Below are 57,671 nucleotides of genomic sequence, written 5' to 3' on the forward strand. Positions count from 1 at the left end.
AAGGTGACTCTCATGTAGAGTGGTTTGAAGGAAACTTCTCAGATTACGAAGCCGATTTGAAACGTCGTAAAGGTGCCGATGCCGCACAGCCGCATCGTATTAAATATAAGCCTATCTCAAAGGATTAAAACGCTATGACAGAAATGCTCACCAACCATTTGGACGCGATTGCCAATGCCATGCCTGACCCAATTTTTGTCATGGGACAGGATGGTACCTATTTGGATATTGTCGGTGGTCAGGAGCGAACGCTCTATGCCGACGGCTCGACATTGATTGGTAAAAAATACCATGATGTACTTCCAGAGCAAATGGCCGAGCGTTTCTTGAATGTGGTGCAGACGGCCATCAAAGACAACCGCCTGCAAGAAATCGAGTATCAGCTTGCCGATGAGGAAATCAACGGTATCGAAGGTTCCACCAAAGGCGGCCAATGGTATGAAGCGCGTGTGTATCCTGTTAAGGAAGGCACTTACGAGCAACCTGCCGTGATTTGGCTGGCAATCAACATCACAAGCCGTAAGCATATGGAAGAACAGCTCGAGCATCTGTCATCGAACGATCCGCTGACTAATCTCTATAACCGCGATTATTTCTTGGACATTGTTGATGAAGAGATCAATAAAGCGAAAATGAATAATCAACCGCTATCTCTGTTTAAGGTCAATCTGGATTGCTTTAAACGCGTCACTGACCGCTACGGTCATGAAATGGGCGATAAAGCGATTCTGACTGCGGCACATGCGCTGAAAAAAGTGGTCAAAGAGTTGGGCATGGTGGGTCGTCTAAGCTGTGATCAGTTCATGGTGGTGTTGCCAGGCGTTAAGGCGGTTGATGCGTTTCGTATCGCCAAGCTTTCCCAAGAGACCATTACCGCACAGAAGATCAAACTGGATGACAACACGACGACTTGTTTGACCAGTCATGCCGGTGTGACCGAATTGCGCAACGATCACGAAGACAGCCAAACGCTGTTTTTACGCGTAAATAATGCAATCAGCGCAATCGAAGGCAAAAAAGACATCACCAATATCATGTGATGAATATATTTAATGAAGATTTGTAAGCAAAGGAGCTTTTTATGAAAACCCTATTACGCTTAATCAGCAGTGCCTTTATCGTGTTGGCAATGCTTGTTTCTCCGGTTCAAGCCGCAGATGACGGTGCCAAGGTGGTTTACCATGTCGACTTTAAGGACCCTACCCGCTACTCGGCAACTCTGACCTCGATCAACAACATTATGAACTTCTATGAATCTGAACTGATGGAACCGGAAGTACATCTGGTATTTGTCGGCTACGGGCTGCGCTTTACCACCAATGATGCGCTTAAAGGCACACCTTATGAACACGACAAAGAGTTACTTGAACGTCGTGATGAGCTTAAAGGTCGCTTACAGTCATTAATTGATGTGCGCGGCGTTAAGGTTCACCTGTGCGATAAAACCCGTGATGAGGTCGGACTACCTACCGATAAGGTTTATTCCGGTATTGAAATGACGAAATCTGGTGTGGCCAAAATCGCAATTCTTCAATCTGAAGGTTTTGCTTATTTGAAAATTCAATAAACAATCAATCACTACTCAACCAATAAAAAGCCGTCAATTGACGGCTTTTTATTTATCCGAGCCACGCAAACGCTTAATTTTTTTACTCAAAAAACCATGAACCGATATCGATACCCTATCGTCTTTGCCAGTATTGTCTTTTTAATTGCCGCTAAGGTTCTGCCGCTTTGGCATATCAACCAGCCAGCGCTTTACTGGGATATGGATAGAATCATTGCATTAGCCTGCCTGTTGATTGTTGCTCACATCTATATCGAAAAACTTCAAATACGCTCATTCGTTTGGCTGTTGATAATTTTTGTCGGCAGTTTGCTGCTTAACCACCTTTGGCTAGACCTAGATATTCAGCGAGTGCTGCAACTACTGTTGTTAACAGCTCTTGTCGAAGAGGTTTTACTTCGCGGCGTACTGTTCGAACTGTTGTTAAAAAAGTGGTCTGCGCCAACCGTGTTAATAGCCACCAGCGTACTATTTATTATGGTTCACCCGCCTGTTTATGAACATTACCAATACGGCATGCTGGTTTTTTTGTCAGGACTGTTGCTTGGTTCCATCTATCTCCACTTCAGACAATACAATCTGCAAACGGCTTTAGTGGTGGTGACGGCAATACATATGCTGATTATTCTAATCGGGTTGAATTTCAACTTAATACCGGTTCGATAAATAACCGTCTCAACACCTATTGCGGATTTATGGGGCAATCTCTGCTTGAATCTGAGCCAAATCAACCTCGACACGCAACTCCGACTGCATGGTTGTAATCCATAGTCTATTCTCATCCATTTGATGTACATAAGGATATGCCAGCCAAGCGCCTTTGCATTGTGCAATCACCTTAGGGTCAGACCAAGTTTCACCATCATCATCGGAAAAAATAATCGCCAACTCTTCGCGAAACCAAGAGGCCTTGACCTCGGAAAACAGACCTGAGATTCTGGCAAACTCCTTTTTACCTTGGGGATAAAGCGTATTAAAAACCATTAATAGTTGACCACTTGCCAATCTTTTCAACATGGCCGGGGAACTGCTCGCTTCTATACCTGGCCTGATATGCGTCCAGGTAACACCATCATCATAAGAATAAGCGTGCCAGAAATAATCCAAATTGGTTCGGATACAGAACCAGACACAATCCTTTAACTCGACCAAAGTTCCCTCGTAACATCCGCCGTGATGGCCGCGACCGCCAATATCAAGATGATTGCTCGCCTGCCAGCTCAAACCCTTATCTTCAGAACGAAAACTCAGGCTGTAATGACGTGCTTGGGCATAATCCATATTTTGTGCCGAAGCGATTAAGGCGCCTGAGCTCAGCTCTATCAAAGTGGTCGCCGCCGCTGCATAGCCTTTTTGCAAAACTATAGGTTGTTGCCAAGTCTTGCCTCCGTCCTCACTACGCACAATATAGTGGTACAGAAAACTGTTCTTGGTTGGCGAGTTACTGTTCTTTTTCCAATTAAAATGACACTTGGCCATATCGATAAAAGACAACACGATGGTACCGTCAGCACAACACAACAGACTGTGCGAATTGGAAGCGCTAAAATCCTGATCTTTGGCAAACAGAACAAACTCCTGCCAGGTCTGCCCCTGATTATCGGAAAGATAAGCCGATTTATGGTCGACGCACAACAACTGCCCGGCTTGATTATATATAAAAGGACCATTACGCTCGATGTGCAATGGCTTAACGCCTTCTGTCAGATAAACCGAATGTTCTGTTTTAGGGGCTTTGGAAAACTCCAAGCTTATTTGCGGATATTCATGCATAATGCCTTACCTTCTTCAACTTGATTTCAAACTCAACGTACAACAAACCTGCTTCAATATGCCAGCTTTACAAAACGATGGCTACGCATATTTTTCCATAACGGCTTATCAATTCGCTTATCAGCAACGAGAATAGCGACTCGATTCACACATCATCTCAGCTGACAACCACTCTAAAATTATTACCGACCTAATTAGTATTTATTTAGTATTTATTATTAAAAACAGTAAAAAAAGCCGGTAAAAACCGCCACAACTGAGCATGCCAACGGAAAACTGATTGACCAGACATTGAACTCTAATTAGTATGGGAGTCAGGCATAAATGTTTGTATATTTTTCAATCGGGAAATCAATGGACACGAAAACAATCAGTCATGCATCCGATTCGCATTTGGATATTGCGACTCTCGATTTTTTAAGACGAATCCTCTTCAGTCAAGATTCGATAGAAAAACAATACATAGCCATTTGCCAGTTTGTCGGCGATCAACTACAACTTAGCCAAGTAAGCCTAATATCACTAGAAGGCAGTATGCTACGGCTGATCAACGGCAGCGATAAAACACCTCGGCCGATTGAGGCATCCGCTGACTATATTGATCACTGGCACAAACACCAGACTTTATTTAGCACCGACATTCAAAGTGAGACCTTATTCTCCAACCAATATCAGCACCATTTAAAGGCTGGCAACATTGCCTGCTTAAACCAATACCTCATTGATAATAAGACCAGAAAACTCATCCTCAGCCTTGAAAATCAAAGCAAACCCATTCAATTTAGCAGCCGTCAACAGCAATTTATCGAGGATATCCGCCAACTCTTGGCGGACATACTGAAACGCGAACAGCAATCACTTGATACGGAAAAATATCGCAACCTCTATAGCGAATTCGAATCGGCCTTCGATGGCTCCAACTACAGCATTATTTCGACCGATTCACAAGGCATTATTCGCAGCTTCAACCATGGCGCCAGCCTTATGCTTGGTTACAGCGCTGAAGAGGCTATTGGCAAAACCCCTGAACTCTTTCACGATACTCAAGAGGTAATCAAACGCGCAGCCGAGCTGACTGTCGAACTCAATGAGCTTATCGAACCGGGTTTTGAAACCTTTGTTGCCAAGACACGACGTGGAGAAATCGAAGAACGCGAGTGGACCTATATTCATAAAGATGGACACCGGCTCCCAGTACTGCTTTCTGTCAGCGCCATTCGCGATCAAAATAATGAGATCAGCGGCTTTCTTGGTATCGCAATCGACATTAGTGACCGCGTTTTAACCAGCCGTGCGATCCGTGAGCAAGAAGCCACCTACCGCCTGCTTTATGAAGCCTCTTCCGATGGAATATTTCTCGTCCATGACGGCATTATCATCGATATTAACCCTGCGGCCCAACACCTCTTTGCCTGTAAAAGAGAACAAATCATCGGTCAGCCTCCGACGCGATTCTTCCCGCAAATCCAACCTAATGGAGATAATTCGGCAGAAGTCGCTCAACAGAAAATTTATGCCGCTTTGAACGGCAAAAACCAGTTTTTCGAATGGCAACATATCACATATAACGGTACGCCTTTTGATTCCGAGGTCACCCTCAATACCTTTATGGTTGACGATAAGGTTCTACTGCTCGGCATTATACGAGACATTAGCGAACGCAAACGGACGCAACAGGAACTGGATAACTCACGTCTTAGCCTAATTGAAAAAAACCGTAACCTGATGCTCATCAATCGCTTATCGAGCCAGCTGCAGCACCTGACCAATAAACAGCACGTTTATCTGGAGGTAATGAACACCATTATCGAACATATTCCGATAGCCAAGGTCGGCATCTACGAAGTGGAAGAACAAAATCTAGTACTTAAAGCCTCATGCGGTTTGCCGCAAAAAATTGAAGAGCACCTGAAAACACTCGATATTAACAACAGTTTGACCGGCCAGGCTCTACATAATAAAGACATTCTGATCACCGAGAATATCAGCCAAGATTCACCGATTATTGGCCAATTCAATAAAGAGGTGATTGATGCCAACTTCCAATCCGCAGTAGTCATCCCGCTTTATTTCAACGAGCAGCTATTGGGAAGCTTGAACATCTTTTTTGAAAAACAAAAAAATAGCTTTTACCATGAACGTGAACTCTATGAAACCATAGGAAAAACACTTTCCATATCTATGTTCAACACCCATAACATGCAAGCGATGCAATACTTGGCAAGGCATGACTCGCTGACCAATCTGGGAAATCGCAGCCTATTCCATCATTATTTTGATAAACATATCATGCAACCTGGGCGCCGCCATGCTACGGTCATCCTTTTTGACTTGGACCGTTTTAAGGAAATTAATGATACCCTGGGTCATCATATTGGTGATCTGCTGTTACAACAGATAGGCCCTCGCATTGAATCCGCATTGGAAGGTTATCAATATCTACTATGTCGCTTAGGTGGTGATGAGTTTACCCTGCTAATTGAAAACCTACTGGATGACAGCCAACGTATCGCACTCGCGGAAAAACTGCATAGCTCTCTTCGTCAGGCATTTTTCATCGATAAAATGCACCTTGAAATCGACAGCAGCTTCGGTGTATCGATTTACCCGAATGATGGTACCGATAGCCATGCGTTACTACGTTCGGCTGATGTTGCCATGTATCACGCCAAAACCAACCATCTGGGCGTCTCCTTTTATGAAAGAGAGTTTGATACCAACTCACCAGAGCGCTTAATGCTGCTGGCGGATCTCAACAACGCGATTAAAGAGAACCAACTGGTATTATTCTATCAACCGAAACTTAACCTGCAGACACAAACAGTCGAAGGGTTTGAAGCCCTGATACGCTGGCAACACCCGGAACGCGGCTTGCTTTTCCCCGATAGTTTTATGCCGCTAGCCGAAGTCAGCGATGTTATCTACCCTTTCACCGACCATGTCATCGAGCTGGCGATGCAACAGCAAAAACAGTGGTTATCTGAAGGTAAGCGTTACAGTGTTTCAGTCAATATTTCCGCGCGTAATCTCATGGATGAAAGACTCTACCCGCACCTCAAGGCATGCCTGAAAAAATATAAAACACCCGCAGAACTGTTTGAGTTGGAATTGACTGAAACCGCCTTGATGCAAGACCCGGAAAGAGCGATTACCATTTTGAAGCGAATCGCCACCTTAAATGTCAAGCTATCGGTAGATGACTTTGGTACAGGTTATTCATCCTTAGCCTATTTGAGACGCTTACCGCTGAATGCGTTAAAAATCGACCGTGTCTTTGTCAAGGATATGCTCGAAAACGACCAGGATGAGATCATCGTGCACTCAACCATCGCTTTAGCTCACAACCTTAAACTGCAAGTCATTGCCGAAGGAGTGGAAAATCTCGAAATCATTGAGCGCTTGCAAGGCATTAATTGCGATATGGTGCAAGGTTACTTTTTAAGCCAGCCTAAACCTTGGAAAGAGATGCGACAGTGGCTCAAAGACAATAACTATTAATAACTATTGGGCTTCTGCATAAACGCTTATCTGAACACTATTTTGAAGGTTTTCATCCTGCGAAAATAACAGAATTTATTGCCAAAATTTAGCCAGACAAGCACTCACTTCTGCATCACTAACTTGATTGAATTGTTGATAATACTGACCGACTGCCTGAAAATCATCGGCTTCAATCAAACAAATCAATTGATCTACCTCTGTCTGCAATTCGGCTAGAGTATCCAACGGCGCCACAGGTACCGCCAAAACAATTTTCACGGGTTGCTGCATTCTTACCGCCTTAATTGCGGCTTTTACCGTCGCTCCCGTGGCAATACCATCATCGACAATAATGACTGTCTTACCCTTCAATTGCGGATAGGGTCTTGAGCCTCGATAGAGTTGTTCACGATGCAACAGCAGCTCCCGTTGTTTGGCTTCAACTTTGGCGATATCCGCTTCAGAAACACGATAGGCGTTAACCACCACTTGATTAAGTACCTTGATGCCATTACTGGCAATCGCCCCCATCGCTAATTCGGAAAATTGCGGCAAGCCGAGTTTGCGTACCAATACAATATCGAGCTGACAATTCAAGCTATCGGCAATAACCTCTCCTAAGGGAACCCCTCCTCTTGGTAAAGCCAATACGATGGTTTGCTCCGCGCCGGATTCAATATCCTCACGCCGTAACAAACGCTCGGCCAATAACTTAGCCGCCTGAGTTCGGTTTTGAAAACGCATAAACCCCTCCTTTAACAATATACTTGTTAATGGAGTCATCTTAATATGTTGTTGGCGATTTGAATACTTGCCGACACAAATATCTTCAATGGGACATGCACGAAAAGAATTCATTCAGGCAATAAAAAAGCCGGCATAAAGCCGGCTTTTTTAGTATTGGATAATCGCTAAGATTATGCCAATTCCCCTGGGTATGATTCGATACCTGGGTTGTTCTTAACACCTTTAAGCTTAGGATGGTTAACCTTCTTAAGCTTAGTGCTAGACTTGTGGTTACGTAGGTAATCAGCGGCAACATCCCACATAAGACGACCTTCACCAACTGTATCAACCTGCGCCCAACCAGCAACAGTATAAGTCTTGTTCGCTTCAAGCGGAGTACCGTCATCAAGACGCATATCAGAGATACGGTTACCGAACTTACCGTTAGGTTCACAAGTATAGTCCATACCACCAAGACGAACCATATCACCACCAGATTGTAGGTATGGGTCTTTCTGGAATAGGTTCTCACAGATACCTTCTAGGATATCCTTCATCTGAGCACCAGTTACTTCTGACTTGTATGTTTCACCGTAAGTCATCGAGGTTTCATCCATAACACGTTCCATAGTGATCATCTCACCAGCTAGAACCGAAGTACCCCAACGAACACCGGCAGACATAGCGATCTGAGTATCGTGCTCTTCACGTAGAGAGTTAACGATGATCTGGTCCCAAGTACCCATGAAGTTACCACGACGGTATAGGGTATCTTCAGCGATCGCTAGTTCTTCACCTAGGATTTCACCGTAAGTCTTGCCTAGACGGTCTTTGTTGTTTGCCATTTCAGGGTTACGTGATTCAACAACGTTTTCGTCGTACTTACGTAGGTAAAGATCAGTGATGAACTTATCAACACCCGCGTCAGCAGCAAGAACGTTAGAGAACACAGGAAGCAATTTGTAATCAACGCCTTGTAGCTTACCGTTCTGGATATCCAAATCCATACAACCAACGAACTTACCGTTAGAACCTGCGTTAGTTACGTAACACACACCACCGTTTGGTGTCTTAACATTGATTGTCTTAGGAATACCATCGTGTGTGTGACCACCGAAGATCGCATCGATACCCGATACGCGAGAAGCCATCTTGATATCAACGTCCATACCGTTGTGTGAGATCATTACAACCGCAGCAACTTTTTCTTCGGCACGGATCTTATCAACCGTTTCCTGAAGCGCGTCTTCACGAAGACCGAAAGACCAATCCGGGAAGTTAGACTGTGGGTTAGCGTTAGCTGTACGAGGGAACGCCTGACCAACGATCGCAACACGCTCACCATTTACAACTTTAACAGTGTAAGGCTTGAAAGCACGTGCTTCGTCTTCGTCAAATAGACCAACGCCATTGTTAGCGTCAACCATTTCACGGTAAGCATCACCGAACAATGAATCTTCTTTAACACGGATGTTCTGTGCTACGAATTCACCTTTGAATGCGTTCAAGTTCTTAAGAACTTCTTCAGCCTTGTATGTGAATTCCCAGTGACCTGTCATGATATCTACACCTAGAAGGTTAGACGCTTCAACCATGTCCATACCACGTGTAAACAATGCTGTACCAGAACCGTGCCACAAGTCACCACCATCCATAGTGATAGTGTTTTCACGACCACCAGCTTGCTCACGTAGCTTGTCTAGCAATGTTTTAACGTGTGCGAAACCACCCACTTTACCGTAACGCTCTGACGCTTCAGTGAAGTCTAGGTATGAGAACGCGTGCGCTAGAGGAGTGTTAGCTTCGATACCTAATTCTTTAAGCAACTTGTGACCAACAACGTGAGGAAGCTGACCGAAAGCCGGACCAGTACCTAGGTTAACGTTTGGCTCACGGAAGTAGATTGGCTTTAACTGAGCGTGTGTATCAGTAATGTGCAATAGACGAACCTTACCTTTCATTGGCTGGTTGTAGATTGCATCAGATGCTTTAGCTAGAGCAGCTTTATCAGCACCACCAGACATAGCTTTCGCTGTACCAGGTAACATCCCCGCAGCAGCGGCCATAGACATTACATGTAGAAATTCGCGGCGATTTAAAGACATTAGGTCTCTCCGTTTTATTTAAAATTATTGTCCTGCATGAAACCGGTTCACGCAGGGCCAAGAAAAAATTATCGGACAAATTTAAAGGCTGAAAGCCTTAAAGTCAAATAAACTAAAGTTTTCATCGAATAAATTTTATTTATATCCAATTAAATCTTTTTAAAACTCAGTTTTCCCTATAAATTACAAGGTTTTATAAGGTCCACTGCATTTGATAAGTCAATCACCCTACCCACTTACGAGCATTACGGAACAGACGCATCCAAGGCGCATCCTCCTGCCAGTCATCAGGATGCCAAGAGTTCTGCACGGTTCTGAATACGCGTTCCGGGTGTGGCATCATAATGGTGACACGCCCATCAGGGGTCGTCAGGCCAGTCATACCGTTTGCGGTTCCGTTCGGGTTAAATGGGTAAGCTTCGGTTGGATTACCCTGAGCATCGACATAACGCACACCAACCAAACCTTCGACATTTGCCGCATCACCGGCACCAAAATCCATGCGCCCTTCACCGTGAGCAACCGCAACCGGGATACGTGTCCCTGCCATTCCTTTTAATAGAATAGATGGGGATTCTTCGATTTGAACCTGTGAGAAGCGCGCTTCGAACTGTTCCGATTCATTGCGTACGAACGCCGGCCAGCTTTGTGCACCAGGGATAATTTCTTTTAGATTTGACAACATTTGACAACCGTTACAGACACCTAAAGTAAAAGTATCTTCACGATTGAAGAAGCTCTCAAAAGTGGTACGCGCCGTATCATTAAACAGAATTGAGTTTGCCCAACCTCGACCGGCACCTAAAACGTCACCGTAAGAGAAACCACCGCAGGCGACCAGCCCCTTATAATCATCAAATTTGACTTCGCCGGATAACACATCGGTCATATGCACATCGATCGCATCAAAGCCCGCCTTAGTGAAAGCGGCCGCCATTTCCTGCTGACCGTTAACCCCTTGCTCACGCAAGATAGCGACTTTCGGACGTGGCTTACCGGCAAATTCCGCAGTAATATCGTCATTCATATCAAAAGTGACCAGCGGGGCGATTTCGGTATTGGCATCATTCTCGATCGCATCGAACTCTTGCTTGGCACAGTTTTCATTATCACGCAGTGCCTGCATGCGGTAAGAGGTTTCCGTCCACCAAGCTTGCAACTGCTTGCGTGACATGGATAGTAGCTCAGCGCCATTTGCACTGAAGGTCACCTGATCATTTGTATTGATTGACCCCACCCAGTGAGCCATAGTCGATAGATTATGATCGACAAGAATGGCTTCAACGGCTGCTTTATTGCTGGCCGCAACCTGAATGACAACGCCGACTTCCTCGGCACATAAGGCCGCCACCGGCTCATTCCCTAAAGCAGAAACATCAATATCGATACCGCAGTGACCGGCAAATGCCATTTCCATTAAGGTGACCAACAAACCACCATCAGCACGGTCATGATAAGCCAGCATCAATTCATCGGCCAACATCTGCTGAGTGGCATTGAATAGATTCAATAAGTCTTCAGCCGAGTCTAAATCGGCAGACACATCACCGATCTGGTTATAAACTTGAGCTAGACAGCTGGCACCGATACGGTTCTGACCTTTACCTAAATCGATTACCAGCAGTTCGCTATCACCTTTGTCGGTTCGCAACTGCGGAGTTACCGTTTTACGCACATCTTCAACCGGCGCGAAAGTGGTGATATTCAACGACATTGGCGAGATAACCGCTTTATCATCGCTACCATCATTCCAAACGGTTTTCATCGACATCGAATCTTTACCGACCGGGACGGCGATACCCAAAGCCGGACAGAGTTCCAAACCTACGGTTTCCACCGCATCATAAAGTGCCGAATCTTCACCCGGATGACCGGCTGCCGCCATCCAGTTGGCAGAGATTTTGATATCGCTCATTTTGCCGATTTTGGCACAAGCGATATTGGTGATCGCCTCGGCAATAGATAGACGCGCAGAAGCTTTCGGATTAATCAACGCCACCGGTGGACGTTCACCGGAAGCCATCGCTTCACCGGTATAACCGTTATAATCCGAGCAAGTGATACCGGCGTTGGCGACCGGAACCTGCCAAGGCCCTACCATCTGGTCACGCGTTACCATACCGGTAATCGAACGATCCCCGATAGTGATCAAAAAGTTTTTCGATGCAATGGTCGGCAACTTCAATAGACGCTCGGTGGCATCGGCCAAATCGATCACTGCCGTTTCAAAACCGGCTTGCGGAAGCTTGCGGCTTTCTACGGTACGGTGCATCTTAGGCGGCTTACCTAATAATACGTTTAGCGGCATATCGACAGGATTGTTATCAAACAGACTGTCATTAACAATCAATTCTTGCTCTTTAGTCGCTTCACCAACAATTGCATACAAACAACGTTCACGCTTACAGATTGCTTCAAACTGTTCGATCTTGTCCGCATAGATGGCAATAACATAACGTTCTTGAGATTCGTTTGACCAGATTTCCATTGGCGACATGCCCGGCTCATCGATCAACACCTTACGTAAATCGATACGCCCCCCCTTACCGGCATCATTGACCAATTCAGGGAAAGCATTAGAGATACCACCGGCACCGACATCGTGAATCGATGCGATTGGCGAATCGGTACCGAGATAAGTGCAGCGGTCGATGACTTCCTGCGCACGGCGCTCCATCTCTGGGTTTTCACGCTGAACGGACGCGAAATCCAAAGCTTCAGAACCGGAACCTGTATCCACTGAAGACGCGGCACCACCACCCAGACCAATCAACATTGCCGGACCACCTAAAACCACCAGCTTGGCGCCAACCGGAATATCGCCTTTTTGAATATGTTCTTCACGGATACTACCTAGACCACCCGCCAACATAATCGGCTTATGGTAACCGCGTACTTCCTCACCGTCATGAGTCACCATGGTGTTTTCATAGGTACGGAAATAACCGTTGATCGCCGGACGACCGAATTCGTTGTTGAAACCTGCCGCACCCAAAGGCCCTTCAATCATGATTTCCATTGGCGTGACAATGCGCCCTGGTTTACCGTAGTCACGTTCCCAAGGCTGTTTAAAGCCCGGGATATTCAAGTTAGACACGGTAAAGCCTGTCAAACCGGCTTTTGGCTTGGAGCCACGACCGGTAGCACCTTCGTCACGGATTTCACCACCTGAACCGGTAGCAGCACCCGGCCACGGAGAAATCGCGGTCGGGTGGTTATGGGTTTCCACTTTGATCTGGAAATGCACCGGCTCTTCATTGAACTGATACTGGAGCGTTTCAGGATTCGGGAAAAAACGTGTCGCTTGCGCACCGGCAATGACCGCCGCGTTATCGCTATAGGCCGATAACACACCTTCCGGGCTTTTTTGATAGGTATTGCGAATCATACCAAACAAAGAATTCGGTTTATCTTCACCATCGATCGTCCAATCAGCATTGAAGATCTTATGACGACAGTGCTCCGAGTTTGCCTGAGCAAACATCATCAATTCGGCATCCACCGGATTACGTCCCAGCCCTTCAAACGCGGTGACCAAGTAATCGATTTCATCTTCACTTAACGCCAAGCCCATTTCAGTATTGGCTGCAACCAAAGCTTCACGACCACCAGTTAAAATATCAACCGTACTATAAGGCTTTGGTTGCTGATGGGAGAACAGCGCTTCTAGCGCCGCGAAATCATAAGACACCTGCTCCATCATACGATCGAAAAGCGCGGCTTCCATGGCTGCACGATCTTGACTGTTAACACCCTTTAGACTGTAGACAATACCTCGCTCGATACGCTCAAGCGATTCAATACCACAAGTATGAGTGATATCGGTTGCCTTGGATGACCACGGCGAAATCGTACCGATACGCGGTGTCACTATGCAGCTATCCGAGTTCAAATCACCGCTTTTTTCCTGCTCGGAATTATTCAATAAAATATTCAGATGCTGACGCTGAGACGGCGTCAATTCGGTTTTTAAATCGACAAAATAAACAAATTGCGATTCGACAGCATCGATTGAGCCGATGGCTTTAAGCTTATCTAGCAATTGATTTAGACGGTAAGCGGAGTGCGCTGGATTACCCCAGATAACTTGCATAGTTTGAACCCTTTACAAAAACAAAAGCCCTCTTATCGAGGGCGCTGAGAATGCCTGCGATTTATTTCAATAAACCGAGACTTTCAAAAATATAACGTCGTTGATCTTCATTTAAAGGTGCCGCACCTTCCGGTGAAGAGACCTTTAAGATCACTTTGTCTTTACTGTCTTCAGCTTGAGCAAGCTTTAACTTAACCACTTCTGGCAAGTCCTTCTTACCGGCATCAGACCAGAACGCCAGTGAAGACAGGAATGAATCTTCTTCGCGAAGGTTATTAGGTACCTTCACCCAAATTTCGTTTTGCGATGCTTTGACATTGTCGATCGACCAGGCGGCACGATAGATCATCGCCTGCAGATAACTCCAACCTTGCTCCATTGAAGTTCTAAAGGCTAAACCTTCCAGCTCGGTACCTTCAACCACTTCAACCTGCTGCTCCGTGACCTTTAACTGAGCCAAAGCCTTTTCACTACTTGAACCGAAAAAGACCATTGCCTGATACAAGGCTTCCGCTTCCATGATTGGATTATATGGGCGCATGCGCCACTGACGGTCGATATCTCGTGCTTCGTTGGCATCCGGTGAATAGACCTGTGAGTGGTTGATATAGACTTTAACGACAGAACGCGCCACGTCGGTTTCGACACGAGCCGTATATTTGTCATAGATACCGTCGGCTAATTCCGGACGCCAGCTATTCAATAATTTGGTAATCGGGCCAACATCATCTAAAGGCACCAATTCGGTACGCGCAATAAAATCGGTTTTCATGACACCGATATCTTTACGCTCCTCTTTCAGGTCAAAACCTTTAGAGATAAAGAATCGTTTTAAACTAGACCAGACCTGTTCGCTATTTTCAGACTCCACTTCAATCCAGCGCTCGGAAAGATTGCCATTCATAGCAATGCCCTGCGCCTTGAAGTTAGGGATATGGTCATAGGTATCTTGTTGCGCCAAAGCATCCTGCTCGGCTTTTTCCAAAGCCAATGACATCTCTGTTTTAGGCTTAGCCGGGTTAAACAGATTTGGCGGCATTTCCAAAGATTTAACTAATTTGGCTTCATTGTCTCTATAGCTACCGTCCGATCCGAACATATTAGAAAGTGAAGAACACCCGGTTAAACCAAGCGAGGCGACCACAGTCGAAACTACCACGGTTTTTGCATAAAGACGCATAAAAAAATTACCCTTAATTAGTCATCAATTATCAGTCAGAAAATTTACTTTTTTAAAGTTATACCAGCTTTTTCCATCGCCTGACGAACTATTGGCTGTGCCGAGGCTGATAAAGGCGTTAATGGTAGGCGAATCGCCTCTCCCATTAAGCCCATTTGTGCTACCGCCCATTTGACCGGAATCGGATTAGCTTCAATAAAAAGATCGTTATGTAAGGCCTGCAAAGGCTTATCAAGTTCATGAGCCTTATCCGCATTACCAGCCAAAGCTTGTGCATAGACTTCTCGCAGTTGCGCCGGGGCAACGTTTGCGGTTACCGAAATACCACCATGGCCACCGGCTAGAATAAAATCGACTGCCGAAGCATCATCACCGCTATAAAGATCGAAGTCCTCATCGACTCCCGCCTTGATGGCATCGATACGACTCAAATCACCGGTGGCTTCTTTAATCCCGATAATATTATCGATCTTCGCCAGACGGATCACCGTCTCCGGCAAAAGGTCACAGGCGGTACGCCCTGGAACATTATAAAGAATCTGCGGGATATCGACGCTTTCGGCGATTTTTTTGTAATGGAGATACAAGCCTTCTTGGGTAGGCTTGTTGTAGTAAGGCGTTACCAATAAAGCGGCATCTGCACCGGCTTTTTTAGCGCATTGCGTCAACATCAGTGCTTCACTGGTTGAGTTGGCACCGGTACCGGCGATTACAGGAATTCGACCGCTTGCCTTTTCGACAACAAACTTGACTACCTCACAGTGTTCCTCAAAATCGATTGTTGCCGACTCACCGGTTGTGCCCATGGCAACAATTGCATCGGTGTTAGAAGCGATATGAAACTCTATCAATTTTTCCAGAGCATCATAATCAACTGATTCATCTTCCAACATAGGCGTGACTAACGCCACCATACTGCCTCTAAACACTACAATTTTCTCCAAAACTTTGAGGGTAAATCAAAAAGTGTAATCTTACCCTTTCCCCCCTAACACTTCAACAAATTAATGGCGCTTTAAGACAGCCAGCTACGCTTTTTTCGCCAGCCTTTTGAAGACGATAACTTTTTGCATTTTTTTGCGTTGCATTGACCGGCAAAAATCGTCATACTGAATCTAAATTTAGAAACCAAAACACATAATAAAAATCCAAGGAACTTCTCTATGAGCATTAAAATCGGCGACTCAATTAGCGCCTTTTCTCTTGCCGCCACCTCTGACACGACCGTTACCGAACAAGACCTATTGGGTAAATACACCGTCCTCTATTTTTATCCAAAAGACAGCACTCCTGGCTGCACAACAGAAGGCAACGACTTTAGCGAACTGTGTACACAGTTTGCCGAGAAGAACTGTCAGATTTTCGGTATTTCCATGGATTCAATGAAACGTCATGAGAATTTCAAAGCCAAACAGAACTTCGCTTTTGAACTGATTTCAGACCCTGATGCCGAACTTTGCCAACAGTTCGGTGTCTATCAAATGAAAAAGAATTTCGGTAAAGAGTATATGGGCATAGTGCGCAGTACCTTTATTATCGATCCACAAGGAAAACTCGTTCTAGCATGGGACAAGGTTAAGGTGAAAGGCCATGCGGCGGAAGTATTGGAGGCTCTGACAGCCTTGCAGTAGTAGTTGAGACAGACAATTCGGTTTATATAGATATGAGGTGACAATATGACCAATGAAGCCAAACGGTTATTTATATTAGATACCAACGTGCTTATGCACGACCCGATGGCACTATTCAATTTCGAAGAGCATGATATTTTCATCTCAATGACGGTTCTCGAAGAACTTGATGCCGGTAAAAAAGGCATGTCTGAGGTTTCTCGAAATGTACGCGAAACCAACCGCCTGATTGATCAAATTATCAGCGATGCCAGTTTTGAAGATATCAAACACGGCCTTGAACTGGAACGCATCCATCCGAACCCGGAAAAAGCCAGCAGCCATCTCGGCAAACTATTCTTTGAAACCGAACCGCTTCTTGCCGAATTACCCAAATCTCTACCCAGTCACAAAGCTGACAACCACATTCTACAAACCGGCCTCGCGCTAAAGAGCCAATACCCAGATCGCAATGTCACGCTCGTCACCAAAGACATCAATATGCGCATCAAATCGTCCGCAGTCGGCCTTCATTCGGAAGATTACTATAATGACCGCGTACTCGAAGATGCCGACCTGTTATTTACCGGCTGGGAATACCTAGACAGTCACTTTTTTGAAACTCACGGCCAGAACATGAAGTCCTGGCAGGACGGCAGCCGCACCTTTTATGAAATGGATGTGGATGAACATTGCCACTGGTTTCCAAACCAGTGCCTAATCAGCGAAAATGACGCCGGCTTTAACGCCATTGTCAGAAGTGTCGAACACGGTAAAGCGATTTTGGAATACATGCATGACTTTACCCATGAGAATCACTCCGTTTGGGGAATTACCGCGCGCAATAGCGAACAGAATATTGCCCTTAACTTCCTAATGGATCCGGAAATCGATTTTGTTTCACTACTTGGGGTTGCCGGTACAGGTAAAACCTTGCTGGCACTTGCCGCCGCTCTGGAACAGACTCTTGACCAAAACATCTACAATGAAATCATTATGACTCGAGCCACCATCCCTGTCGGTGAAGACATCGGCTTCCTGCCGGGAACCGAAGAAGAGAAAATGACTCCTTGGATGGGTGCGCTAATGGATAACCTTGAAGTATTGACCAGCTCGGACGGTTATACCGATTGGGAAAAAGAAAGCACCCAACAGCTGCTCAGCAAACGCATTAAAATCAAATCAATGAACTTTATGCGCGGCCGCACTTTCCAGAAAAAATTCATTATTCTCGATGAAGCGCAAAACTTGACGCCAAAGCAGATGAAAACACTGGTCACCCGAGCCGGAGAAGGCACCAAAGTGGTTTGTTTAGGTAATATCAGTCAGATCGACTCACCTTACCTAACCGAAACAACAACCGGTCTAACCTATATCGTCGACCGTTTTAAATCCTGGAATCACAGTGCACACATCACTCTTCAGCAAGGGGAGCGTTCTCGACTTGCCGAGTTCGCATCAGACAATCTATAAGAATTAATGGCAACGCTGCGTTTTTAACAAGCCATAAACAAAAAAAACCCGGCTGGATAAATCCAACCGGGGGTTCCATATAAGGGGGGAACAATCTTAGCTCTTTAAGAGGAGTGTTGTATGAAACAACGAAACCAATGTTAAATGATGTTTGCAGACATATCAACAAATACTAATATAAAAAGTATGACAAAAGTTTAAAGAGACTTCAGATTCGATTCAGGGTTAAAATTCGCTAATAACTTCAAGCACATCAAAAGCAGGTGTCTCATAAGGATGGGCAGATTTTAACGCTGCTATCACCGCTTTGATACGACTTTTTTCAACCACCAGTTCAACACGATATTCATCGACCACTGCCAACTCATTAAGCTCACCGATAAAAGCCGAACTTCCTGGTAAAGCACGAAACTGCCCCTGGCCTTTGACTTGCCAGCTACAATTATCGTAATTACCGATCACCCCACCACCGGCTGCAAACATCGCCTGCTTGACCTGCTCAAGATGGGTTTCGGGAATAAAAACCGTTAATTTGTATAGACTTCTATCAGCCATTCATAAATCCCCCTGTAAAAAACGTAAAAATTGAGTTTTATTCACACTACAATAGAAACAATTTTAGACCCATTAAAGGAAAAATATGCGCTTAATGTTAGTTGTCTATGCGGTGATTATTGCCTTAGGCATTACCGCTATGCTTACCGGTTGGCATTATCTTGCCAATATTGCCGGCTTTATTTCAGCGATTGGTTTTATGATTGTGTTCTTTAAGGACCGCCCGGAAAGCGAATCCGATCACGAAAAGAAAATGCGTCGCTACTGGTATATTGTTTTTATCACCGGCCTATTTTTCAGCCTGATTTTCGGTAGCTTCTGGAATGATGAAATGGGCAATATGGAATAATCAGATTCCATTAACAGAACCAGGTGATTGAAAAAAGCCCGAGATAAAAACTATCCCGGGCTTTTTTATGGCCAAACCGATTTAGAACAGTTCGATATCACCTTCATCCATTGAACCGGTATTAACACGCGACATTCTGCTTGACTCGATCTCTTGACGCTTCTGATGAATAGTCTGTCTAAACTCAGCGACACGCTCTTTATACTCCTGCTCAGACTGAGCCGGATGAGCCTTGTTCTCAGCAATAAAATCACCGATTTCTTTAGAAAACCGCTCTAGGTTTTGCAGGTGATTCATGACCTGTTCAACCAACTGGCGAACAATGTCTTCAAACTGCAATGAACGCACCGCATCAGAAACACTGCGCTCGATTTCAGAAATCATGCCGGAAACATCACCCAGCTTATCGGAAATGCCTGAGTTCATTTCCTCAAGATCACCCAACATAGTACCCACTTTGTTCTTCGATGAAACAGCTTGCTCCATATCCTTGGAAGCGGTTTCACTAACAATCGAGCGCACTTGATCGACGGTGACCTTAGCTTGCTCAGCCTGTTTACGAATCTGCTCGTTAAGCACATTCGAATTCAAAGACAATTTACGCACTTCATCAGCCACTACAGCAAAACCACGCCCGGCCTCGCCGGCACGAGCGGCCTCAATTGCAGCATTCAATGCCAACAGGTTAGTTTGATCGGCAATCCCTTTGACGTCTTCAAGCAGAATAAAAATCGCCTCAATCTGACCGACCATCTCATCAATTTTATCAACCGTTTGAGTACTGCGTTCACTGGCATTGATAAGCAAATCAATCAGATACTGTAAAACCCCTTTAATCTCGACAGAGAATTTCTGCACACTCATGGTGTCTTCTGACTGAGTACCACCACCTAAGTTTTCCAACAAAGATAATACTAATCGATACTCGGCTTGGGTCTGCTCATGCAACCCCGAGAAACTGTTGTTCAAGGTCTCAATCGCTTCAGCGACCAGATGCTTGACCTGCAATAGCTCGTCTTCAACAACCTTAACCTCTTGCTCAATAACATTATCGACATCATCCATAATCATCTGCAGGGATTCATCGGCAGTAATGACCTGCAACAAGGCTTCACTGGATACGCTGGTGGTTAGAGATTCTTTAATCTCAGCCGACAATTTTGTCTCTTCAGGACTTTCGTGGGCAAACTTTGCCGCCAATGCTGTCCAAATGAGAGACACAGCAATCAATGAGATCACTTCAATATAGGGGATTTCTATAAAGGTGAGAAATACTGCAACCAGGGTAAATAACCAAGCTGCCCAATATGCTTTGAAAACTCCAAGCATGATACCTTCCTTAATCTTACGGTAAGAGTTCAAATAGCGGTCTGACTGCTATTTTAAACGTGTCGATCAATGTTATTGTTATACGTATATTAAGATTACGTAACAGGCTAAAAGCAGTTAATATGCCAAATGGAACATCTGTATAAGATGATCCATTCGTTTTATGAAGACTCTAATGGAAGTTACGTTTTTACTCAAGCTGTAGCCTGAGCGTAATCGACTATTTTTCAGCTAGCTGGAGAATCTTTTCGGCGATTTTATCAATGCTTAAAATATAATCTGCCGCGCCTAATTTAACGGTTTCACCCGGCATTCCCCAAACCACACTGGTTTTTTCATCCTGTGCAATGGTGGGGGCACCAATCGATTGAATTGCTTTCATGCCTTTAGCGCCGTCTGCTCCCATGCCGGTTAGAATCACACCTATCGCATTAGGCCCTACATTTTCCACCACACTATCAAAGAGCACATCTACCGAAGGTTTGTGACGATTGACCGGAGGCCCATCATCGAGAAGACAGATATATCTGGCGCCGTCACGTCCAACGCGTAAATGTTTATCACCAGGAGCAATATAGACATTACCCGGAATAATCAATTGACGGTGTTCGGCATGGTGAACCGACATTTCAGAAATAGTATCCATTCGCTTGGCAAAAGGCAGGCTGAAAGCGGCCGGAATATGTTGAGTAATGACAATCCCCGGCGCATTGGCGGGCATACGCTGCAAAACTTCTTTAATCGCTTCTGTTCCGCCTGTCGAGGCGCCCAAGGCAATCACCCTATCTGTGGTTTTAAAATGACGACGGTTAAACTGAATCGGCTGCGAGCTCAGTTGCTCTGTTTTTTGTGTGGTTGCGGGGGCTGCCGGTGCTTTTGACTGACTCACCTCTTTACCCGCAACATAACGCTGATATTGGCGCTCTAACATTTGTCGAGTCACCTTGGCGGCAGTTTTAACCTTGGTACAAATCTCTTGAGTATAGTCTTCAAAAGTATGAGTTAAGTCAATTTTCGGCTTGGTGACAAAATCGACCGCTCCAAGAGCCATGGCCTCAAAAGTCACATCCGCCCCTTTTTCAGTTAAGGTTGACACCATGACCACCGGTAAAGGGTGTAAACGCATCAAATTACGTAAAAAAGTGACACCGTCCATTTTTGGCATTTCCACATCCAAGGTCAGCACATCAGGATGTAGCTGCTTGATCTTCTCACGGGCATCATAAGGATCATAAGCGGTACCAACCACTTCAATATCAGGGTCCGATGACAGCATTTCCTGCAACATCTTGCGCACAAGAGCAGAATCATCAACGATTAATACTTTAACTGGGTTATTCACGCAAAATCCTAACTTTATGCCGAAGGGGCATTAATTTTCTTATAAATTGTCTGTCCGAGCAATTCAAAACGGTCACATATTTTATATAGCGACTCGGAATGACCAATAAACAGGTGACCATCATCAACCAGTTTATCGGCATAACGGTTAAACAACTTCGTCTGCGTTGGTTTATCGAAATAAATAACGACATTACGACAAAAAATCACATCGATACCCTCTTCAATCGGCCAATCTTGCATCAAGTTTAACTGACCAAATTGAATCACCTTTTGCAGCTCAGGTTTGACTTTCACCTTACCGGTATTCGCCCCGGTACCTTTTAAAAACCAGCGTTTTTTTCGAGCTTCAGGAACACCTTTCAAACGATCTATATCATAAACGCCGCGCATTCCGGTCTGAACAACATTTGAATCCAAATCGGTGGCGATCACCTTTGCATCCCAATCAGCCGGAACCGTTTCTTTTATCACCACGGCGATTGAATAAGGCTCTTCTCCAGTTGAACAACCTGCCGACCAGATACGAATACGCTTACGCCCCGCGTTTTTCTTTAACAACTCGGGAATAACCTTATTGCCAAGATATTCAAAATGATGATTTTCTCTAAAGAAGAAAGTTAGATTGGTCGTAATGGCATTAATCAGGTGAACAAATTCATCCTCCCCCATTTTATCGACATAATCGATATAACTGGAAAAGCTGCTCAGATTAAGAAATCGGATTCGTTTTGATAAGCGGTTATAAACAAGATTTTTTTTCGAGTCGTTTAAATCAATACCGGCAAAGTCATAAACAATATTCTTTATTCTTTGAAAGTCTTTTTCCTGAAAATCAAATTCACGTTCATTCATGCCAAGTTCTCACACTACCATCCATGGTAACCAGTCTGTTTTGCAATCTAAACAGACATACAATGCTTCAGATTAAACGGGTTGCAAAGCCAATCTTAACACTCGAATATACAACTAATGTATATAATTTGACTGATTTAACGATTAATGTAAACATAAAATTGTTAACCATTTTGCGTAAATCCGCATCATAAAAAACAGATCGGCCGTTGTTCAATTCACCCTCAAGCGGATGATTCACTAATCAGGAGACTTAATGGTACTGATTCCGACTAATTTAAATCCGACATCGGCAAACCTTCGCCTAACAACCAATCTGTTAAATCTAGGTCAAGTTAAGGTCGGTCAGGTTTTTAGTGCCAATCTGCAACCGCTGAATAACACTCAAGCATTGGTCACCATCGGCTCGCAAAGCTTTACCGCCACTCTAAAGGAGCCCATCAATTTAACCGGCGATGTTAAATTGGTGGTCAAACAGACCTCTCCGGAACTGCAGTTAGCGGTTCAAAACAACAAGCCGCAAACGACGGCTAGCAATAGCCAAGCCTTACAGCAGTCCATTCAAAATATATTGCGTCAATTCCTGCCACAACAATCCAGCTTGAATCAAGTGGTACAACAGCTGAACACCCTGCCAGCCCTACCAGCCGGAATTAATCAAGCGCTACAGCAACTGCTGGAACAGTTAAATCGGCCGCAAAAAATCAATGATGGCAAGCAATTACAATCTAGCATACTTAATAGCGGCTTATTTATGGAGTCGAAACTCAAACAGGGGCAAGCTAAACTGCCCGGAGATATTAAAGCGCAAATGTTGCAACTGCAAAAACAAACCCTGCAGCTCAATCAACAGCAACCCTCTGCGGCTTTAGCCAAGTTATCCGATCTACTCAATCAAGCGATTAGCCGAATTACCGTTCAGCAGATACAACTGCTGGAAAACCCCAATGTGACCGCTTATGAATATCTCAACAATCAGGATAAAATCAATCAGGACACGATTGAATTGCACAAAATTAATTACGCAAGCAATACCTTATGGGAAGTCTATATTAATCTGCAACTGCCACAAGGCGAACTCAATAGCAAACTGAGCCTTAACGACCAAGACAGTGCCATCAACTGTTTTTTATGGTGCGACAATCAAGACGTGGAAGCGCATATCACCAATAAACTGGGCGCTTTAAGAAAACAATTCGACGATGCAGGACTGAACTTGAATCAGCTCCAATTGAGCCCGAGAAAGCTCGAACCCAAGCAGCGCAAAACCCAAGTGGCGCTGATTGATATCAAGGTTTAAACAATTAAATCATTAAAAACATCTAAAACCATTGCAACCTTGAACGCTCTTGGCAAAGCAATTGCTATTATGCTAGAAAACGAATGGACTACGACTTTATTAGATGATTCCATTAAGCATTTATTGAGCGATGATATGAAATGGTTCTTTTAACCGGAATGCAAAGCAATAAACTCTGTTAAAAGAAATAATTTAGCTGAATAAACATTTGCAGAACTAGACGTTTGCCTTTTAATAAGGTAATTTATTGGAACAGTCTAACCATAAAGAGATACGCCTATGGATAAGGATATGGTCGAAAAAGATATTGAAGACATTCATGATCAAATAGAACAACACAAAGACAATGCTGACGATCAGGTATTAAGTTTTGTTCTAGGTAATGAAGAGTATGGTGTCGATATTCTTCGTGTACAAGAAATCAAAGGCTGGGAAAAAACCACCGCCATTCCAAACACTCCAAGCTATGTAATGGGCGTTATCAATTTACGTGGTTCAGTGGTTCCAATTATCGACTTAAGAGTCCGTTTCGGGTTGCAGGAAATCACCTACAACGATTCAACGGTAGTGATTATTGTGCGTTCGACCGACAGTGCCGGAACCCAAAAAATTATTGGCCTAGTTGTCGATGGCGTATCAGATGTATACGGCATTAATAAAGAGGAATTACAATCGTCCCCTGAAATGACGGGAATGGTTCACACAGAATATGTTAATGGACTGGCGACAGTTGGTGACAAGATGGTGATTGTATTGCATGTTGATCAGTTGATTAACGACGGCATACTCACTTATATTAAAAAAGCCCTTAATATTGACTAGAGCCTCTGTATAATTATTAGCGAATAAACATTCTAAAAAGTGAGTATTTAAGATGTCTAAAATCTTAGCTGTTGATGATTCTAAATCAATGCGTCAAATGGTAAGCATGTCGTTAAAATCTGCCGGACATGATGTCACCGAGGCAGAAGATGGAGCTGTTGCCCTGGAACTTGCCAAACAAGGTCAATTTGATTTAATCGTTACTGATATTAACATGCCTAATATGAATGGTATCGAATTGATTACAGCCTTGAGAGCCATGCCTAATTTCAAATTCACGCCGATTTTATGTCTAACGACAGAATCGTCCGGTGATATGAAAACCAAAGGTAAAGAAGCTGGTGCGACAGGTTGGATTGTTAAACCTTTCAGCCCTGAAAAGCTATTATCGGTGATCAGCCGAGTTTTATAATCTGTTTCGCGAGGTGCGAGTATGGCTACTGAAGTCCAACTACCTGAAAACATGACCATTCACTATATTGAGACCCACTTTGGTGAAATCAATAAAGCTTTCAATGAAGCGGATAATGAAATCGTTATTAATGCGAATAAACTTGAGACGATTGATACTTCCGGACTACAAAGTCTACTAACCTTGATAAAATACGCTGCCGAGCAGCAAAAACAAGTTAGCTGGCAGGATACGCCCGAAGTACTCGAGCAAGGTGCCGAGAAGATTGGCCTGAGCCAGGCACTTCAACTGAACTAGATTAGAAAAGCGGCAATAGCCGCTTTTTTTATAACCTCAAATCCTATAATCTCAGAATCCCATCATGAATAACGAAAATGAGAATCTAGCCGAAAAGATTGCCGTATCATTACAGTATGATAGCGACGAATCGTCCGCCCCCAAAGTGACCGCAAAAGGCTCGGGGTTGATTGCCCAGCAAATTATCGAAACCGCCGAACAGCATAACATCCCCATTCAAAAAGACCATGAACTCGTCGAACTGCTCGCACAAGTGGAGCTCGATGCTGAAATACCCGCCACGCTGTATGAAGCCGTCGCTCAAGTACTGGTGTTTGCCTATCAGGTCAGTGGCAAACTGGATCACAAAGCGGAACAAAATTCGAATCCGCACAACAAGGCCGATAACTAAGCCTGACTAATCACATCTAAAATCTTTAGTCTGTTCGCTATCCACTTAGACACCAAATCCCAGCCATAAAAAAACCGCTTTAAAGCGGCTTTTAGATAGAAATCGTAAACTTTAAACTAATCGAACAGATTGTCTACGTCAATCAGGATAATAATATTGTCCTGATAATGGGCGATACCTTGAATATATTTAGACGATTGATCACCTCTTGACGAAGACAAGGCTTCGATTTTATTTTCAGGGATGTCTTTTACTTCCATCACAAAATCAACCAACATACCGACAGTACGTTCATCATCCAATTCGACAATAATAATACGCGATAAATCGTCGACTTCTTTTTTTGGCATACCGTTCATGGTGCGTGTATCAACCACAGTGACAATAACACCACGAACATTGATAATCCCTAAAACATTGTAGTCTGCACCAGCTACCTTACGGATATTGCCGACACGAAGCACCTCACGAATTTTTTTAACATGGATGCCGTAGGTCTCGTTTTCCAAGGTAAACAACACACATCGAGCGCTTGGACCAATATAATCCTCATCGTCCATATTATCTACCGGAATATTGCCTCCTGGTATTGATGGATTCATCAACTCCATAACTCTCTCCTATTGAAACCGCTCTACAACGCCAGGTAAATCCAAAATCAAGGCGATATTACCGTTACCGGTAATCGTTGCGCCGGCATAGCCTTTGACGTTTTTCAGACCGACCCCCAAAGGCTTGATTACCACTTCTTCCTGACCATTGACTTGATTGACCACCAAACCGACTCGCTCGTTACCGACAGAAACAATGACCACCTTATCGCCTTCATAGTTCTCTTTGACCGTTTCCGGTGCCAACCAGTTATCAAGGAAGAATAATGGAATGCTGCGCTCACGCAGTCTGACCATCATAGAACCATCAATCTTATTGGTTTTACTCGAATCGAAATCAAAAATTTCCTGTACGCTGGTTAAAGGAATGGCATAGCTTTCTTGGTCAAAACCGACCATCAAGGTTGGTAAAATAGCCAATGTCAGCGGCACTCTAATACTGATCTGCGTGCCCTGCCCCAATACCGAATGAATATCGATACTACCATTAAGTTTGGTAATCATGTTTTTGACAACATCCATTCCCACACCACGACCAGAGATATCACTGATTTGTTCGGCGGTCGAGAAACCGGCAGATAGAATCAATTCAAAAGCGGCCTTATCATCCAACTGATTGGCCGCCATTTCATCCATCATGCCCTTCTCCACCGCTTTGCGGCGTAACATGTCTGGATCCATCCCCTTACCGTCATCGGTAATGGATAATAGGATGTGATCACCTTCTTGCTCTGCGGCTAATACCACGGTACCTTTTCTCGGCTTACCTGCGGCCACACGAACATCGGGCATTTCAACACCGTGGTCGACGGAGTTTCGAACCAGGTGAACGAGAGGATCGGCCAAAGCTTCAACCAGGTTTTTATCCAGATCCGTCTCTTCACCTTGCAACTCCAACTCGATATCCTTACCAAGCTTACGAGCCAAATCACGCACAACGCGTGGGAAGCGACCGAAGACCTTCTTAACAGGCTGCATACGTGTTTTCATTACCGAAGCCTGCAGATCCGTGGTGACGTGATCCAGATTACCTACTGCATTGGAAATCGCCTCATTATTACTTTCACCGCCGCGCAATGTCAGCAAACGGTTACGAACCAGAACAAGCTCACCTACTAGGTTCATGATTTCATCAAGACGTTTGGTATCAACTCGAACCGTGGATTCAGCGGTGTTTTTCCCAGCAGGCTTGGCAGCTGGCTTTGCTGGCGCTGCCGAAGTTTCTGCTGGCTTGGCAGGCTGACTGCTCACGGTCGGCTGTGCAATTTCTGCCGCTTTATCGGCAAGGTTTGGCTCCGAAACCACCAACTCTTCATTCATTAAGGCTTCAAATTCACTATCGGACATCGCATCTTGTGCGGCAACCGGTGATTCCTGCATCGAATCGCGCTGATTCAGCAAGGCTTCGAATTCATCGTCAGTCATATCACCATCAGGATCAACACCTTCTGGCAACGCCAGTTTGGCTTCTGCCGGAGATTCGGAAGCGGCTTTTTCGTCTCCGTCTTGGATGGAATCACGTTGATTGAGCAGAGCTTCAAATTCCTCATCGGTCATGTCACCATCGGGGTCAACCCCCTCGGCTAAACTCAATTTCGCTTCAGGTTCGCTGGAACCGCCATCTCTTTGATTCAAAAGCGCTTCAAACTCTTCATCGGTCATATCACCATCTGGATCGACCCCTTCAGCCAATTTCAATTCCGAGCCGACACTTGAATCCACTGCCGGTTCCGGCTCAGCCACAGGCTCCACGGCAACTTCCCCCTTGGTCAACGCATCAAGTTCAAGCAAAAGCTGCGGATCGTTTTCCGGCAATTCACGTTCACCATCATTCAAACGTTCAATCGCATCACTGATAACGTCGAACGCTCTGAGGATGACATCGGCAGCCGTTGCATCATAGCTAACATCGCCATTACGGATCTTATCGAATACGTTTTCGGCACGATGGCAGACTTCAATTAACGGTGTAATACCAAGGAAACCTGCCCCCCCTTTTACCGTATGAAACCCTCTAAACACCGCATTCAGCAGGTCTGCATCGGTTGGAGACTGCTCCAGATCGACCAGCTGTTCATTCAGCTGCTCTACCAACTCTGATGCTTCGACTAGAAAGTCTTGTAAAATTTCTTCATCCACAATCTTTACCTCATGGTCATCGCCAATGACTACCTTAGTAGCGCTTCTTTTGCGACATAAAAGCAAGGCTTATGCCAGAGATTTAACTCTGTTATTGGTATTAAAGCTAATCTATTGAATTAAATACCCAAATCACTCAATAAATCATCGATATCTTCTTGGCTAGAAACGATATCCTGCTTGGATTTTTGGGTAACGTTCGGACCTACCCCTTTCATTTCGTCAGCTTTTTGACCATCGGCATCGGCCACTCGATCGGGAATAGCATGGTAATCACGCCCAGATTTCTCAATTAACTCGATCAAACTCTGCTCAAGAGAACTGATGACCAAAATAACGCGATTGAGTACTTGACCGGTCAAATCCTGGAAAGATTGTGCAAGCATAATCTCGGTCAATTGCTGATGCAATAAAGCGACGCAATCTGTCTGTTCTTCTTGGTTAACCCGTTCGCTGGCAAGAATCGCTTCAAGTTTCTCCAAACTTTGTATCGCCTCTTCAGCCTTATCTAAAGTTTTCGCACTGGCTTCTTCGGTAGTGGAAATCACATACTGTAAACGTTCAGCTGCATCAGGAATATCGTGCTTGGTTTGCATCAATAACTGATCGTCTTCCAAATGATCCAAGGTTTCATGCAAATCATGGGTCAATTGAGAAACCTGATGATAGATTTCTGATTCACGAATCTGTGTCAATTCATCCAACAATTGACCGGCTTCGACAGCTTGGTTGCTTTGCAATGCCTCTAATAGAGCTTGCACTTTTTCTACAGGAATATCTGTGGCAACTGTCATAACTTTTCCTCTGGCTTAAAACTAAAAAGGCTCTATACCCATCAGGTATCGAGCCTATTATTATTTTTATCAATAAGATATGTCATTGTTCTATGGGTCTTGTCTGGCAAAAATACGTTGCATTTTTTCATGCAGAACCGAAGCGGTAAAAGGCTTAAGAATATAACCATCCACTCCCAGCTCTGTCGCTTCCATAATTTGCGCACGCTTGGCTTCTGCGGTAATCAATAAAAAGGGTATTTTATGTAAACGATTATCTTGTCTGACTTTAGCTAATAACTCAATGCCCGTCATGCCCGGCATATTCCAGTCACTGACAATAAAATCGATTTTTTCACCGGAATCCAGCAGCGACCAGGCGCTCTGGCCATCATCGGCTTCAAGAATATTATCAAAACCCAGCTCTTGCAATTGATTACGCACAATTTTGCGCATTGTGGAAAAATCATCAACCACCAAAATCGTCATGGCCTGGTTAAGAAACATAATAGAATTCCAATCGATTTAAGTGTCTAAAGCAGTAAGAATTGTATTAAATCCATTCCGCCATACGTGATCTAATACGCTTAATAGCCTGACTGTGAATCTGACTCACTCGAGACTCGCTCACCTCGAGGATTTCACCAATCTCTTTCAAGTTAAGCTCTTCATCATAATAAAGTGCCATCACCAATTTTTCTTTTTCCGGCAAATTGGAGATTTCTTCCACCAACGCTTGTTGAAAACCACTTTCCGCCAATTCACCAAAAGGTGTCATGCCACCACTGACCATTCTATCTTCGGCCAATTCATCGTGATCAGGCTCATCGATCGACAGCAGCTGTGCCGAATTAGTGTCTTGCAAAATCTGATGGTAATCTTCAATCGTGATTTCCATCTCGATGGCGATTTCTTCATCTCGTGCTTCACGACCCATTCGCCCTTCAACCTTGGCAATGGCATCGCTGACTTCACGGGATTTTCTGTGCACCGAACGTGGAGTCCAGTCGCCTTTACGGATTTCATCAAGCATGGCGCCACGAATACGAATGCCGGCATAGGTTTCAAAACTGGCGCCTTGGTTGGCATTGAATTTCTGAGTAGCTTCAATCAGCCCGATAATGCCGGATTGAATCAGGTCATCAACAAAAACACTATCAGGCAATCGCCCTTTCAAATGGTAGGCAATACGTTTTACAAGCGGTAGGTAAGCTTCTATATCCAGCACTTCAGAACTGGATTGACGCTGAATTTGTTCGTAAACGTTTGTCCCTGTCATAGGTTGCATTTACCCTTAACTATCTCTAATGGCCTGACTGAAATAGGTTTTCCACAAAAAATTGCAGATAGCCGGTCACTCCGCGAGGAATTGGCCAACCTTGAACCTGTTTGGCCATTAAATTAAACGATCTAGCCGCTTCACTATTTGGACGGTAGACGGTTACCGGCACCTGTTTTTGCACCGCTTCACGCAAATCATGGTCAAACGGTACGGTACCTAAATAATCGATACTGACATCCAAAAACTGCTCACACACCTTGGCCAATTTTTCATAAAGCTGGCGACCATGCGCGGTTGAGCGGCTCATATTGGCTAATAGTCTAAACTTATTTAGCTGATAATCCTTACTCAATACTTTTATCAATGCATAAGCATCGGTGATTGAAGCAGGTTCATCGGTAACCACTACGACCACTTCTTGTGCGGCACGACAAAAACTCACCACGGAATCAGCAATACCAGCAGCGGTATCAATTAATAATACATCTAATTCACCGCTAAGTTCAGAAAAAGCGTTAATAATCCCGGCATTTTCCATTGCGCTAAGCTGAGCCATACGTTTAACACCGGATGCAGCCGGGATCACTTTTAAACCCGCCGGGCCTTCAACAATCACTTCTTTAAGTGTTTTTTCACCATCAAGAACATGCGACAGATTATATTTGGTCTGTAAGCCCAACATAATATCGACATTCGCCAACCCCATATCGGCATCCATCAGCAACACACGATTCCCCTGCTTGCTTAAGGCTACACCAAGGTTGACTGAAACATTAGTTTTACCCACACCACCTTTACCGCTGGCAACAGCAATAACACGAACCGGTTTATTCTCCATCGATCCTTTCGGTGTATTTGCATGCATAGCTCTAAGTCCTGCAGCCTGATCATTGAGCATCTGATATCTCCTTACCCATACCTAATCGGTAGGCTCGCTCATTTTCATTAGCGTTTTTATTCTGCTGACCGAGCACGATAGTTCGATCAATTAATTCACGTTTTCTTACCAACTCCAGATCTTCCGGAACTCGCTGACCGTTTGATAGATAGGAAATCGGTAATTGATCTTCAATCAATACCGTTAACACATTACCTAGTTGCAACGCCTCATCTACCTTGGTCAAAATGCAGCCTTTCAATACCACCTGGTTAAAAGACTGAACAATATCTTTCATGACCGACAACTGCGTTGCAGCCGACATCACCAAATAATTTCTTACCGTGGTAATACCGTTATGACCAGAGGTCACTTGCTGGGACAGCTGCAAATCACGCTGACTCATGCCTGCAGTATCAATCAATACCAGCTTTTTATGCGCCAGAGATGACAGTAAAGCCACTAACTCACCTTGGTTTTCGGCGACATAAACCGGCACATTAATCAGCTCGGCAAAGGTTTTCAACTGTGCCTGAGCACCAATTTTATAGCAGTCGGTAGTAATCAATGCCAGTTCTGACGGGCTGTTGCGCATCACAAAACGGCTAGCCATCTTGGCAATAGTTGTCGTTTTTCCAACACCGGTCGGACCTACTAAAGCAACAATGCCGCCATGTTCTAAAATATCTCTGTGATCAACAGGAATCTGTTCTTCAATTGATGCCAAAATACTTGCCCAAGCCTGGGTATTGACAACCGGCAAATCGTTAACCAATTGTTCACTCAAACGCCAGCCAAAACCAAGCTTTAATAGACGTTTAATCAATTCGACACGTTCAGGTTCAGTTTGCTCAGATTGTCCCCAGGCCAAACCGGATAACTGGTTTTCCAGCATGGCACGCACCGCCTTAAGCTCGCCGGCCATGGCGGCAATATCCTGTTGATTGGCACCTGGCGGTTCCACCGAGCGTGTCATTTCAGGGCTTTTATAGCTTGAACCGACCGGATTAGGATTCTGTTTCTGCTCGGTCATTTCAGGGTCAAGTGCGGCAACCACCTCAACCCCGTCTTCAACATCTTTGGTTGACAGAATCACCGCATCATCGCCATGCTCCTGGCGAACCAAATTCATTGCCTGACGCATATTGGCAGCGAAATAACGTTTAATTTTCAAGTTATCCTCCCTGTCCTACACTGGCAACAACACTAATCTGTCGATTTTCCGGCACCTCTGAATACGCCAGAACATACAACCCCGGTAAACTGTATCTAAACAGTCTTGCTAACTGGGCACGAATTTGTGGAGCGACCAGCAATACAGGCGATTGCCCGCTCATTTCAAGCTTTTGCGACTCTTCTCTAAGCGTGCCATGCAAACGCTCCGCCAAGCTCGGCTCAATCGCCAATTGACCTTCTGGCGCACCCTGCGTAGCTTGCAGCAACAACTGTTCCAAGCTAGGCTCCAAAGTAATGACTTTGAGCTCCTGATCCTGACCGACTAAATCCTTAATAATCGAACGCCCTAAGGCAGTACGCACATGAATCGTCAGCTCGGCGGCATCTTGCGTAACAGCCGCCTTTTTGGTCAAGGTTTCAAGAATGGTTCGCATATCGCGAATAGACACCTTTTCTTGCAGCAAATTCTGCAAAATCTTCACCAAGGTTGCTAGAGCCAGTTTATCAGGAACCAGTTCTTCCACCAATTTAGGTGAATGATCCTTAAGCTTATCGAGTAATTTCTGTACTTCGTCATGGCCAAGCAATTCAAAAGCGTAATCTTGCACAATCTGACTGACATGCGTTGCCACTACGGTACTTGCATCAACCACGGTATAACCCAACGCCTGCGCTTGATCTTCATCGTTTGAAGCGATCCACACCGCATCCAAACCAAAAGTAGGGTCTTTGGTTGCCGTCCCCGGAATTTCACCAAACACCTGCCCAGGATTGATTGCCAACTCTTTATCCGGGAAGACCTCTCCTTCACCGGAAGGCACCCCCATCAACATAATACGATATTGATTGGGTTTCAAATCAAGGTTATCACGGATATGCACCGGCGGCACTAAAAAGCCCAATTCTTGCGAGACTTTTCGACGTACCCCTTTTACGCGATCCAATAACTGACCGTTTTGCGCTTGGTCAACCATCGGAATCAATCGATAACCGACTTCAAGGCCAAGAACATCAATCGACTGCACATCATCCCAACTCAAATCGGCCGGTTTTTGTTCTTCCGCTTCGATTTCAGGCTCAATGTCTCTTTGCACCTGCTCTTTTTGCTGTTGCTGACGATGGATCAAATAAGCCCCGCTACCGGCAACTGAAGCAAATGCCAAAAACGCCAAATTCGGCATACCTGGAATCAAGCCCATAAAACCGACAATACCGGCCGCGGTTCCCAGCGCTTTCGGACTGGAGAACATTTGCATCTGCATCTGCTCCCCCATATCTTGCTTGTCATCACTATTAACACGGGTAACAATAATCGCCGTTGCCGTCGATAACAATAAAGCTGGGATCTGGGCAACTAAGCCGTCCCCGAGAGTCAGTAAGGTATAGACTTCAACCGCATCGGAAAAGGTCAGGTCATGCTGACCTACCCCGATAACGAAACCACCGATCAAGTTGATAAATAAGATAATGATACCGGCGACCGCATCGCCGCGAACAAACTTGCTGGCACCGTCCATCGAACCGTAGAAATCGGCTTCCGATGCGATTTCAGCGCGTCGTGCTTGAGCCTGCTCTTGAGTGATTAATCCGGCATTCAAATCGGCATCGATAGCCATCTGTTTACCCGGCATCGAATCCAAGGTAAAACGCGCGCTCACTTCAGCAACTCGCCCAGCACCCTTGGTAATGACGACAAAGTTAATCACTACCAGAATAGCAAAGACGACTATACCGACGGCATAGTTACCACCGATAACAAACTCACCAAAGGCTTCAATTACTTGACCTGCTGAGGCACCACCATTATGACCTTCAAGCAAGATTACACGGGTTGAAGCGATATTAAGCGATAACCTGAATAGGGTCGCCAATAGAATAATGGTTGGAAATACGGCAAAGTCGAGAGGACGTCTTGCATAGAGCGTGACCATCAACACCACCAATGACAAGGCGATATTAAAGGTAAAGAAAATATCCAGTAAGAAAGGCGGCAGTGGAATCGTCACCATACCCAGCAAGGCAATGATCGCAATAGGAATCCCTAAACCGCGACCTAGGTTTTCCTTGATATTGGTGATAATTTGTCTAAAGTCCATCTAGGTTAACTACAATCCTAAAATCAGCTTAGTCAGCATTTTATTCGGTTTTCATATTCTCAGGGATTGCCACCTTGGAGAAATCCACTGCATCAGCTTTGCCATTTTGTTTTAATTGGTAAACATAAGCAAGCACTTGTGCAACCGCCTTAAATAAATCGTAAGGAATTGGACGGTCCACTTCTGCATTATAGTATAAAGCTCTGGCTAAAGGTGGCGCTTGTATAATGCTAATATTATTGGCTTGGGCAATGGTTCTGATCTGCGCTGCCATAAAGTCGACCCCCATAGCCAAAACCATCGGTTCCTGCATATTTTCCGGGTCATATTTCAACGCCACAGCAAAATGCGTCGGGTTAGTGATAACGACATCGGCTTCCGGCACTTGCTGCATCATTCGACGCTGAGACATTTCTCGCTGTACCTGTCTAATCCGCCCTTTAACCTCTGGGTTACCTTCTTGCTGTTTATATTCCTCTTTGACTTCCTGCTTGGTCATTTTCAATTGGCGCGTGTGGTTCCATAATTGAAAAGGCACATCGACAATCGCGACCACCAAAAGACCCAGACTGACAAAAATAAATGCCTGAATAATAATCACACCGGCATGGGCCAAGGCACTATGTAAAGGCTCCAAACCTAAGCCCAATACTTCTGCAAAAGTGATATATAAAAAATAGCTGGCAATCGATAGAACCAAAGAGAATTTGGCCAAAGCCTTAAACAGTTCAACCAGCGCATTCATGGAAAACATGCGCTTAATGCCGGAGATAGGGTTCAATTTACTCAATTTAGGCGCCATTGCCTGCGCACTGAATGCCCACCCCCCCAACAAGGTTGGAGAAATCAGCGCCAACAAAACCATCAACAAAACAAAAGGCAAAATCATATAGATGGCCTGGACAATCAGACTGCCAATCAACGAAAACTGTTTTTGCACATCAAACGCGATATCTCTGTCAAAACTCAGACCATCGGTCATCAATGCAACCAAATCGGCCATCATGACGCCACCGTAAGCAAACAAAAACAATGCCGCCGATAATGTCAGCATCAAGGTGGTTAATTCACGGGAACGTGGAATCTGACCTTTCTGTCGAGCATCATCCAGTTTCTTCTGGGAGGGTTCTTCGCTTTTTTCGGTGCCGTCTTCGTTTTCAGCCATGGCTTAACCTCCTGTCAAACGTAACTGGGTGAGCATGTCCACTGTACGGTGCACCAGCTCTTGTAAATGCGGCAACATCAATGGTGTGGTTAAGGACAGCATTATCAAACCGGAGAGCAATGTCACCGGGAAACCGACCGCAAAAATATTTAAGGCCGGTGCCGCACGTGTGACCACACCGAAAGAAACGTTGATCAACAACAAAGCGGTAATCGCCGGCAAGGCAATTAATACTCCGGCAGAGAACATATAGCCACCAAACTCAACCAATAGACGAATGCTGTCTGTTGTTAGGAAGTTAATTCCCACCGGCAGATATTCAAAACTGTCGACAACGGCCTGAATAAGCACCAAATGACCGTTTAATGCCAGAAATAACAAGGTGGCGATAATGGTGAAGTATTGCGACACGATAGGTGCTTGCGAGCCACTGCCCGGATCAACCATCGAGGCGAAAGCCAACCCCATCCCCATGGCGATCAACTGTCCCGCCATCACAAACGCCTGGAAAACGATAATAAACGCCAAGCCCATCGTTAATCCGATTAAAACCTGTTGCAGGATATATAACACCCCCATCCAGGTAAAAGGATCGACCGCAGGAGGCAGATCAAGTGTCGGTGCGATGACAATGGTTAAAAACAACGTAAAAATCACACGGGTACGCACCGGGACGGCGCGAATACCAAAGATTGGCACAATCGATAACATGGCACCGATACGCACAAAAGGATAGAAATAGAGTCCCAGTAATTGTAAAAATTCGGGATAGCTAAAGCTCATAACTTAGCCTATCATGGCAGGGATATTCTGATAGAGCTCTTGCGTAAACGAAATTAACAAAGTCAGCATCCAAGGGCCTGCTATTACCAAAGCTATGCCGACAATGGCCAGCTTTGGAATAAAACTCAATGTCATTTCGTTAATCTGTGTGGCCGCCTGAAACATACCGACCAATAAACCTACCAGCAGCGCGGGAACCAGCAACGGTGCTGCCAGCATTGCGGTCACCTCGAGCATTCTTTGTCCAATTGTCAGTACCAACTCCTGTTGCATCAGACACCTCCGGGAACAACGAAACTGTTGGCAAGGGTTCCAACCACCAAGGCCCAGCCATCAATCAAAACAAACAGCATTAATTTAAATGGTAGCGAAATAATCATCGGCGATAGCATCATCATACCCATCGACATCAACAGACTGGCTACCACCAGATCGATAATCAAAAAAGGGATAAATATCATAAAACCGATCTGAAAAGCGGTTTTCAATTCACTGGTCATAAACGCCGGCACCAAGACTTTGAATGGCACGCTTTCCGGTTCGGTCAAGGTAATACCGGCCATTTCCGCAAACATCCCCAAATCATCTTCTCGGGTTTGCTGCAACATAAACTGATGCATGGGTTTAGACCCCAATTCCAAGGCTTCTTTAAACTGGATTTGCTCATCCAGATAGGGAGAGATAGCCTGCGTGTAAACTTTATCAAGAACCGGCGCCATAATAAACATCGTCAAAAACAGTGCTAGACCGACCAAGACCTGATTTGATGGCGTCTGCATCGTACCCAAAGCCTGACGCAACAAAGCCAGCACAATAACGATACGTAAAAAAGATGTGGTCGCTATCAATACCGCTGGCAACAGCGTTAAGCCAGTCATTAAGAGCAGAATTTGAATGGTCAGACTGTAGTCTTGATTACCTGTTGCATCGGTTTCTACAGTAAAAGCGGGAATACCCGGCATGGCCCAGCTGAGAATGGGAAATAGAGATAGACTAAGAAAAAACGAAAATTTAATTATCTTCACGTTGATTTTGACTATCCTTGCGCTTTGTTAATGCCTCTTGCAAACGCTTGGCAAACGGGCTGCCTAACGCGACGTTGGTTTCATTATCCTTTACTTCAACCGGTTCTTCAAGCTGATGCAGCGTGCTGATTCGACTACTGGTTACGCCAACAACAATTTGTTCCTTGCCAACCTGAATCAGCATAATGCGCTCACGCTGTCCGACAGATAAGGCGCCCAGCACCTTCATATTGCCTTGCGCCACGCCAGGGAAGCGTCCATAACGACGGAGTAACCAGGCGGAGATAAAAATAATCAGTAAGACAAGTAGCAGGGAAATCATAATCTGACCGAAATACTCGCTCGGCTGAGCTACCTTTTCGCCGACCTGTACGCTTTCAGCCCAGACCTGGGGTGAGGCCAAGATCATCAGCGGCAGAAATATCAAAGTCAGAACTTTTTTCATCGTGTTTATCTATTCAATTATGAATTACTTATTAAACGGTCGGTGATTAACGAAGTTTTTTGATGCGTTCTTGAGGGCTTACAACATCCGTTAGACGCACACCGAACTTATCATTGATAACCACGACCTCACCATGAGCAATCAAGGTTCCATTGACCAACAGATCAAGCGGCTCACCGGCTAAACGATCCATCTCAATAACCGACCCCTGAGTATAAGACAATAGGTTACGGATAGATACCTTAGCTCGCCCAATCTCCAACTGCAAGGTCACGGGGATATCCATTAAAACATCCAAGTCTACCTTACTTTTACTGCCGCCACCTTCACCGGTTAGCTCATCAAAAGCCGCCGAGCTGACATCCTCGCTGCCCATTTGTGCTGATAAGTCACCCCAGTCGACTTCTTGAGTGTCGGGTTCGGGTATATCCGCGGCATCAGCCTGCTCAGCCAATGCATCACCCCATGCATCTAGATCATCGGATTCACTCATCAAACCACTCCTTAACATTCTCTACGGTTTTTTCTTGATAAGCCGGGTGGTGAAGAATCTTCTCAACCTGCACCGCTTTCTTATCGTTACTTTGGCCTAACTTACCATGCATAATGGCAATTTCTTCGGCTCTAATTGTGACGGACTTAGGCATTTCAAACGGAATAATATCGCCTTTCTGCATTTTCATCAGATCACTGACATTCATATGCAAATCAACCAAATTCGCACTTAAGTTGATTTCAATGTTTTTCGCTTCCTCTTTCAGGGTGCGTGACCAACGGTTATCACTTTCACCCTGAAGGTTTTGCATACCCTCTTCAAGCTTGTCACGAACGGGTTCAAGCATTGAATAAGGCATAACAATATCGACGCGCCCCTCAACCCCTTCAAAACGAACATTGATAGGACTGACGACAATCATATCTGTAGGGTCGACAATACCAGCAAACTTTGGATTCATCTCCGAGTGCATATACTCGATTTCAATATCCATTACCGGCCCCCAGGCCTTGCGCATATTCTCAGAAGTAATATCCAAAATACTTCTGACCATACTCATTTCGACCGGGGTATATTCACGCCCTTCAATCTTAAACGGCAGTAAACCTGTACCACCAAAATAGATATCTACGGCGGTAAATATCAATTTTGAATCCAATGTGAATAGTGAAACCCCGTTCAACGGATCAATACGATAGATATTCAAACTGGTCGGAACAAACAGGTTGCGAAGATAATCAATCATCTTAATGATTTTAACTTCGCCGGCTGTCACTTCGACACTGGCCATAATCATTTCATTGAAATGACGCTGGAAGCCACGAGCAAAACGTTCATTGATAATATCCAAAGCCGGCAAGCGACCACGAACAATTCGCTCCTGATTGGTAAAGTCATAGACTTTGGCACCTTGACCACCGGCTAGATCATCGTCCTCGGTATCAATATCACCGCCGCCCATCCCTTTTAAAAGGGCATCGACTTCATCTTGGCTTAAAATATCATCCATGCATAAACCTTATTGCATTACGAAACGCGTCATATAAACGTCTTCGATCAAATCTGGGTAAATATTGTGCTTTTCAAGCACACTGCGTGTCACCTTGAGAATCTCCGCACGCAAAGCATCAGGACCGTCCGGTTTAATCAAGTCGTTATAGTGCTGGTTGCGCAATAAACGCTCAATATCGTTTTTCAAAATCGGACGCAGGTACTCCATATCCCCGCCATCGCCGACCAGCTGAGAATAATAGGACATAAACTTCAAATCGACCGCTAAAAACTTAGCCTGTCCATCACCATTAAAGTTCACCACAAATTTATCCATGGTGAAATAACTTGGCGGCGATTCCGGAGCCGGTGGTTCAAACTGTTTGTATTTAGGCGAATAAGTTTTCGCCTTGTTATTTGCATCGGCTTCATCACCATGCTCGGCCGAGCCATGCATTTCGGCATTAGCGCCATTGGCGTTAGCAGACTTGTCACCGCCGGTAAGCAGCATTACAGCCAGTACGGCAACCCCCACCAGCAAAAGAATGACAACTACCAATAGAGCAATAATTAAGCCTTTACCGCCTTTCTTTTTTTCTTCTGTTTCTTCTTCAGCCATAACCTTCCTTTCCCTCTATCACTGAATATTAGCTTGTGTTCCTAATCTCATCTGCTGTTCCAAGTCTTGCGCACTTTCAACATTATTTAAACTGTTCAAACGCTGTTCAGCCTCTTTATTGAGCACGACAATACTGATACGACGATTGCGCGGATTATAAGGATTCTCCTTATCAAACGGCACTGTATCGGCCATTCCCACCGCTTGCGCAATTCGTTCTATCTTGACTCCACCCTCTAAAAGCAATCTTCTTGCCGCATTGGCTCGGTCTGCCGATAGCTCCCAGTTAGTATACTCAGAATTACTGTGATATCCAGATGAGTCCGTATGCCCGGCAATACTTATTTTATTATTAGTCGTCGCCAGCACCTTACCCACTTCTCGCAATAAGTCCATCGCATATGCTTTTGGAATATCGACTCCGGAACCAAACATCGGCCGCTTACGATCATCGAGGATCTGCACCTGCAATCCATTTGGCGTGACATCGATCTTTAGCTGTTCTTTTAATTGATTTAAGGAAGCGCTTTGCTCGATTTTCTCTTCCAGCTTCTGCTTCATCAACTCCATCTGCTGAGTCTCTTCGGCTTTACCATTGCTGTCTTTTTCACCGCCCTCACCTTGCGGCGAGTCCTTAAAACCTCCCATGTCTATCATCGCATCGGAAGTTCGTCCGGCTTCATTGGATTCAATCAACACTTGCGGAGAAGCTTCAATCACGGTCGGATCACGAAAATATTCCGCCATCGCCTTCATTTCTTCGTCATTGGTTCCACCCAAAATCCATAGCATCAGGAAAAACGCCATCGCCGCCGTCATAAAATCGGCAAAGGCAATTTTCCAAGCACCACCGTGAGCGACATGAGGGCACTTGTTGAGGCGCTTAATGATTATGGATTGATCGTCACTCATAGACAAAGCCTAGGGTTAAGTTTCTATACTACTAAAATGTTTATTTTTGCGTCTGCAGAAATTCATCTACTTCCATAAAGCTTGGACGTTCATTCCCAGGTATGGCCTTACGCCCAAACTCTACCGCAATTTGTGGTGCATAACCATTTAGGTTGGCCATCAAACAAGTTTTAATGACATTGTAAAACGCGCCTTCCATTTCCGCTCGGTTAGCCAATTCCGATGAAATCGGTGCAACCACACCATAAGCCACCAAAATACCCAAGAAAGTACCAATCAAGGCCACCGACATATGATGGGCGATTTCCATTGGCCCGGCATCCAGATAACTCATGGTAATAACGATACCCAATACCGCCGCCACGATACCGAAAGCAGGCAGAGCTTCTGCCACTTTACCCACCGCCGCACTTGGCATTAATGCCTCATGGTGATGAGTGTCCATTTCCAAGATCATCAGATCTTCAAGCTGATAAGGGTTACTCGCGCCACTGATCATTAAACGCAGATAGTCACAAATAAAATCCACCGCATGATGGTCTGCAACCACCTTTGGCGCACTATTGAACAATTCACTGGAATGAGGCTCTTCCACATCACTTTCAATTGACATCAGACCTTCACGACGCGCCTTGTTGAAAATTTTAAACATCAAGCCTAGCAGCTCCATAAAAAGCTCTTTATTGACATGATGCGGTTTCGCCAAACCAAAGCCCTTGGAGAATCCGGCTTTAACAACCCAACCTGGGTTGGCGATAACATAAGCACCTAAAGCCCCACCACAAATAATAAGTACTTCAAGCGGCTGAATCAAAATACCGAAAGAACCGTGCGGCAAATAACCACCCAGCAAACTACCGAATACAATGACCGTACCGAGTATTGCCTTCATTAAATCTGTCCTTTATGCTTTTTGTTCATCATTTTATTTTTTTAGCTTTTTAGCAACGCTCGACGAGAGCATTTAGCTCTTCTTGCGCAGATTTTAACTCAGAAAGGTCCGCAACCATACCGTTTAGTATGTCATTAACACGAGTTGCTTCATTTTTAGTTGTGCCGACACGACCCTGACCATGTTCCATAACCTTGACCGCATTTTGCGCACCCTGTTGTAATTCTTCAATAATTGACTGAATTTCAGTCGTCGCCTGCTGGGTTTTACCGGCAAGAATGCGCACTTCATCGGCGACTACGGCAAAACCACGCCCATGTTCACCGGCTCGCGCCGCTTCGATGGCCGCATTCAATGCCAATAAATTTGTCTGCTCAGCAATATCACGAATCAACACGAGGACCGTACCGATATTATTACTGTCTTCTTCTAACTGTTTGATCACCGATGCGGCTTGAGTGACTTCATCCGTCAAGCCGCTGACCTCATCGATGACCTTAATCGCTGAACTCATTCCGTTTGAGGAGTCCTGGCTTAAAAATGACAACCGCTCAGCCAATTTGGCCGCTAAGGCTTTTAGCTCTTCACTATTAAGACTGCTAACCGCAACCGGGGCTTCGATATTGTGAGCATTATTCAACTCCAGCTGAGCTTCATTCAATTGCTCTTCAAGTTCGGCTACCTTTGCCTCTGCAGTTGAGGTCTCGATCATCTGTTTAACATGTTGCTGCTGAGCGAATTCAAGCACGGAATTAATCGCTTTAAGCAATTTCGGATCGGCTTGCTCGGTCGCAATCGGCGACTCAAGATCTTTATTTTCTATCAGCGTCTCCAACTGCCTGACCAATTCCGACTGATCACAAACCGGTGATTTGTTACAAACCGTCAAATACACCAATGCCCCGGCAATTACTGCCGAAACAATCACCACCAACATCACAAATACTGCAGGTTGCATGCCCATCAATCCGTTTTCTGCCGCCAAGACTTCACCGGCAAACAATGAAAGAGCGGTGGTTAACAATACTTTAGCTTTCATAATGTCTCCTAAGCGTAGTAGTCGACTAGGTTATCGGACTGGACTACTTGCATCTCATCATTGCCGATGTCGGCGTCGATATCTGAACCAGCCATAGCCCCACCAGAGCCCTGCTGATCTTCAGCATCGGCAAACGCCGACCCCGTATCATTGGAGGACTCTTCTTCACCAACCGTCACCGAGGCGACATCAATACCCGCCTGTTCGAGCATCTCTTTTAGTCTAGGCATCGCATTTTCCATTGCCTCACGGGTAGTCAGGTGTTGAGCATGCATAGTGACGTGCATCTGCTGGTCTTTGCCAAGCTGCAACTTCACCTGAACAGGCCCTAAGTGTTCGGGATTCAAGGTGATTTTTGCCTGCTGTAGATTATTATTTGCCATAAAGACAACGCGCTGACCTAAAGCCTGCCCCCACTGCGGGCTTCTTACCGGCACAGAGATCGACTGCAATCCGTTAGGCAACTGAGCTCTTCTCTCTAACGACCCTGTGTCGGTTGTAGCCAATAGCTCTTTATTGGCATCAGCTCTAGCCAGCTCATCAGCATTTTTTACCGCTTGTTGCTGTTGCAAGGCAGTGCTTTTATTGCGCAGATTTTCTTGCACCTGAATCAATTGCTGTTGTGCTTGCCACTGCTGAGAAGACTGTTGCTGAGAGCTTTGCTGTTGCGACTGTCCATTTGAAGAGGCATTCTGCGAACCGTCCGCATGAGTATTCCCCCAAGCGGTTACGGTTTGGTTTGCTTGAGCCTGGCTAGCAGCCTGAGAGACACTATTTGCGGAAGGGCTGGCTGTAGCAGCTGGCGCTTGTGATGCCGAAGCAGCTTGGGTACTGGCTACGGCATGGTTCTGCTGCAGGCTTTTCGCCAATTCATTGACCGACTGCAATGGTTCGTCTTCTAATGAGGTATTTTTTACACTCTTATCTGAACTTGAGGTATCAACGGATACGGCTTCTTTTTCAATGACTGATTCAACCGTTGTTGACAAGGCGGCAAGAGAATCGTCTTGCGTTTCTAATGACTCACTTTGCCCAATCTTAGCTATACCCTCCACTTCAGCGGCAAGCTTGTCCATATCAGAGCTTGGTTGAACGGAATTTTGTGCATCAGCTTCGACCACCTTATTCATGGCCTCAAGAGCATTATCCGACGAATCCTTTAACAGCGCATTGATGTCATTACCAAGCGATTCATCCAGCATAGCTGTATCGCCATTTTCGCCCTGCATCGGGTTTGTTAGAGTGTCCGCCTGTTCAGACGTTTGTGTCATTGCACGACCATATTGAGCCTGATAGGCATGCACTGCATCTGCAACAGAAACACGTGGCGTATCAGCATCAACAGGTTTACCATGCTGTTTGGCGATGTCTCGGATATATTGGCCTAAAGACTGAATCGCGTCTTTAACCTGATCATCACTATGTTCTGCCGGCATAGCCACAGTCTCAAGCAACTCAGCCGCATCAGTAGCGTCTACGCCAAGCTCGTCAACACTGACCGTGGCAAGTTGCTGAATGACATGATCTGATCGCATCGCTTCGGCTTTTTCATTAACGGACTTTGGATAAGATTTCACATCACTCGGATGTAATGCCTTGTGAACCAAATCTGATACTGAAAACCCTAAATTCTTTTTAGCTGAATCTTGTGTTGTCGGCAGGGTTTGTGCTGATGCCAAGGATTCAATCAAATTGTTATCCAAAGCACTATTCAACTCATCTGCGGCAATATTTTCCTGCAATGGCGTTGCTAGCGATTGTGACATATAGTCATCAACCGAGGTGACCCCATAATCAGCCAAAACCTCATTTAAACCTTTTACATCATTTAACCGAGCCAGATTCGTCACTGCATTTTGTGCCAACAAAACACCTTGAGGCACCTTATCAGACCCGGTTTCAGACATAAAATCCTTATAGGCCGCTACCAGATCATTCAGCGCATCAGCCCACTCTTGCTTGGAAACAGCTTGATTGCTGAAAGACTCCATATCCGATGTGAGCGACGATAAACCGCCACCTGCGCGCATTGCCGTTTGACCCGGCAAAAGGTCGGCAAATAACTTGGAAAACTTGGTCTGCTTATCGGCCAAAGACGACGGTAACAATTCACGGTTACTGGCTGTAGTGGCGTTAATCAGCCCTAAAACAGAGGTCTCTGATTGCGAATTTGTATTAGATGTAAGCATAGCGTTGTCTCACTGTACAGATTAGTAATCAGGTGATAGCAATATACATGCCTACAATTTCAGAACAGCGGGAAACTAACGGTCTTTTAGTTGATTTTGATAAAATTTTTGCGCACTCAACTCATCCATCAATTTTTGCTCTTGACGATTTATACGTGCATTTTCCGCGTTTTCGATACGAGAATATAAAGCCTGCAGAGCTTTCAGGTTTGCGCGCTTTTCCTGCCAGGCTGATTGTGCCATTTCAACCATTTTCTCGCTCTCCTCAACCTGTTGCTGTTGAGCGATAATCGCATGGTTTAATTTATCGGAAAAAGCGGAACGACTTTGCAACTGAATCGCAGGAATGGCGCCCATACTGATAGGCTGCTGCGCATAATCGGCTTGATAATCAAGCAATGAGTTCACCTGACCCTGCTCTGTGGCCAGCTTGTTTTGCATATAATGAAAAGTTTGCCCAGCCTTATCCAACTCCATCTCGGCAAGCTCTATCAACTTATGAAGACGCTGTAATCGATTTGGCATAATTAAGACCTAGCACATAATAGAAAAGCGGATCGCTATCGATTCAGAACCGACTGCAACCCGGAAATAGACTCAGCCACCGAGAAATGATCCTTAATGCCCTGAGATAAATAACCGTTCAAATCAGGATACTTTTGAATCGCCTGATCAATTTCAGGGTCGGAACCTTTTCGATAAGCTCCAACACTGATTAAATCATGGTTTTGCTGATAGGTTGAATAAAGCTGTTTAAAACGTCTTGCCATAGCCAAGTGCTGCTCATCAGCAATATCAACCATGACTCGACTTACCGAGGATTCAACATCGATAGCCGGATAACGTCCACTATCGGCAATTTGACGGGATAACACTATATGCCCATCCAAAACACCACGAGCCGAATCGACAATCGGATCGGATTGATCATCCCCTTCGGCTAAAACCGTGTAGATAGCGGTAATAGAGCCACCGCCACTTTTACCATTACCGGCACGTTCCACTAATTGCGGCAATTTTGCAAATACCGAAGGCGGATAGCCTTTGCTGGCGGGCGGCTCGCCGACCGCCAAAGCGATTTCACGCTGCGCTTGGGCAAAACGCGTCAAAGAATCCATCAACAGTAAAACATTATGACCTTTCTCACGAAAATATTCGGCAATCGCTGTTGCCAACATAGCCCCGTGCAAACGCATAAGAGGTGCATCATCAGCAGGCGTGGCGACCACAACGGATCTTTTCAAACCCTCTTCACCCAGGTTCTGGCGGACAAATTCGTTAACCTCTCGGCCACGCTCACCAACCAAGCCGACCACTACAATATCGGCATCGGTATAACGGGTCATCATACCAAGCAAGACACTTTTACCAACCCCGGTTCCAGCCATTAAGCCGACACGCTGACCTTTGCCCAAGGTAAGCAGACCATTGATCGCCTTAATACCGACATCTAATGGTTCGGTAATCGGGTGGCGGCTAAGCGGGTTAATTCTTTCACCGCTTAATGACACATATGCGGCGGCTTCAATAGGCCCCAAACCATCTAAAGGCGCACCGGAGCCGTCAATGACTCTGCCGAGCATATTCGGTCCCACCCCGACTTTCACACCGCCTTCAACCGGCAACACTTCGGCATTTGGCGACAAACCCTGAGTATCACCAATCGGCATTAAAAACAGGCGACCATCATGAAAACCGACTACCTCGGCCTCGATCGGCGGTAAATCAACGCCACGCATAATCTGGCAACGGGAACCGATCGGCGCAAAGGTTCCGACAACCTCTAAAGTCATACCGACCATACGCACCAGACGGCCGGCGACTTTTAATGGCTTGGCCTTGATGCTGCTGTGATGCAAATGCTGCAGCTTTTCTTTCAAATTGTCATTAAGCGTTTGTTGCCACTGCATAAGTCAACCTATTGATACAACCTTTAACTGACAAAGAAAAATTTAGAAAGGGTAAATATATGAAATCATCAGCCACCAGACTGAATAAGAAAATTAATTTGTTGCCGTTTGCTGCTCAGCCGAACCATTGTCCGTCTGATTTTCCGGTTCAATTGCAGCAATCTCGAACTCGGCATTTTGTTCGACTTCCACCGCATCCTTCAACTGTTCGGCGACTTCATCAAAACGTGAAATCCAACTGTTCATAACCGTAGAATAATCTTGCTTAACCAAACAGGTTCCCTGTTGCAGCTGATGGTTTTCGCGCAACATCCAGTTTTCGGAAATCGAGGGTTTGGAAATCTGTAAAAAGGCCAGATCATCCGGATGCAAAAAGACCTCAATCTTACCTTCCGATTCCGGCAATACCAGCACCGCATCCTTAACGGCCTGGAGCACCCAGTCCTTATGCTCATCAACACTCTTATGAATGACCGTTTTAGCAATATGTAAAGCAAACTCAACCAATTCTGAATAAACTTTTTCCTCAATCACCTGATAGGGTTTCTTAATTGAAGAAAGTAATTCTTCAAACTGTTCCACCTTAGGAAGCAGGTTATCCATTACCTGCTGCTTAGCTTCGCCTTCACCTTTTTGTCGCCCTTCAACCAAACCTTTTTCTAGACCTTCTTCATAACCTTTTTGAAAAGCCTGATCATAAGCCTCTTTCTTTAAAAGCTCGGCCTGTTGCTGAAACTTAGGCTCATATTCATCATGAAATTTTTCATAAGCCTTTTGCGAAAGCTCTTCCTGTTTGGCTTTTTTTTCCTCAGCAAAACTCGATAACTGCCAAGTTGAAATATTAGGCGCGTCAATTTCATCGCCGCGTAAAAGGCGATTGACTACCTGAGGCTGCTCTTCGTCAGTACCGACAAGCTCTTCAGCAACTTCGGCTTGCTCTGATTCAACATTCTGAGCAGACAACGCTTGCTCGCTCATTTAGACGAACTCCTCAGCACCACCTGGCATCATAATCTTCTCCTCATCCGCTAGGCGACGAACAGTCTGGATAATACTACGCTGCGCATCTTCGACCGCACTGAGTTTGACCGGACCACCGGTTTCCAGATCATCACGCATAATATCCGCCTGACGTTTCGATAGATTGGATAGGAACTTCTCTTTAAGCTCTTTATCGGCTCCCTTAAGAGCCACCACAAGTACATCACTAGGCACTTCACCGACAAGTGTTTGCACACCGCGGTCATCGATACCTTTAATATCATCAAAGACAAACATCTTGTCTTGAATGGCTTTACTGATTTCTTCGTGTTCGATGGCGATATCGTCAAGAATACGCGAGTCAACACCACTGCCCACCAAGTTAAGGATTTCAGCAGCACGTTTCTCACCACCAATGGTCGCCAACTTACCGCCTTCACCATCACTGGAGGCGTTTTCCAGGACATCGTTCAAGTCGAATAATGCTCGCGGTTGAATGGTTGTCAAAGTCGCAATACGATAGATAACTTCAGACTGGAATCGTTCCGGAATACCACGAAGCACTTCGGCGGCTTGATCTGAATCGAAATAGGACAAGACAATCGCCACCACCTGAGGGTGTTCGTTACGCAGCATATTGGCAATGGTCGAAGGATGCTGCCATTTCAAGGCTTCCAAGCCTTTAACCTGATCACCCAATAAAGCCGCATCCATAAGGTGACCGCCACCCTCTCCAAGAGCCGAAGCCATCAAAGATTGAGCAAATTCGCTTGGATCCACCCCCAAGGCATCTTCACCGATTTCATCTAAGAACGAGGCCATAACATGGTGAATTTCACGATGACTGACCGAGTCAACCGCCGTCATCGCAGAACCGACCATCTGCACTTCCCTAGGATTCAAATGCTTTAATACATTAGCAGCAGTTTCCTTACCAAGAGACAGCAGCAAAATAGCCGCTTTATCCATATTAGGAATATCGATAACTTCTTCTAAAACGGAATCGGCCATATTACTCTCCTGCTAACCACTGCTTGATAACGTGTGCCGCGACACGTGGATCTTCAGCAACAATACTGCGAACTTTTTCGAGCAACTGATGCTCCGCTTCGGATTCCGCTTCGGACTCTTGAGCGGTTTGCTCAACTTCTTCATTCATCTGTTCAAGCGCTTTAGAAATTTCATCCACATTTTCCAGCTCTTCCTCTTCATCCGGTACATCTTCAGGATATTCCAGATAAGCTTCCTGCTTGCTGTTCAAGTCTCTGAGCATCGGACGAATCACACCGAAGATAACCAGCAGTACCGCTAGACCGGCCAATACTTGCTTGACCAAATCCCAGAACCAGGCTTCCTGCCAGATTGGCATCGCAGGCATTTCTTCTTCCGGCGCCTTGACAAATGAGGCATTGACCACACTCAAGGTATCACCACGTGTTTCATCCAAACCGACGGTATCACTTACCAGCTGTCGGTAACGCAATAGCTCTTCATCACTAATCTGTTCACGGACAATATCACCATTATCGGCAAGACTGGTCTTGTCATCCAAAACCACCGCGACCGATAAACGGTGAATATTGCCTACCGCGTTTTTAATATGGCTAACCGTACGATCCAACTCGTAGTTTTTTGTTTTCTTTTCACTCGAGCTTTTCAGGTTTGGATCGCCGCCTGGGGTATAACCTTGCTCCGGTGCCAGACCGGCACGTGGCGGCTGGTTGGTAAGAGCTCCCGGCACCCCGGTCGGTCCATCATTACGATTGATCTCTTTGATTTCCTGCTCCGAACGTACCGCTTCCGGATCCGGCTCATAATTCTCACGCGTCTGTTCTTGCTGGGTGAAATCAAGCTCAGCCGTTACCTGGGCTCTGACCTTGTCCTCACCGCCGACAATTGGCGCCAATAAACGAATAATACGGTTTGAAAGGGTTTCTTCGACCTGACGGGTATAGTCGAGCTGCTTCATGCTCATATTAATCATGCCGCCCGAAGTATGGTCACCGGTAAGCAGATTACCGTGCTGATCGACAACGGTAACCCCTTTGGTTTCCATATTTGGAATACTCGAAGCAACCAAATAGACAATCGCACTGACCTGCTCTTCGTTCAGACTGCGTCCAGGGTAAAGCTTAACCACAACCGAAGCGGAAGGTTTTTGCTCTTTACGGACAAACACCGAACGTTTTGGCAAACCGAGCATGACTCTTGCGGATTTGACCGCATTGATACTGGCGACCGACTTGGATAACTCGCCTTCCAAGGCACGGTGATAACGGGTCGTCTCTTTGAATTGGGAAATACCGAAGCCTTGTTCGACATCAAGAATCTGATAACCGGTTGGCGCCTGTTTCGGATAACCTGCCGCGGCTAATTTAAGGCGTAACGGATGAACCAAATCGGTCGGCACCAAAATACCGCCGCTAGACTGCTCAAGCTTGTATTCAACGCCTTCTTGCTCAAGGGTCTGGACAATCTCGTTCATGTCCTTGGCGTCGACACTACCGAACAAAAGGGTATAGGAAGTGCTTTGTGACCACATCAACAGACCGACAATCAACGAGATCGAGGCGGCAATACCGATAACGAGCGTAATCTGCTTCGCAACCGAGAGGGAAATAAGATTATTAAGGAAAGCGGAACCTATGCCGGTAGGCGGTGCGGCATTAAGAGTATTGTCTGCGGAGGCTTGTGGTTCTGCCATGTTAAAGTCTTCTTATCTTTAAAATTAATTCAAAATCAACACTAAGACCGTTTCAGCTTACAAAGGCATGTGAATAATGTCTTTATAGGCCTCTACAAGCTTATTACGAACCTGCGTCATTGCTTGGAACGATAAGCTGGCCTTCTGTGCTTGAAGCATTACTTCAGAAAGATCGGCTTCTGGATCACCACTTTCGAATGCTTTTTTCATTGCACCAGATTTTTGCTGTTCTGCATTTACGGCATTTACCGACTGGACCAGCAGGTCGGCAAAGTTATCCGCTTTTTGCAATCCGGAGTCGGCAGATTCTGTCACCTTTTCGACAGGCTGAGATTGCGCCTGCGCTGCCAGTGAACGCATCTGTAACATTAAACTTTGAGTATCAATTTGGCTCATAAGTTAATTAAACTCCAAATAAAGCATTTTACCTTGGTATTAGTGGCGAAAAACCTGCCTGATAATACGCTGTGTCGTTAATTCTAAAGAGTATGCAACCATTATCACATAGTTATGCTTGGCATTTCAGCAATTGATATGCCATTTTTGCGTCATTTTTTCAACAGTTCGCTAAACTCTTTAGTAAAACGGCCGATAACAGCAGGTTTTAAGGAACTTCTACCCCCTGCTCTTTCAGTTTAGCAATCTTATAGCGCAAAGTTCTCGGACTGATATTTAATGCTTCAGCCGTTTTTTGACGATGACCGTCATTCTGACGCAAGGTTTCTAATATCAAGTGCGTTTCTCTGGCTTTTAAATCCAGTGGCAACTCTTCATCACTTATCGAAAACTCTTTAGCCTCGCCAGCTTCATCGCCCTGCCCGCTCATCACGCTGCTTTGCTTCTGCGTTAGAGGCTCGACAAAACCGTCATCTAATAAAATATTCTGTTCCTGGATGGTATCACCGCTCATCAGCAATAAAGCTCGTTGGATCACATTATCCAATTCGCGGATATTGCCCGGCCAACGGTATTCAATTAAACGCTTCATTGCCTGAGCCGATATCATCGGTTGCACACGATTACTGCCGCAATGGCGCTCAATCAATCGTTCCGCAATCGCGGCAATATCTCTTGGTCTTTCACGTAACGGCGATAGGCGCATCGGAAAAACATTCAGACGATAAAACAGATCCTCACGGAATTTATTCTCGCTAATCGCCTGTTTCATATCGATATTTGAAGCACTTAACACTCGCACATCCAAATTAACCGCTTTGGTGCTACCAAGTCGCTCCACTTCCTTTTCCTGTAAAACACGCAAAATTTTTGCCTGCAGGTCGATCTGCATTTCGCCGATCTCGTCCAAGAAAATCGTACCCCCCTGTGCCTGTTCAAACTTACCGGGCATGGATTTCATCGCACCGGTAAAGGCACCTTTTTCATAACCGAACAAAGTAGCTTCAAGCATGGTCTCAGGTATGGCTGCACAGTTAATCGCAACAAACGGCTGCTTAGCTCTTGCCGACTGCAAATGAATATAACGTGCCAGCACTTCTTTACCGGTTCCACTTTCCCCACCAATCATCACACTGGCGTCACTTTCAGCGACCTTTTTCGCCATGGTTTTCAACTGCTGGGTCGCCGGATCAGCGGCAATAAAATCATCTTCTTGAGATGCGTCGCGATTAAAATACGCCTTGGCCTTTTCTACCAAGACATTGGCTTCAAAGGGTTTGACGATATAATCCACCGCGCCGGCTTTCATCGCATCGACGGCCTGCTCGATAGTACCGTAGGCAGTCATCAAGACAATCGGCAAATAAGGCTTAGCGGCACGAATTTTTGTCATTAGAGTATAGCCGTCCATGCCGTCCATGCGAATATCGCTAAACACCATGCCGATATCATCTTTTAACGCCTTAAGGGCATCTTCTGCATTGCTGACACTAATGACCTCGAAACCATGAATGCTCAAAGTATCGACCAACGCTTCCTGCAATACAGCGTCATCTTCGACAACTAAAATTTTTGCAATGCTCATCAGAGACCTCTTTTAACAATTTTATTTGTTATGTAATCCAGTAAACGTAACTTGATTCGATTTCATTATTATTGCTCACCCATCAACGGCAAGCGTAAACCAAACTGGGAACCAAAACCCACAATTGATTTAACCCAAACTTCACCACCATGTGCCTCGGCGATCGCTCGAACCACGGCCAAACCTAAACCTGTCCCCTTTGCTCGGCTGGTATAAAAAGGCTCAAAAATCTTTTCCAGACGCTCCGTTTCAATCCCCGGCCCCTTATCGTGAATCACGATATCTACGCGCTTGTTGGGCAGCTTATTGACCGTCACCTCGACTTGCGCTTTGCTGCCAACGATATCGATCGCGTTATTGACCAAGTTTTGCAAAGCGGTAATCAAAGCGTCTTTGTCGCCCATAACCGTTAACCCCGGTACAAACGCATTAAATCGAATCTGGCTGTCGGACATTTTGATACGCGGTTCAACCCCATGCTGCAACTCGCTGACCAATGTTTGCAACTCGATCGCCTTATCGCTGCCCTTGCCGCCTTTGGCGTACTGCAACATATCTTTGACCAAGGATTCCAAATGATTCAGGCTTCTTAAGGCCTTGTCGGCGAATTTCTTCCGGCTGACGTCATCCAGCTGGGATGAGTCCATTTGCGACACATAAAGCAGTGCTGACGCTAAGGGGGTACGAATTTGATGCGCCAGTGATGCCGCCATCTCCCCCATAGAATGCAAACGCTGATGACGATTGACATGTTCTTGGAGGCGGCGAGCCGATGTCACATCATGAATAAGAAGGATACGATTTTTCGTTTGATCGACCGGTGTTTCGGAAAGCTGGTAAATAGAGTCATCATGAGCGATCAACTCACCGGCATCATTGCGGCTTAAAAAGACATTGCGCATAACCACTTCCCAATCACGGTGTAAAGCGTCATCGCCGAGTATCTTTTTGGCACTCGGATTCATCTCTATGACTTCGGATTGATTGTTTAATACTATGACACCGGCAGGAAGCAGTTCCAGCAAACGGCTCAGGTGATCGGCAACCTGCTTTTTTTCCTGGTCGCTCTGTTCCAGCTGAGTTTGTAATTGCTCGACCTGATGTTGCAATGACTCATAAGAATGGGTCAACTGCATGGAGGTCTGATTAAACAGTTCAAAAGCTGCTTCTAGCTCATCTAATCGTGCTTGCTGCTCTGTACCGGTTAACTCTGCCACTACAACCCCTAACTCAACTCATACTTGCGTATTTTTTCCACCAAGGTGGTGCGATTGGTCTGCAACAGTTTCGCCGCTTGGGAAACATTGCCTTCGGTTTGATTAAGCGCTTTCTGAATCAGTTGGATTTCCATTTCTACCAGATAAGACTTTAAATCCAAACCGTCTTCCAGATTCGGGGCGCCCATTGAAAGACTGCTATCGATTGCCGCAGGCTCGGCTTGAACCGTTTGCGAGGCTGTTTCATCGTTGTTTACTGGCGATTGGTCATTAGCGCTTTGCGCCGATGGGACGGCAATTTCTGCTGAGACTTTTTCTGCCACCAGCAAACTGGCATTTTCATCCAGCTCAACCTGATACTTTACCGGCAGGTCATCATAATCAACCTTCAACCCGGGAAACAGAATGGATAGGCGTTCACTTAAATTACCCAACTCGCGAACATTGCCGGGCCATTGATAATTTTGTAAAGCCAGCAACGCTTTTTCGGACAAGTCAGGAATCTTACGGCCACTGGCAGCGATACGTGAGAACATGAATTCAATCAACTCCGGAATATCTTCCGGACGCTCGCGTAGCGCCGGCATTTCGATAGGAAAAACATTCAAACGGTAAAACAGATCCTCGCGGAAATTACCGTCAGCAATATTGTCTTCCAGATTGCGATGGGTTGCCGCAATCACGCGCACATCACACTCAAAGCTTTTATTGCCACCGACACGTTCGTAAATACGTTCTTGGAGCACCCGTAATAATTTCACCTGCATCGGCAAAGGCATATCACCGATTTCATCGAGAAAAATCGAACCTTTTTCAGCCATTTCAAAGCGACCTTTACGAGCAGTGATAGCGCCGGTAAAGGCTCCTTTTTCATGACCAAAAAGCTCGCTTTCCAGCAATTCACCAGGGATCGCACCGCAGTTGATTGGAATAAACGCTTTATTAGAACGGGAAGAAGCATTGTGAAGCGCTTGGGCGACGACTTCTTTACCGGTTCCGGATTCACCTAGAATCAAAACCGTCGCATCGGTTTGCGCTACTTGTAGAATAAGTTTTTTGACTTGTTGCATCGCCGAGCCACTGCCGACGAGCGAAGCAAAGATATCTTCAGACATTGATCGCCATTTACATTAATTTGACACCTACGACCTTTATATACGGGTTTTACATAGATGTCAAAATTTTGGCAACATTTATTTCAAATAAGACTTAACCGAACTGAATTTCTGGGTTTCCTTTTCCAGCTCCGATAACAGTGACTGTTGGGCACGCTGAATATTTTCGCGAATCTTTTCATTATCCGACATCAGTTCAGCACCGATATCATCCAACTGTTCGCCAAATTCTTTTGAAGCGTTTTCCAACATCTCAAGCCAAACAGAATCGAGTTCATTGTAGCGTTGCCACTCATGGTCAAGTGATGCATTGAGCATATTTTTGGAATGAGTCAATAAATTCAGACGGGTTTGCTGCAAAGAAGACACACTAGCCACCTATGCGATCCAACTGTTCTTTTGAGGCACGCTTGATATTATCGGGCATCTGCTGCCAAGCATCACTAATACTTTTAATCAAATCAATGACTTCATCTACTTTAGCAATATCATTTTGAGCCGATGCCGCAAACAACGTACGGTAGCAATAATCGTAGATTTCCAATAGATTGCTACCGACATTACCACCCTTATCGACATCGACACCATCGCGTAAAGACCCTAGAATACTCAACGCCTTATTGATATGCGCAGACTTTTTCTCAAAATTTTTCTGCTCGAGAAACACCTTAGCCAGATTCATGTTTTTTAGAGCACCGTCATAAAGCATCTGAATCAACTTATGCGGAGATGCTTCTGAAACAGCCGTTTCCACAAATGTATTGGAATAGGCTTGTGCGAATTGTTTTTTTAGAGCCATATTCATCGTTAAATCCCTTGTCTTAACTTATTAATTATCGTTATTTCCAAATTGCGCCATTAACTGGTTTCGCGTTGCTTCTGCATTAGACATAATGCTTTGCAACATCGCGAACTGCATTCGATATTGCATCTCTAAACGCTCGAAACGAGCATCCAGTTTTTTATTCTTATCATCATATCTGTCCGCCTTATCGAGCAATCCATCCATACGCTGTGAGATCAAACCGAAATCCGGTTCAAACAGATCATCAATGGTTTCATTGATGCGACTGGCAAAACCTTGCGCAAAAGTAATTGTACCTCGCGCCCCAGTAACACCACCTAATACCTCGAAGCTCAAACCACGAACTTCAGCGGGTTGTCCCGCAATCCCGGCATAGTCAGATATATTAATCATACGCCCATCTTCAGGATCGGCATAAGCTCCTAGATTCAATGCTCCTGTTGCAGTGGTAATAGTACCATCTACACTCTGCCCGACATCAGTTAGATCTGCAGTGAAGCCGGCATTAGCAAACCCGACAAAATTCGTCATTTGTAGATTTGAGAAACCGCCGTAACGATCCGAATAAACACTGAATGCGCTGCCATCATGTGACACCGAAATGCTTCCACCAGCTGCTGCAATATCTGTATTTTTATTGACACCGCGCTCAATTGCTAACGCTAGCTCGTCCATAGTGTAGCTACCCGCCGCAATGCTAATATTGGTTAGGGGCGCATCATCGACAACCATATCAAAACTGGCTCCAGCCGATAAATCAACTACATTTACTCCAGTATAAGAGGCCGATGAAAATCCTTGATCTGATAAATTAGTGACATTATTCATGGTCACCGCACCCGTGGCACTGGTGATTTCAAAACGAGACTGAGCGCTGTTAAAACTCACCGTTACCGATTGGGCGGCGCCGGCAAGATTGGCATCGGCATTGATCTGATTCTGAATCTCTAACGCAACATCATCGTTGGTTGCATAAGTTCCGGCTGTCAAGGTAATCGGATTTGACGTAACGCCACCAAGATCAATATCAAAACTGGCGCCGGCACCAATAACCAAAGAAGCATTCAAATCCGTTACTTGGTCAGCCAACACCCCTGAAACAGATGTTGAAGCCCCGCCGACAACCGTAGCACGGTCAGCTAACTGGGTAATATCAATGGTGTAGTTTCCGGTTGAAGTACGTTCAGTACCACCCAACACATTAATCAATGGATCATCGCTGACACCACCTTTGGACATCAGGCTGGATAAGGCCTGCATATTATTATTGACCACATCCGAAAGTACCGACTCGTCAATATTCATCTTACCCTCTCGATCCAGAGTAATACCAATCAGTGCAAGTGAGCTGAAATTACTGTCCAATTCAGCAATAGCACCAGACATTGAGCCTTGAATTTGATCTCTTACTGCGCGCAACAAACTGCTGCCAGCTAAATCACCATAATACTGGTACTCTTCCGAGGCCAATTCTTCTTCAGTTAAATCCTTGGCATCATAACTGGCCAATTCATCCAAAATCTGATCAAGCTGATTATAAACATCAACAAAACTCTTGATGGTTTCGGTCACCGCTTCATTGTCCTGACCAACATTTACTGTCTGCTGAGAACCAGGAGTCGCAGAATGCAATGTAAACTCAACGCCGTCGATAACATCACTGAATGTATTTGAACTATTGGTAATGGTTAGACCATTTAACACCATCACCGCATCTTGAGCTGTTGCTGTCGTGGTCATATTTGCCATGGTAAAGTCTGTCGTACCGGAAAGATTTACCGCACCTTCGGC

55 protein-coding genes (2 of these 55 only partly in view) are annotated in these 57,671 nt (G+C 45.2%); 13 read left to right on the forward strand and 42 right to left on the reverse strand.

Annotated elements, in window-relative coordinates; all coding sequences use genetic code 11:
• The 4 genes from ettA to FE785_RS07105 form a co-directional block, all read left to right on the forward strand.
• Window positions 1-128, forward strand: the final stretch of a protein-coding gene (ettA, locus tag FE785_RS07090; protein WP_138565085.1) for an energy-dependent translational throttle protein EttA. The gene continues 1,543 nt to the left of window position 1, outside the view; the window shows 128 of its 1,671 coding nt (coding positions 1,544-1,671); its start codon lies beyond the left edge, outside the window; the stop codon is at window positions 126-128.
• Window positions 129-134: 6 nt separating this feature from the next.
• Entirely contained in the window at window positions 135-1,040 is a 906-nt protein-coding gene (locus FE785_RS07095; protein ID WP_138565086.1) for a GGDEF domain-containing protein, read from the forward strand.
• A 41-nt stretch (window positions 1,041-1,081) separates the two neighbouring features.
• Complete coding sequence (locus tag FE785_RS07100; protein WP_138565087.1) at window positions 1,082-1,567, forward strand: DsrE family protein; 486 nt, start codon at window positions 1,082-1,084, stop codon at window positions 1,565-1,567.
• 96 nt (window positions 1,568-1,663) lie between these two features.
• Window positions 1,664-2,233: a CPBP family intramembrane glutamic endopeptidase gene (locus FE785_RS07105; RefSeq protein ID WP_138565088.1), complete on the forward strand. Its 570-nt coding sequence runs from the start codon at window positions 1,664-1,666 to the stop codon at window positions 2,231-2,233.
• Between the two features lie 27 nt (window positions 2,234-2,260).
• Here the strand turns inward: FE785_RS07105 and FE785_RS07110 are convergent, their stop codons facing one another.
• Window positions 2,261-3,340 carry a sialidase family protein gene (locus FE785_RS07110; protein ID WP_138565089.1) on the reverse strand — a complete coding sequence of 360 codons (1,080 nt, stop codon included), beginning with the start codon at window positions 3,338-3,340 and terminating at the stop codon, window positions 2,261-2,263.
• A gap of 354 nt (window positions 3,341-3,694) precedes the next feature.
• Between FE785_RS07110 and FE785_RS07115 the strand changes: the two genes are divergently transcribed.
• A complete protein-coding gene (locus tag FE785_RS07115) occupies window positions 3,695-6,838 on the forward strand; it encodes a bifunctional diguanylate cyclase/phosphodiesterase (RefSeq protein WP_168188931.1) in 3,144 nt (1,047 codons plus the stop codon).
• Between the two features lie 75 nt (window positions 6,839-6,913).
• Here FE785_RS07115 and FE785_RS07120 read toward each other — a convergent pair whose 3' ends face one another.
• The 5 genes from FE785_RS07120 to dapA form a co-directional block, all read right to left on the reverse strand.
• On the reverse strand, window positions 6,914-7,564 hold the full coding sequence (locus FE785_RS07120) for a phosphoribosyltransferase (RefSeq protein ID WP_138565091.1): 651 nt from the start codon (window positions 7,562-7,564) through the stop codon (window positions 6,914-6,916).
• 173 nt (window positions 7,565-7,737) lie between these two features.
• On the reverse strand, window positions 7,738-9,651 hold the full coding sequence (locus FE785_RS07125) for a 5'-nucleotidase C-terminal domain-containing protein (protein ID WP_138565092.1): 1,914 nt from the start codon (window positions 9,649-9,651) through the stop codon (window positions 7,738-7,740).
• Window positions 9,652-9,874: 223 nt separating this feature from the next.
• Complete coding sequence (gene purL / locus FE785_RS07130) at window positions 9,875-13,744, reverse strand: phosphoribosylformylglycinamidine synthase (protein ID WP_138565093.1); 3,870 nt, start codon at window positions 13,742-13,744, stop codon at window positions 9,875-9,877.
• Between the two features lie 61 nt (window positions 13,745-13,805).
• Complete coding sequence (locus tag FE785_RS07135; protein WP_138565094.1) at window positions 13,806-14,924, reverse strand: outer membrane protein assembly factor BamC; 1,119 nt, start codon at window positions 14,922-14,924, stop codon at window positions 13,806-13,808.
• Between the two features lie 44 nt (window positions 14,925-14,968).
• Window positions 14,969-15,853 carry a 4-hydroxy-tetrahydrodipicolinate synthase gene (dapA, locus tag FE785_RS07140; protein ID WP_238696233.1) on the reverse strand — a complete coding sequence of 295 codons (885 nt, stop codon included), beginning with the start codon at window positions 15,851-15,853 and terminating at the stop codon, window positions 14,969-14,971.
• A gap of 234 nt (window positions 15,854-16,087) precedes the next feature.
• Here dapA and FE785_RS07145 point away from each other — a divergent pair, with 234 nt between their 5' ends.
• Window positions 16,088-16,555, forward strand: coding sequence for a peroxiredoxin (locus FE785_RS07145; protein ID WP_138565095.1), 468 nt, complete (start codon window positions 16,088-16,090; stop codon window positions 16,553-16,555).
• Window positions 16,556-16,600: 45 nt separating this feature from the next.
• On the forward strand, window positions 16,601-18,007 hold the full coding sequence (locus FE785_RS07150; RefSeq protein ID WP_138565096.1) for a PhoH family protein: 1,407 nt from the start codon (window positions 16,601-16,603) through the stop codon (window positions 18,005-18,007).
• 225 nt (window positions 18,008-18,232) lie between these two features.
• On the opposite strand, the gene FE785_RS07155 is transcribed toward FE785_RS07150, so the two are convergent.
• Complete coding sequence (locus FE785_RS07155) at window positions 18,233-18,562, reverse strand: YqfO family protein (RefSeq protein WP_138565097.1); 330 nt, start codon at window positions 18,560-18,562, stop codon at window positions 18,233-18,235.
• Between the two features lie 85 nt (window positions 18,563-18,647).
• On the opposite strand from FE785_RS07155, the gene FE785_RS07160 reads away from it, so the two are divergent.
• A complete protein-coding gene (locus FE785_RS07160; RefSeq protein ID WP_138565098.1) occupies window positions 18,648-18,911 on the forward strand; it encodes a hypothetical protein in 264 nt (87 codons plus the stop codon).
• Between the two features lie 81 nt (window positions 18,912-18,992).
• On the opposite strand, the gene FE785_RS10945 is transcribed toward FE785_RS07160, so the two are convergent.
• The 3 genes from FE785_RS10945 to FE785_RS07175 form a co-directional block, all read right to left on the reverse strand.
• Window positions 18,993-20,240: a methyl-accepting chemotaxis protein gene (locus FE785_RS10945; RefSeq protein ID WP_138565099.1), complete on the reverse strand. Its 1,248-nt coding sequence runs from the start codon at window positions 20,238-20,240 to the stop codon at window positions 18,993-18,995.
• 220 nt (window positions 20,241-20,460) lie between these two features.
• Complete coding sequence (locus tag FE785_RS07170) at window positions 20,461-21,528, reverse strand: protein-glutamate methylesterase/protein-glutamine glutaminase (RefSeq protein WP_238696410.1); 1,068 nt, start codon at window positions 21,526-21,528, stop codon at window positions 20,461-20,463.
• A gap of 68 nt (window positions 21,529-21,596) precedes the next feature.
• On the reverse strand, window positions 21,597-22,436 hold the full coding sequence (locus FE785_RS07175) for a CheR family methyltransferase (protein ID WP_138565101.1): 840 nt from the start codon (window positions 22,434-22,436) through the stop codon (window positions 21,597-21,599).
• A 256-nt stretch (window positions 22,437-22,692) separates the two neighbouring features.
• Here FE785_RS07175 and FE785_RS07180 point away from each other — a divergent pair, with 256 nt between their 5' ends.
• The 5 genes from FE785_RS07180 to FE785_RS07200 all read left to right on the forward strand — a co-directional run bounded on the left by FE785_RS07180 (window position 22,693) and on the right by FE785_RS07200 (window position 25,658).
• Window positions 22,693-23,736 (forward strand): hypothetical protein, encoded by a 1,044-nt coding sequence (locus tag FE785_RS07180; protein WP_138565102.1) that lies wholly within the window; start codon window positions 22,693-22,695, stop codon window positions 23,734-23,736.
• Between the two features lie 279 nt (window positions 23,737-24,015).
• Entirely contained in the window at window positions 24,016-24,558 is a 543-nt protein-coding gene (locus FE785_RS07185) for a chemotaxis protein CheW (RefSeq protein WP_138565103.1), read from the forward strand.
• A 52-nt stretch (window positions 24,559-24,610) separates the two neighbouring features.
• Window positions 24,611-24,970, forward strand: a complete 360-nt coding sequence (locus FE785_RS07190) for a response regulator (protein ID WP_138565104.1) — start codon at window positions 24,611-24,613, stop codon at window positions 24,968-24,970.
• A gap of 21 nt (window positions 24,971-24,991) precedes the next feature.
• Window positions 24,992-25,267: an STAS domain-containing protein gene (locus FE785_RS07195; RefSeq protein ID WP_138565105.1), complete on the forward strand. Its 276-nt coding sequence runs from the start codon at window positions 24,992-24,994 to the stop codon at window positions 25,265-25,267.
• Between the two features lie 64 nt (window positions 25,268-25,331).
• The gene (locus FE785_RS07200) at window positions 25,332-25,658 is read left to right on the forward strand and encodes an EscU/YscU/HrcU family type III secretion system export apparatus switch protein (RefSeq protein ID WP_138565106.1); all 327 of its coding nucleotides are present in this window, start codon (window positions 25,332-25,334) and stop codon (window positions 25,656-25,658) included.
• A gap of 116 nt (window positions 25,659-25,774) precedes the next feature.
• Here the strand turns inward: FE785_RS07200 and FE785_RS07205 are convergent, their stop codons facing one another.
• The 32 genes from FE785_RS07205 to fliD all read right to left on the reverse strand — a co-directional run.
• Entirely contained in the window at window positions 25,775-26,269 is a 495-nt protein-coding gene (locus tag FE785_RS07205) for a chemotaxis protein CheW (RefSeq protein WP_138565107.1), read from the reverse strand.
• 9 nt (window positions 26,270-26,278) lie between these two features.
• Window positions 26,279-28,408 (reverse strand): chemotaxis protein CheA, encoded by a 2,130-nt coding sequence (locus FE785_RS07210; protein ID WP_138565108.1) that lies wholly within the window; start codon window positions 28,406-28,408, stop codon window positions 26,279-26,281.
• Window positions 28,409-28,527: 119 nt separating this feature from the next.
• Complete coding sequence (locus FE785_RS07215) at window positions 28,528-29,202, reverse strand: protein phosphatase CheZ (protein ID WP_138565109.1); 675 nt, start codon at window positions 29,200-29,202, stop codon at window positions 28,528-28,530.
• Between the two features lie 90 nt (window positions 29,203-29,292).
• Window positions 29,293-29,688, reverse strand: coding sequence for a response regulator (locus FE785_RS07220; RefSeq protein WP_168188932.1), 396 nt, complete (start codon window positions 29,686-29,688; stop codon window positions 29,293-29,295).
• A 46-nt stretch (window positions 29,689-29,734) separates the two neighbouring features.
• Window positions 29,735-30,460, reverse strand: a complete 726-nt coding sequence (locus tag FE785_RS07225) for an RNA polymerase sigma factor FliA (protein WP_138565110.1) — start codon at window positions 30,458-30,460, stop codon at window positions 29,735-29,737.
• Between the two features lie 25 nt (window positions 30,461-30,485).
• Window positions 30,486-31,361 carry a MinD/ParA family protein gene (locus FE785_RS07230; protein WP_138565111.1) on the reverse strand — a complete coding sequence of 292 codons (876 nt, stop codon included), beginning with the start codon at window positions 31,359-31,361 and terminating at the stop codon, window positions 30,486-30,488.
• Window positions 31,351-32,514, reverse strand: coding sequence for a flagellar biosynthesis GTPase FlhF (gene flhF, locus FE785_RS07235; RefSeq protein ID WP_138565112.1), 1,164 nt, complete (start codon window positions 32,512-32,514; stop codon window positions 31,351-31,353). The genes FE785_RS07230 and flhF overlap by 11 nt, the downstream gene beginning before the upstream one ends.
• Before the next feature lies 1 nt (window position 32,515).
• Entirely contained in the window at window positions 32,516-34,612 is a 2,097-nt protein-coding gene (flhA, locus tag FE785_RS07240; RefSeq protein WP_138565113.1) for a flagellar biosynthesis protein FlhA, read from the reverse strand.
• Between the two features lie 40 nt (window positions 34,613-34,652).
• Window positions 34,653-35,777, reverse strand: a complete 1,125-nt coding sequence (gene flhB, locus FE785_RS07245) for a flagellar biosynthesis protein FlhB (RefSeq protein WP_138565114.1) — start codon at window positions 35,775-35,777, stop codon at window positions 34,653-34,655.
• Between the two features lie 3 nt (window positions 35,778-35,780).
• A complete protein-coding gene (fliR, locus tag FE785_RS07250) occupies window positions 35,781-36,560 on the reverse strand; it encodes a flagellar biosynthetic protein FliR (RefSeq protein ID WP_138565115.1) in 780 nt (259 codons plus the stop codon).
• Between the two features lie 3 nt (window positions 36,561-36,563).
• On the reverse strand, window positions 36,564-36,833 hold the full coding sequence (gene fliQ / locus FE785_RS07255; protein WP_138565116.1) for a flagellar biosynthesis protein FliQ: 270 nt from the start codon (window positions 36,831-36,833) through the stop codon (window positions 36,564-36,566).
• Window positions 36,833-37,579 (reverse strand): flagellar type III secretion system pore protein FliP, encoded by a 747-nt coding sequence (gene fliP, locus FE785_RS07260; protein WP_420856747.1) that lies wholly within the window; start codon window positions 37,577-37,579, stop codon window positions 36,833-36,835. The genes fliQ and fliP overlap by 1 nt, the downstream gene beginning before the upstream one ends.
• The gene (gene fliO, locus FE785_RS07265; protein WP_138565117.1) at window positions 37,572-38,030 is read right to left on the reverse strand and encodes a flagellar biosynthetic protein FliO; all 459 of its coding nucleotides are present in this window, start codon (window positions 38,028-38,030) and stop codon (window positions 37,572-37,574) included. Before fliO ends, fliP begins: the two co-directional genes overlap by 8 nt.
• A gap of 46 nt (window positions 38,031-38,076) precedes the next feature.
• Window positions 38,077-38,523 (reverse strand): flagellar motor switch protein FliN, encoded by a 447-nt coding sequence (gene fliN, locus FE785_RS07270; RefSeq protein WP_138565118.1) that lies wholly within the window; start codon window positions 38,521-38,523, stop codon window positions 38,077-38,079.
• Window positions 38,516-39,535: a flagellar motor switch protein FliM gene (gene fliM, locus FE785_RS07275; RefSeq protein ID WP_138565119.1), complete on the reverse strand. Its 1,020-nt coding sequence runs from the start codon at window positions 39,533-39,535 to the stop codon at window positions 38,516-38,518. The genes fliN and fliM overlap by 8 nt, the downstream gene beginning before the upstream one ends.
• Window positions 39,536-39,544: 9 nt before the next feature.
• Complete coding sequence (locus FE785_RS07280; protein WP_138565120.1) at window positions 39,545-40,135, reverse strand: flagellar basal body-associated FliL family protein; 591 nt, start codon at window positions 40,133-40,135, stop codon at window positions 39,545-39,547.
• 18 nt (window positions 40,136-40,153) lie between these two features.
• A complete protein-coding gene (gene motB / locus FE785_RS07285; RefSeq protein ID WP_138565121.1) occupies window positions 40,154-41,047 on the reverse strand; it encodes a flagellar motor protein MotB in 894 nt (297 codons plus the stop codon).
• Window positions 41,048-41,087: 40 nt separating this feature from the next.
• On the reverse strand, window positions 41,088-41,939 hold the full coding sequence (gene motA, locus FE785_RS07290; RefSeq protein WP_138565122.1) for a flagellar motor stator protein MotA: 852 nt from the start codon (window positions 41,937-41,939) through the stop codon (window positions 41,088-41,090).
• A 49-nt stretch (window positions 41,940-41,988) separates the two neighbouring features.
• On the reverse strand, window positions 41,989-42,978 hold the full coding sequence (locus FE785_RS10950; RefSeq protein WP_138565123.1) for a methyl-accepting chemotaxis protein: 990 nt from the start codon (window positions 42,976-42,978) through the stop codon (window positions 41,989-41,991).
• Between the two features lie 8 nt (window positions 42,979-42,986).
• The gene (locus FE785_RS07300; RefSeq protein ID WP_138565124.1) at window positions 42,987-45,167 is read right to left on the reverse strand and encodes a flagellar hook-length control protein FliK; all 2,181 of its coding nucleotides are present in this window, start codon (window positions 45,165-45,167) and stop codon (window positions 42,987-42,989) included.
• A gap of 75 nt (window positions 45,168-45,242) precedes the next feature.
• A complete protein-coding gene (fliJ, locus tag FE785_RS07305; protein WP_138565125.1) occupies window positions 45,243-45,692 on the reverse strand; it encodes a flagellar export protein FliJ in 450 nt (149 codons plus the stop codon).
• A gap of 35 nt (window positions 45,693-45,727) precedes the next feature.
• Window positions 45,728-47,077: a flagellar protein export ATPase FliI gene (gene fliI / locus FE785_RS07310; protein WP_138565126.1), complete on the reverse strand. Its 1,350-nt coding sequence runs from the start codon at window positions 47,075-47,077 to the stop codon at window positions 45,728-45,730.
• 93 nt (window positions 47,078-47,170) lie between these two features.
• Window positions 47,171-48,055 (reverse strand): FliH/SctL family protein, encoded by an 885-nt coding sequence (locus FE785_RS07315; RefSeq protein ID WP_138565127.1) that lies wholly within the window; start codon window positions 48,053-48,055, stop codon window positions 47,171-47,173.
• A complete protein-coding gene (gene fliG, locus FE785_RS07320; RefSeq protein ID WP_138565128.1) occupies window positions 48,056-49,069 on the reverse strand; it encodes a flagellar motor switch protein FliG in 1,014 nt (337 codons plus the stop codon). It lies immediately after the preceding gene.
• Window position 49,070: 1 nt separating this feature from the next.
• Window positions 49,071-50,762: a flagellar basal-body MS-ring/collar protein FliF gene (gene fliF / locus FE785_RS07325; protein WP_138565129.1), complete on the reverse strand. Its 1,692-nt coding sequence runs from the start codon at window positions 50,760-50,762 to the stop codon at window positions 49,071-49,073.
• A gap of 57 nt (window positions 50,763-50,819) precedes the next feature.
• The gene (gene fliE, locus FE785_RS07330) at window positions 50,820-51,158 is read right to left on the reverse strand and encodes a flagellar hook-basal body complex protein FliE (protein WP_138565130.1); all 339 of its coding nucleotides are present in this window, start codon (window positions 51,156-51,158) and stop codon (window positions 50,820-50,822) included.
• Between the two features lie 208 nt (window positions 51,159-51,366).
• The gene (locus tag FE785_RS07335) at window positions 51,367-52,743 is read right to left on the reverse strand and encodes a sigma-54-dependent transcriptional regulator (protein ID WP_138565131.1); all 1,377 of its coding nucleotides are present in this window, start codon (window positions 52,741-52,743) and stop codon (window positions 51,367-51,369) included.
• Window positions 52,744-52,811: 68 nt separating this feature from the next.
• On the reverse strand, window positions 52,812-53,960 hold the full coding sequence (locus FE785_RS07340; RefSeq protein WP_238696236.1) for a sensor histidine kinase: 1,149 nt from the start codon (window positions 53,958-53,960) through the stop codon (window positions 52,812-52,814).
• A gap of 8 nt (window positions 53,961-53,968) precedes the next feature.
• Window positions 53,969-55,075: a sigma-54 interaction domain-containing protein gene (locus tag FE785_RS07345; protein WP_138565132.1), complete on the reverse strand. Its 1,107-nt coding sequence runs from the start codon at window positions 55,073-55,075 to the stop codon at window positions 53,969-53,971.
• Between the two features lie 78 nt (window positions 55,076-55,153).
• Window positions 55,154-55,444, reverse strand: a complete 291-nt coding sequence (locus FE785_RS07350) for a hypothetical protein (protein ID WP_138565133.1) — start codon at window positions 55,442-55,444, stop codon at window positions 55,154-55,156.
• 1 nt (window position 55,445) lies between these two features.
• A complete protein-coding gene (gene fliS / locus FE785_RS07355) occupies window positions 55,446-55,880 on the reverse strand; it encodes a flagellar export chaperone FliS (protein ID WP_138565134.1) in 435 nt (144 codons plus the stop codon).
• A 24-nt stretch (window positions 55,881-55,904) separates the two neighbouring features.
• Window positions 55,905-57,671, reverse strand: the 3' portion of a protein-coding gene (gene fliD, locus FE785_RS07360) for a flagellar filament capping protein FliD (RefSeq protein ID WP_138565135.1). 573 nt of this gene lie beyond the right edge of the window; 1,767 of the gene's 2,340 nt are visible here — the last part of the coding sequence; its start codon lies off the right edge, out of view — the gene reads right to left on this strand; it ends in the stop codon at window positions 55,905-55,907.

Origin of the sequence: Thiomicrorhabdus sediminis, assembly GCF_005885815.1 — a bacterium.
GTDB classification, from domain to species: domain Bacteria; phylum Pseudomonadota; class Gammaproteobacteria; order Thiomicrospirales; family Thiomicrospiraceae; genus Thiomicrorhabdus; species Thiomicrorhabdus sediminis.

What these genes read in the sequence shown, in the direction of transcription:
- fliR (WP_138565115.1), bottom strand. Translation starts at nt 36,560, where the DNA reads ATGAGCTTTAGCTATCCCGAATTTTTACAATTACTGGGACTCTATTTC.
- flhA (WP_138565113.1), bottom strand. Translation starts at nt 34,612, where the DNA reads ATGGACTTTAGACAAATTATCACCAATATCAAGGAAAACCTAGGTCGC.
- FE785_RS07220 (WP_168188932.1), bottom strand. Translation starts at nt 29,688, where the DNA reads ATGTTTCTTAACCAGGCCATGACGATTTTGGTGGTTGATGATTTTTCC.
- FE785_RS07215 (WP_138565109.1), bottom strand. Translation starts at nt 29,202, where the DNA reads ATGACAGTTGCCACAGATATTCCTGTAGAAAAAGTGCAAGCTCTATTA.
- FE785_RS07190 (WP_138565104.1), top strand. Translation starts at nt 24,611, where the DNA reads ATGTCTAAAATCTTAGCTGTTGATGATTCTAAATCAATGCGTCAAATG.
- purL (WP_138565093.1), bottom strand. Translation starts at nt 13,744, where the DNA reads ATGCAAGTTATCTGGGGTAATCCAGCGCACTCCGCTTACCGTCTAAAT.
- fliS (WP_138565134.1), bottom strand. Translation starts at nt 55,880, where the DNA reads ATGAATATGGCTCTAAAAAAACAATTCGCACAAGCCTATTCCAATACA.
- FE785_RS07335 (WP_138565131.1), bottom strand. Translation starts at nt 52,743, where the DNA reads ATGAGCATTGCAAAAATTTTAGTTGTCGAAGATGACGCTGTATTGCAG.
- FE785_RS07345 (WP_138565132.1), bottom strand. Translation starts at nt 55,075, where the DNA reads ATGTCTGAAGATATCTTTGCTTCGCTCGTCGGCAGTGGCTCGGCGATG.
- FE785_RS10945 (WP_138565099.1), bottom strand. Translation starts at nt 20,240, where the DNA reads ATGCTTGGAGTTTTCAAAGCATATTGGGCAGCTTGGTTATTTACCCTG.
- FE785_RS07315 (WP_138565127.1), bottom strand. Translation starts at nt 48,055, where the DNA reads ATGAGCGAGCAAGCGTTGTCTGCTCAGAATGTTGAATCAGAGCAAGCC.
- FE785_RS07175 (WP_138565101.1), bottom strand. Translation starts at nt 22,436, where the DNA reads ATGAATGAACGTGAATTTGATTTTCAGGAAAAAGACTTTCAAAGAATA.
- FE785_RS07155 (WP_138565097.1), bottom strand. Translation starts at nt 18,562, where the DNA reads ATGGCTGATAGAAGTCTATACAAATTAACGGTTTTTATTCCCGAAACC.
- fliI (WP_138565126.1), bottom strand. Translation starts at nt 47,077, where the DNA reads ATGCAGTGGCAACAAACGCTTAATGACAATTTGAAAGAAAAGCTGCAG.
- FE785_RS07115 (WP_168188931.1), top strand. Translation starts at nt 3,695, where the DNA reads ATGGACACGAAAACAATCAGTCATGCATCCGATTCGCATTTGGATATT.
- FE785_RS07145 (WP_138565095.1), top strand. Translation starts at nt 16,088, where the DNA reads ATGAGCATTAAAATCGGCGACTCAATTAGCGCCTTTTCTCTTGCCGCC.
- fliQ (WP_138565116.1), bottom strand. Translation starts at nt 36,833, where the DNA reads ATGCAACAGGAGTTGGTACTGACAATTGGACAAAGAATGCTCGAGGTG.
- fliO (WP_138565117.1), bottom strand. Translation starts at nt 38,030, where the DNA reads ATGAAAAAAGTTCTGACTTTGATATTTCTGCCGCTGATGATCTTGGCC.
- FE785_RS07160 (WP_138565098.1), top strand. Translation starts at nt 18,648, where the DNA reads ATGCGCTTAATGTTAGTTGTCTATGCGGTGATTATTGCCTTAGGCATT.
- FE785_RS07280 (WP_138565120.1), bottom strand. Translation starts at nt 40,135, where the DNA reads ATGGCTGAAGAAGAAACAGAAGAAAAAAAGAAAGGCGGTAAAGGCTTA.
- FE785_RS07125 (WP_138565092.1), bottom strand. Translation starts at nt 9,651, where the DNA reads ATGTCTTTAAATCGCCGCGAATTTCTACATGTAATGTCTATGGCCGCT.
- FE785_RS07170 (WP_238696410.1), bottom strand. Translation starts at nt 21,528, where the DNA reads ATGTTGCAGGAAATGCTGTCATCGGACCCTGATATTGAAGTGGTTGGT.
- FE785_RS07300 (WP_138565124.1), bottom strand. Translation starts at nt 45,167, where the DNA reads ATGCTTACATCTAATACAAATTCGCAATCAGAGACCTCTGTTTTAGGG.
- fliG (WP_138565128.1), bottom strand. Translation starts at nt 49,069, where the DNA reads ATGGCCGATTCCGTTTTAGAAGAAGTTATCGATATTCCTAATATGGAT.
- fliF (WP_138565129.1), bottom strand. Translation starts at nt 50,762, where the DNA reads ATGGCAGAACCACAAGCCTCCGCAGACAATACTCTTAATGCCGCACCG.
- FE785_RS07180 (WP_138565102.1), top strand. Translation starts at nt 22,693, where the DNA reads ATGGTACTGATTCCGACTAATTTAAATCCGACATCGGCAAACCTTCGC.
- FE785_RS07110 (WP_138565089.1), bottom strand. Translation starts at nt 3,340, where the DNA reads ATGCATGAATATCCGCAAATAAGCTTGGAGTTTTCCAAAGCCCCTAAA.
- fliE (WP_138565130.1), bottom strand. Translation starts at nt 51,158, where the DNA reads ATGAGCCAAATTGATACTCAAAGTTTAATGTTACAGATGCGTTCACTG.
- fliN (WP_138565118.1), bottom strand. Translation starts at nt 38,523, where the DNA reads ATGAGTGAATCCGATGATCTAGATGCATGGGGTGATGCATTGGCTGAG.
- FE785_RS07135 (WP_138565094.1), bottom strand. Translation starts at nt 14,924, where the DNA reads ATGCGTCTTTATGCAAAAACCGTGGTAGTTTCGACTGTGGTCGCCTCG.
- FE785_RS07195 (WP_138565105.1), top strand. Translation starts at nt 24,992, where the DNA reads ATGGCTACTGAAGTCCAACTACCTGAAAACATGACCATTCACTATATT.
- FE785_RS07120 (WP_138565091.1), bottom strand. Translation starts at nt 7,564, where the DNA reads ATGCGTTTTCAAAACCGAACTCAGGCGGCTAAGTTATTGGCCGAGCGT.
- FE785_RS07225 (WP_138565110.1), bottom strand. Translation starts at nt 30,460, where the DNA reads ATGACAGGGACAAACGTTTACGAACAAATTCAGCGTCAATCCAGTTCT.
- FE785_RS07095 (WP_138565086.1), top strand. Translation starts at nt 135, where the DNA reads ATGACAGAAATGCTCACCAACCATTTGGACGCGATTGCCAATGCCATG.
- FE785_RS07100 (WP_138565087.1), top strand. Translation starts at nt 1,082, where the DNA reads ATGAAAACCCTATTACGCTTAATCAGCAGTGCCTTTATCGTGTTGGCA.
- flhB (WP_138565114.1), bottom strand. Translation starts at nt 35,777, where the DNA reads ATGGCTGAAAACGAAGACGGCACCGAAAAAAGCGAAGAACCCTCCCAG.
- FE785_RS07230 (WP_138565111.1), bottom strand. Translation starts at nt 31,361, where the DNA reads ATGCTCAATGATCAGGCTGCAGGACTTAGAGCTATGCATGCAAATACA.
- fliJ (WP_138565125.1), bottom strand. Translation starts at nt 45,692, where the DNA reads ATGCCAAATCGATTACAGCGTCTTCATAAGTTGATAGAGCTTGCCGAG.
- FE785_RS07105 (WP_138565088.1), top strand. Translation starts at nt 1,664, where the DNA reads ATGAACCGATATCGATACCCTATCGTCTTTGCCAGTATTGTCTTTTTA.
- FE785_RS07200 (WP_138565106.1), top strand. Translation starts at nt 25,332, where the DNA reads ATGAATAACGAAAATGAGAATCTAGCCGAAAAGATTGCCGTATCATTA.
- FE785_RS07205 (WP_138565107.1), bottom strand. Translation starts at nt 26,269, where the DNA reads ATGGAGTTGATGAATCCATCAATACCAGGAGGCAATATTCCGGTAGAT.
- FE785_RS07150 (WP_138565096.1), top strand. Translation starts at nt 16,601, where the DNA reads ATGACCAATGAAGCCAAACGGTTATTTATATTAGATACCAACGTGCTT.
- motB (WP_138565121.1), bottom strand. Translation starts at nt 41,047, where the DNA reads ATGAGTGACGATCAATCCATAATCATTAAGCGCCTCAACAAGTGCCCT.
- motA (WP_138565122.1), bottom strand. Translation starts at nt 41,939, where the DNA reads ATGAAGGCAATACTCGGTACGGTCATTGTATTCGGTAGTTTGCTGGGT.
- fliM (WP_138565119.1), bottom strand. Translation starts at nt 39,535, where the DNA reads ATGGATGATATTTTAAGCCAAGATGAAGTCGATGCCCTTTTAAAAGGG.
- FE785_RS07185 (WP_138565103.1), top strand. Translation starts at nt 24,016, where the DNA reads ATGGATAAGGATATGGTCGAAAAAGATATTGAAGACATTCATGATCAA.
- FE785_RS10950 (WP_138565123.1), bottom strand. Translation starts at nt 42,978, where the DNA reads ATGAAAGCTAAAGTATTGTTAACCACCGCTCTTTCATTGTTTGCCGGT.